At 60.2% G+C, this 57,019-nt stretch carries 50 protein-coding genes and 3 pseudogenes (2 of these 53 only partly in view); 20 read left to right on the top strand and 33 right to left on the bottom strand.

From position 1 onward, the window contains the following. The 4 genes from FQ182_RS12745 to FQ182_RS12730 form a co-directional block, all read right to left on the bottom strand. Positions 1–756, bottom strand: the 5' portion of a protein-coding gene (locus FQ182_RS12745) for an efflux RND transporter periplasmic adaptor subunit (RefSeq protein WP_149411925.1). The gene continues 408 nt to the left of window position 1, outside the view; the window shows 756 of its 1,164 coding nt (coding positions 1–756); its start codon is at positions 754–756; its stop codon lies beyond the left edge, outside the window. A 158-nt stretch (positions 757–914) separates the two neighbouring features. Next, the gene (locus FQ182_RS12740) at positions 915–2,012 is read right to left on the bottom strand and encodes a DUF1513 domain-containing protein (RefSeq protein ID WP_149412015.1); all 1,098 of its coding nucleotides are present in this window, start codon (positions 2,010–2,012) and stop codon (positions 915–917) included. A 2-nt stretch (positions 2,013–2,014) separates the two neighbouring features. Further along, positions 2,015–3,079, bottom strand: coding sequence for an imelysin family protein (locus FQ182_RS12735; RefSeq protein ID WP_149411926.1), 1,065 nt, complete (start codon positions 3,077–3,079; stop codon positions 2,015–2,017). A 31-nt stretch (positions 3,080–3,110) separates the two neighbouring features. Then, positions 3,111–4,550, bottom strand: coding sequence for a di-heme oxidoredictase family protein (locus FQ182_RS12730; RefSeq protein WP_149411927.1), 1,440 nt, complete (start codon positions 4,548–4,550; stop codon positions 3,111–3,113). Positions 4,551–4,689: 139 nt separating this feature from the next. Between FQ182_RS12730 and FQ182_RS12725 the strand changes: the two genes are divergently transcribed. Next, a complete protein-coding gene (locus tag FQ182_RS12725; RefSeq protein ID WP_149411928.1) occupies positions 4,690–5,253 on the top strand; it encodes a nitroreductase family protein in 564 nt (187 codons plus the stop codon). Here FQ182_RS12725 and FQ182_RS30925 read toward each other — a convergent pair. The 8 genes and pseudogenes from FQ182_RS30925 to gap all read right to left on the bottom strand — a co-directional run bounded on the left by FQ182_RS30925 (position 5,250) and on the right by gap (position 14,175). Then, positions 5,250–6,005, bottom strand: a complete 756-nt coding sequence (locus FQ182_RS30925) for a methyl-accepting chemotaxis protein (RefSeq protein WP_371923882.1) — start codon at positions 6,003–6,005, stop codon at positions 5,250–5,252. The genes FQ182_RS12725 and FQ182_RS30925 overlap by 4 nt on opposite strands. A 102-nt stretch (positions 6,006–6,107) precedes the next feature. Next, positions 6,108–7,115, bottom strand: a pseudogene (locus tag FQ182_RS30920) (HAMP domain-containing protein); the annotation flags it as partial. Positions 7,116–7,531: 416 nt separating this feature from the next. Further along, entirely contained in the window at positions 7,532–7,933 is a 402-nt protein-coding gene (locus tag FQ182_RS12715; RefSeq protein WP_149411930.1) for a YbaN family protein, read from the bottom strand. Positions 7,934–8,014: 81 nt separating this feature from the next. After that, positions 8,015–8,623 (bottom strand): biliverdin-producing heme oxygenase, encoded by a 609-nt coding sequence (locus FQ182_RS12710; protein WP_149411931.1) that lies wholly within the window; start codon positions 8,621–8,623, stop codon positions 8,015–8,017. Positions 8,624–8,765: 142 nt separating this feature from the next. Further along, positions 8,766–11,351, bottom strand: coding sequence for a TonB-dependent receptor (locus tag FQ182_RS12705; protein ID WP_149411932.1), 2,586 nt, complete (start codon positions 11,349–11,351; stop codon positions 8,766–8,768). A 116-nt stretch (positions 11,352–11,467) separates the two neighbouring features. Beyond that, the gene (locus FQ182_RS12700; protein ID WP_149411933.1) at positions 11,468–12,436 is read right to left on the bottom strand and encodes a FecR domain-containing protein; all 969 of its coding nucleotides are present in this window, start codon (positions 12,434–12,436) and stop codon (positions 11,468–11,470) included. Positions 12,437–12,518: 82 nt separating this feature from the next. Next, on the bottom strand, positions 12,519–13,037 hold the full coding sequence (locus FQ182_RS12695; RefSeq protein ID WP_149411934.1) for an RNA polymerase sigma factor: 519 nt from the start codon (positions 13,035–13,037) through the stop codon (positions 12,519–12,521). 136 nt (positions 13,038–13,173) lie between these two features. Continuing rightward, positions 13,174–14,175: a type I glyceraldehyde-3-phosphate dehydrogenase gene (gene gap / locus FQ182_RS12690; RefSeq protein WP_149411935.1), complete on the bottom strand. Its 1,002-nt coding sequence runs from the start codon at positions 14,173–14,175 to the stop codon at positions 13,174–13,176. Positions 14,176–14,397: 222 nt separating this feature from the next. Here gap and edd point away from each other — a divergent pair, with 222 nt between their 5' ends. The 4 genes from edd to FQ182_RS12670 all read left to right on the top strand — a co-directional run bounded on the left by edd (position 14,398) and on the right by FQ182_RS12670 (position 19,434). Next, complete coding sequence (gene edd, locus FQ182_RS12685; RefSeq protein WP_149411936.1) at positions 14,398–16,224, top strand: phosphogluconate dehydratase; 1,827 nt, start codon at positions 14,398–14,400, stop codon at positions 16,222–16,224. Next, positions 16,221–17,177 (top strand): glucokinase, encoded by a 957-nt coding sequence (locus FQ182_RS12680; protein ID WP_149411937.1) that lies wholly within the window; start codon positions 16,221–16,223, stop codon positions 17,175–17,177. The genes edd and FQ182_RS12680 overlap by 4 nt, the downstream gene beginning before the upstream one ends. A 69-nt stretch (positions 17,178–17,246) precedes the next feature. After that, positions 17,247–17,975, top strand: coding sequence for a response regulator (locus FQ182_RS12675; RefSeq protein WP_149411938.1), 729 nt, complete (start codon positions 17,247–17,249; stop codon positions 17,973–17,975). Beyond that, on the top strand, positions 17,965–19,434 hold the full coding sequence (locus FQ182_RS12670; RefSeq protein ID WP_149411939.1) for an ATP-binding protein: 1,470 nt from the start codon (positions 17,965–17,967) through the stop codon (positions 19,432–19,434). Before FQ182_RS12675 ends, FQ182_RS12670 begins: the two co-directional genes overlap by 11 nt. A 20-nt stretch (positions 19,435–19,454) precedes the next feature. Here the strand turns inward: FQ182_RS12670 and FQ182_RS12665 are convergent, their stop codons facing one another. Next, positions 19,455–20,384, bottom strand: coding sequence for an AraC family transcriptional regulator (locus FQ182_RS12665; protein WP_149411940.1), 930 nt, complete (start codon positions 20,382–20,384; stop codon positions 19,455–19,457). Positions 20,385–20,722: 338 nt separating this feature from the next. On the opposite strand from FQ182_RS12665, the gene FQ182_RS12660 reads away from it, so the two are divergent. Continuing rightward, positions 20,723–21,064, top strand: coding sequence for an antibiotic biosynthesis monooxygenase family protein (locus FQ182_RS12660; protein WP_149411941.1), 342 nt, complete (start codon positions 20,723–20,725; stop codon positions 21,062–21,064). A 9-nt stretch (positions 21,065–21,073) separates the two neighbouring features. Further along, complete coding sequence (locus tag FQ182_RS12655) at positions 21,074–21,349, top strand: hypothetical protein (RefSeq protein ID WP_149411942.1); 276 nt, start codon at positions 21,074–21,076, stop codon at positions 21,347–21,349. On the opposite strand, the gene FQ182_RS12650 is transcribed toward FQ182_RS12655, so the two are convergent. Beyond that, a complete protein-coding gene (locus FQ182_RS12650) occupies positions 21,346–21,969 on the bottom strand; it encodes a flavin reductase family protein (protein WP_149411943.1) in 624 nt (207 codons plus the stop codon). The genes FQ182_RS12655 and FQ182_RS12650 overlap by 4 nt on opposite strands. A gap of 205 nt (positions 21,970–22,174) precedes the next feature. On the opposite strand from FQ182_RS12650, the gene FQ182_RS12645 reads away from it, so the two are divergent. Beyond that, positions 22,175–22,930, top strand: coding sequence for a hypothetical protein (locus FQ182_RS12645; protein ID WP_149411944.1), 756 nt, complete (start codon positions 22,175–22,177; stop codon positions 22,928–22,930). Between the two features lie 63 nt (positions 22,931–22,993). Here FQ182_RS12645 and FQ182_RS12640 read toward each other — a convergent pair whose 3' ends face one another. From FQ182_RS12640 to FQ182_RS12625, 4 genes are all read right to left on the bottom strand, one after another. After that, positions 22,994–24,313, bottom strand: coding sequence for an MFS transporter (locus FQ182_RS12640; RefSeq protein ID WP_149411945.1), 1,320 nt, complete (start codon positions 24,311–24,313; stop codon positions 22,994–22,996). Positions 24,314–24,480: 167 nt separating this feature from the next. Continuing rightward, on the bottom strand, positions 24,481–25,815 hold the full coding sequence (locus FQ182_RS12635; protein ID WP_149411946.1) for a sigma-54 dependent transcriptional regulator: 1,335 nt from the start codon (positions 25,813–25,815) through the stop codon (positions 24,481–24,483). Further along, on the bottom strand, positions 25,809–27,575 hold the full coding sequence (locus FQ182_RS12630; RefSeq protein WP_149411947.1) for an ATP-binding protein: 1,767 nt from the start codon (positions 27,573–27,575) through the stop codon (positions 25,809–25,811). The genes FQ182_RS12635 and FQ182_RS12630 overlap by 7 nt, the downstream gene beginning before the upstream one ends. 177 nt (positions 27,576–27,752) lie before the next feature. Further along, positions 27,753–29,276, bottom strand: coding sequence for a fumarate hydratase (locus FQ182_RS12625; RefSeq protein ID WP_149411948.1), 1,524 nt, complete (start codon positions 29,274–29,276; stop codon positions 27,753–27,755). A 317-nt stretch (positions 29,277–29,593) separates the two neighbouring features. Between FQ182_RS12625 and FQ182_RS12620 the strand changes: the two genes are divergently transcribed. After that, positions 29,594–30,526 carry an iron-sulfur-binding ferredoxin reductase gene (locus FQ182_RS12620; RefSeq protein ID WP_149411949.1) on the top strand — a complete coding sequence of 311 codons (933 nt, stop codon included), beginning with the start codon at positions 29,594–29,596 and terminating at the stop codon, positions 30,524–30,526. A 28-nt stretch (positions 30,527–30,554) separates the two neighbouring features. Then, complete coding sequence (locus FQ182_RS12615) at positions 30,555–31,304, top strand: enoyl-CoA hydratase-related protein (protein WP_149411950.1); 750 nt, start codon at positions 30,555–30,557, stop codon at positions 31,302–31,304. A gap of 133 nt (positions 31,305–31,437) precedes the next feature. Here the strand turns inward: FQ182_RS12615 and pyk are convergent, their stop codons facing one another. Next, entirely contained in the window at positions 31,438–32,889 is a 1,452-nt protein-coding gene (pyk, locus tag FQ182_RS12610) for a pyruvate kinase (protein WP_149411951.1), read from the bottom strand. A 174-nt stretch (positions 32,890–33,063) separates the two neighbouring features. Between pyk and FQ182_RS12605 the strand changes: the two genes are divergently transcribed. Together FQ182_RS12605 and FQ182_RS12600 are read left to right on the top strand one after the other, a co-directional pair. Beyond that, positions 33,064–33,438: a tol-pal system YbgF family protein gene (locus tag FQ182_RS12605; protein WP_149411952.1), complete on the top strand. Its 375-nt coding sequence runs from the start codon at positions 33,064–33,066 to the stop codon at positions 33,436–33,438. A 234-nt stretch (positions 33,439–33,672) separates the two neighbouring features. Next, positions 33,673–34,032 (top strand): PilZ domain-containing protein, encoded by a 360-nt coding sequence (locus FQ182_RS12600; RefSeq protein WP_149411953.1) that lies wholly within the window; start codon positions 33,673–33,675, stop codon positions 34,030–34,032. Between the two features lie 64 nt (positions 34,033–34,096). Here the strand turns inward: FQ182_RS12600 and FQ182_RS12595 are convergent, their stop codons facing one another. Genes FQ182_RS12595 through FQ182_RS12570 form a run of 6 tightly spaced genes read right to left on the bottom strand, consistent with a single transcriptional unit; the run spans position 34,097 to position 40,776 of the window. Further along, the gene (locus tag FQ182_RS12595; protein WP_149411954.1) at positions 34,097–35,428 is read right to left on the bottom strand and encodes a DUF58 domain-containing protein; all 1,332 of its coding nucleotides are present in this window, start codon (positions 35,426–35,428) and stop codon (positions 34,097–34,099) included. 7 nt (positions 35,429–35,435) lie between these two features. Beyond that, positions 35,436–36,440, bottom strand: coding sequence for a MoxR family ATPase (locus FQ182_RS12590; protein ID WP_149411955.1), 1,005 nt, complete (start codon positions 36,438–36,440; stop codon positions 35,436–35,438). Continuing rightward, positions 36,437–37,594, bottom strand: a complete 1,158-nt coding sequence (locus tag FQ182_RS12585; RefSeq protein WP_149411956.1) for a DUF4350 domain-containing protein — start codon at positions 37,592–37,594, stop codon at positions 36,437–36,439. Before FQ182_RS12585 ends, FQ182_RS12590 begins: the two co-directional genes overlap by 4 nt. Beyond that, positions 37,591–39,120, bottom strand: a complete 1,530-nt coding sequence (locus tag FQ182_RS12580; protein WP_149411957.1) for a DUF4129 domain-containing protein — start codon at positions 39,118–39,120, stop codon at positions 37,591–37,593. Before FQ182_RS12580 ends, FQ182_RS12585 begins: the two co-directional genes overlap by 4 nt. After that, positions 39,107–40,087 carry a stage II sporulation protein M gene (locus FQ182_RS12575; RefSeq protein ID WP_149411958.1) on the bottom strand — a complete coding sequence of 327 codons (981 nt, stop codon included), beginning with the start codon at positions 40,085–40,087 and terminating at the stop codon, positions 39,107–39,109. The genes FQ182_RS12580 and FQ182_RS12575 overlap by 14 nt, the downstream gene beginning before the upstream one ends. After that, positions 40,084–40,776 carry an RDD family protein gene (locus tag FQ182_RS12570; protein WP_149412016.1) on the bottom strand — a complete coding sequence of 231 codons (693 nt, stop codon included), beginning with the start codon at positions 40,774–40,776 and terminating at the stop codon, positions 40,084–40,086. The genes FQ182_RS12575 and FQ182_RS12570 overlap by 4 nt, the downstream gene beginning before the upstream one ends. Before the next feature lie 210 nt (positions 40,777–40,986). On the opposite strand from FQ182_RS12570, the gene sbcB reads away from it, so the two are divergent. Then, positions 40,987–42,414: an exodeoxyribonuclease I gene (gene sbcB, locus FQ182_RS12565; RefSeq protein WP_149411959.1), complete on the top strand. Its 1,428-nt coding sequence runs from the start codon at positions 40,987–40,989 to the stop codon at positions 42,412–42,414. Positions 42,415–42,502: 88 nt separating this feature from the next. Here sbcB and mvaT read toward each other — a convergent pair whose 3' ends face one another. Beyond that, entirely contained in the window at positions 42,503–42,877 is a 375-nt protein-coding gene (mvaT, locus tag FQ182_RS12560) for a histone-like nucleoid-structuring protein MvaT (RefSeq protein ID WP_008432352.1), read from the bottom strand. 351 nt (positions 42,878–43,228) lie between these two features. On the opposite strand from mvaT, the gene purU reads away from it, so the two are divergent. Then, positions 43,229–44,077, top strand: a complete 849-nt coding sequence (gene purU, locus FQ182_RS12555; protein WP_149411960.1) for a formyltetrahydrofolate deformylase — start codon at positions 43,229–43,231, stop codon at positions 44,075–44,077. A gap of 81 nt (positions 44,078–44,158) precedes the next feature. After that, positions 44,159–44,350, top strand: coding sequence for a hypothetical protein (locus tag FQ182_RS30225; RefSeq protein ID WP_149411961.1), 192 nt, complete (start codon positions 44,159–44,161; stop codon positions 44,348–44,350). A 6-nt stretch (positions 44,351–44,356) separates the two neighbouring features. Here the strand turns inward: FQ182_RS30225 and FQ182_RS12545 are convergent, their stop codons facing one another. The 4 genes and pseudogenes from FQ182_RS12545 to FQ182_RS30910 form a co-directional block, all read right to left on the bottom strand. Further along, positions 44,357–44,818, bottom strand: a complete 462-nt coding sequence (locus tag FQ182_RS12545) for a hypothetical protein (RefSeq protein ID WP_149411962.1) — start codon at positions 44,816–44,818, stop codon at positions 44,357–44,359. A gap of 49 nt (positions 44,819–44,867) precedes the next feature. Next, a pseudogene (locus FQ182_RS12540) lies at positions 44,868–45,374 on the bottom strand (glycosyltransferase); the annotation flags it as partial. A gap of 106 nt (positions 45,375–45,480) precedes the next feature. Further along, positions 45,481–46,245, bottom strand: a complete 765-nt coding sequence (locus tag FQ182_RS30915) for a methyl-accepting chemotaxis protein (protein ID WP_371923881.1) — start codon at positions 46,243–46,245, stop codon at positions 45,481–45,483. A 93-nt stretch (positions 46,246–46,338) separates the two neighbouring features. Then, positions 46,339–47,370, bottom strand: a pseudogene (locus FQ182_RS30910) (cache domain-containing protein); the annotation flags it as partial. A gap of 196 nt (positions 47,371–47,566) precedes the next feature. On the opposite strand from FQ182_RS30910, the gene FQ182_RS12530 reads away from it, so the two are divergent. Then, positions 47,567–49,045, top strand: coding sequence for a helicase HerA-like domain-containing protein (locus FQ182_RS12530; RefSeq protein WP_149411964.1), 1,479 nt, complete (start codon positions 47,567–47,569; stop codon positions 49,043–49,045). A 63-nt stretch (positions 49,046–49,108) separates the two neighbouring features. On the opposite strand, the gene FQ182_RS12525 is transcribed toward FQ182_RS12530, so the two are convergent. After that, a complete protein-coding gene (locus tag FQ182_RS12525) occupies positions 49,109–49,564 on the bottom strand; it encodes a DUF721 domain-containing protein (protein ID WP_133099592.1) in 456 nt (151 codons plus the stop codon). A gap of 305 nt (positions 49,565–49,869) precedes the next feature. On the opposite strand from FQ182_RS12525, the gene secA reads away from it, so the two are divergent. The 4 genes from secA to FQ182_RS12505 all read left to right on the top strand — a co-directional run bounded on the left by secA (position 49,870) and on the right by FQ182_RS12505 (position 55,669). Next, positions 49,870–52,605: a preprotein translocase subunit SecA gene (gene secA, locus FQ182_RS12520; RefSeq protein WP_149411965.1), complete on the top strand. Its 2,736-nt coding sequence runs from the start codon at positions 49,870–49,872 to the stop codon at positions 52,603–52,605. Between the two features lie 120 nt (positions 52,606–52,725). Further along, positions 52,726–53,943, top strand: coding sequence for a bifunctional glutamate N-acetyltransferase/amino-acid acetyltransferase ArgJ (argJ, locus tag FQ182_RS12515; RefSeq protein WP_149411966.1), 1,218 nt, complete (start codon positions 52,726–52,728; stop codon positions 53,941–53,943). A gap of 158 nt (positions 53,944–54,101) precedes the next feature. After that, positions 54,102–54,728, top strand: a complete 627-nt coding sequence (locus tag FQ182_RS12510; RefSeq protein ID WP_149411967.1) for a glutathione S-transferase family protein — start codon at positions 54,102–54,104, stop codon at positions 54,726–54,728. Next, entirely contained in the window at positions 54,725–55,669 is a 945-nt protein-coding gene (locus FQ182_RS12505; protein ID WP_133099588.1) for a Nudix family hydrolase, read from the top strand. The genes FQ182_RS12510 and FQ182_RS12505 overlap by 4 nt, the downstream gene beginning before the upstream one ends. A 79-nt stretch (positions 55,670–55,748) precedes the next feature. Here the strand turns inward: FQ182_RS12505 and FQ182_RS12500 are convergent, their stop codons facing one another. Together FQ182_RS12500 and FQ182_RS12495 are read right to left on the bottom strand one after the other, a co-directional pair. After that, a complete protein-coding gene (locus FQ182_RS12500) occupies positions 55,749–56,327 on the bottom strand; it encodes a cob(I)yrinic acid a,c-diamide adenosyltransferase (protein WP_149411968.1) in 579 nt (192 codons plus the stop codon). Between the two features lie 2 nt (positions 56,328–56,329). Beyond that, positions 56,330–57,019: the final stretch of a HAMP domain-containing sensor histidine kinase gene (locus tag FQ182_RS12495; RefSeq protein ID WP_149411969.1), read on the bottom strand. It continues 1,347 nt past the right edge of the window; the window shows 690 of its 2,037 coding nt (coding positions 1,348–2,037); its start codon lies beyond the right edge, outside the window; it ends in the stop codon at positions 56,330–56,332.

The raw sequence follows: 57,019 nt of genomic DNA, 5'->3' as shown, positions 1-57,019 counted from the left end.
CACCAGCACGTTGCGGGTGCTGTTCTCGACTTTCGGGTTGATGGCGCTGATGGTGCCGGGAAAGTCCTGTTTCGGCCAGGCCGAAACTTCCACCTGGACGCTTTGACCGACTGCGACCTTGGGTACCGATTGTTCGGGGATGTAGAAGTCGACGTACAGGCTGCTGATGTCCTGCAATGTGGCGATCACCGTACCGCTGGCCAGGTAGTCGCCAACGTCCACCTGACGAATGCCGATGGTGGCGCTGAACGGCGCGACGATGTGCTTCTTGGCCAGTGACGCCTTGAGCTGGTTGACCGTGGCCTTGTTTTTTTGCAGTTGCGCCGAGAGCCGGTCGAATTCGCCCTTGGAGATCGCCTGGCTGCCCACCAGTTGGCTGCCACGGCCGAAGTCCAGTTGCGCCAGGCCCAGGTCAGCCTGGGCGGTTTCCAGGAGGGCGCTTTCCACCGCACTGTCCAGTTGCACCAGAGGCTGGCCGGCCTTGACCTTCTGCCCAGACTCGAACTGCACGGCCTTGACGGTGCCAGCAATTTCCAGGCTCAGATTGACCCCTTGCAAGGCCTTGAGCGTGCCCACTGCCGGCAGGCGTTGTTGCCATGGTTGTTCGACAGCCGTCGCCACCGCCACGTTGACGGGCGGTTTTGGCGCGGAAAAGACCTGGACCTGCTGATAAATGGAGAAGGCTTTATAGCCCGCCAGCAGCAGGACGATTAACAGGACGACACCCAACATGATCAGCATGCGACGGCGCAGCATATTCCGATTCCTTGGAAAAACTGGGACAGACGAAGACAGACAAGTCGGCACATTACACCGACTTTTTGGGGGATTCCAACTGGTAATTTTGACAGAGATAGGTGGCAGGAACGTTCCCATCACGGGGTGGAGAACGTCCTACAGACCCTGTATTGATGTCAGATCAAATGCAGATGGTTGTCCCAGAGCCCTGCCGGCAATTCCAGCGGCTTTGCCAGCAACTGTTCTTGCCGGCAATTGTAGAAACGGCAGCGGCCCTGGCCGGATGTCACAACAAACCCGTCCGCCACCGCACCGACGCCGGCACAGTCCGGCAACGGCCCGTCCAGGCGCAATTGTGCGGTGTCCATGTCCCAGATAAAAAAGCGGTTGCCCCGTGGAGCCGTCAGCGCTACCAGGCGTAGCTCGCTGTGCACGGCGACGCTGGCGGTGTAATGCCCCATGGCCTGCAACTGCTCGTCGGCCACCGGGAACGCCACAAAAGGCTGCCCCGGCCGCTTGATTGCCAACAGCTCGGAACGCTCATGGGACGGCCCCATGAACTGCTGCCCGGCGAGGATGGTGCCATCGCTGGCGATCCCCATATGCCGCACGCTGTTCATCTGCTGGGGCAGGGTTTCCTTGCTCAGCAGGGTGCCGTCGCGCTGCATCAGTACCAGGCTCGGCTCCATGGCATTGAGGTTCATTTCGACCCGGCTTTCGGCCTCGGTGCGAATACCACCGTTGGCCACCACCAGGGTTTCGCCGTCGGGCATCCACGACACCTGGTGCGGGCCGATGCCATGGGTGGAAATCTCGCCGCTGTGTACCAACCGCTCGCCTTCGAACTTGTACACGCCGAGCAGGCCGCGACCGGGATCTGAGGTGTCGTTTTCCGTGGCGTACAGCCAGTCGCCGCTCTTGTGAATGACCGCGTGGCCATAGAAGTGGCGATTGGCGTTGGAGGTGATGGTTTGCAGGAGCGCGCCGTCACGCAAGTCGATCAGGTAGCTTTCGGTACCCGGGCGACGGGCGACAAACAGCGCAATGGGCAGCGTCGGGTGATTGATGATGTCGTGGCAGCGCTGGCCCACTTGGGTGGCAAACACCTGTTTACCGTCCAGGCGATAGCCGACGGCGTAGTGCTTGCCATCATTGTCATCGCGCGCCGACAGCAGCAGCGGGCCTTTACCCTTTTGCTTGAACAGCGTCCAGCCACCCAGGGTAATTGCACTGAGCAGCACGCTGCCGATGGCCAAAGCCTGTCGCCTGAGCATCATCAGTCACCGTCGTTGGCGTTAAAGCCCAGTTGGATGCCCAGCGCCTTGGCCAGTTCGCCTTCGTGCAGGCGGTGGACGACGTTGAGGCTGTCATAGATGTTGTTGAGTTGCTGGCGCCCGGCGTCATCGGCCAGCAATTCATTCAGCGAGCGCTGGTTGCTGGCGAACAGTTTCAAGGACGCGGCATAGGCGGCGTCGATCTTGTCGGCCAAAGGCTTCTGATCGGCCGGCAACAGGCCGCGCAGGCCTTTGTTGTCGACGCCAACCCACACAGTCTGGGCCGCTGCGAGGCTGGCCTCCAGGCTCTGCAGGGACGACTGGCTGCGCCAGGCATCGGCCTGGAACGGCTGTGGGATACCCTTGGTCTGGCGGCCCATGGGCGTGCCGAGTTTTTTCTTCAGGGTGTCCAGGGCGGTCACTTGCACCTGCAACAGGGCAGCGATGGCTTCGTGGGAATCGGCGTAGCGCTGGTTAGGAAACTTGGTCATCTGCGCCAGCATCCCATCGGTGCTGTTCCAGCTCGACAGGATCTCTTCGGCGAGGAGTTTCTGCCGTTCGCCGATGGCGGTCAGCAAGGGGCAATAACGGGCTTTCTGCGCGTCATCGGCCAGATCGATCTTGGCGTCGTAGAGGATGTATTCGTAGGCCGACAGGCCTTGCACCACCACGCTGGACTTGGCCAGGGCGCCAGCATCAATTTGCGGCTGGGCGGTGACCAGTTGTTCCACCTGACGGCCTACCAGGTTTTTCTTGTCTGGCCAGAACTGCACCTGCCACGCGCGATTGCCTTCGGCCAATGGACCGATCAGCAGCGGTTGCAACTGGGCCCAGGCTTTTTGCGCGTGGAGGAAGTCGGCACGAGCGGTCTCCAGGGACTCTTTACCCTGACAGTAAGCCAGGGCGCTGACGGCCAGTTGCCGGTCAGCATCGACCCAGCGGCTGTAAGTCGGCAGGATCACTTGCTTGGCGATGGCCGCCGAGGTCACCGCTTGCGGGTCCTGGGGCGAACAGGCGCCGAGGGCAAGGGCGGCAAGGCTGGTGAACAACAACTTGGGACGGAACATGTCGAGCTCCCTTCTGTAAGTGGGGCAAAGCTTATAGAGAATTCAGGAACGTGAGCAACGCGGCGCGCTGTTCGGCGTTAAAAGACAGCACATGCTGCTGCGCCGCCTGTGCTTCACCGCCGTGCCACAGCACGGCTTCAAGCAGGTTGCGGGCGCGGCCGTCATGCAAGAACTGGGTATGACCACTGACGGTTTGCGTCAGGCCGATGCCCCACAACGGCGGCGTGCGCCAGTCGCGGCCACTGGCCCGAAATTCGGTACGGTTGTCGGCGAGGCCGTCGCCCATGTCGTGCAGCAGCAAATCGCTGTAGGGGCGAATCACTTGATTGGCCAGTTCAGGTTCAGCGGCATTGCTCGTCGTGGTGAACTTGGGCGTGTGGCACGACTGGCAACCGGCCTGATAAAACAGGTTTTTCCCGGCCAGCACCTGCGCCGACTCAACGTCACGGCGGGCCGGCACAGCCAGGTTGCGGGTGTAGAACAAGACCAGGCGCAGGATGTTATCACTGACTTCCGGCTCGTCCTGCGTGCCGTTGCCGTTGGGCGCCTGTTTGCAGGCGGTCTGCGCCTCGGTGCAGTCATCGAACGGTCTCAGGCGGGTGGTCAGGCCCATATCACCAGAGAACGCGTGAACATTTTGTTGATTGAGGTTGGGTTGTCCGGCTTTCCAGCCAAATCGGCCGAGGACGGTTTTTTGCAGGGCGTCGTCCCAGACCCAGTTTGGCCGGCCTATCACGCCGTTTTTATCCGCCTGTTCCCCAGCGTTTTGCAGGATGTCGGCGTCGGAGATGGCTTCCAGCAACCCCAGGCCAATCATTGGCGGTGCAACCCTCGCGGAAAACCGCGTGTCCGGGTGCATCGGTCCGTAGCCCAGTTGGGTGATCTGCAGAATGGGCTTGCGCAGTTCGACCACGGTGCCGTCCTTGAAACTGACATTTATCGGTGTGTAGTCGACCCGCACCTTGCCCTCTGGTGTGACACCGGGCACGGCCATGTCTTGCAGCTGCCCGCCGTAGATAGGTTCGGGAACAATCCCCAGTTGCTCGATGACCTTGGCGTACGGTGGCGAGTTGGGGATCGACAGGCGCACCAGCATCGACACGGCATTGACCGCATCGGTCGGCGGCGGGTGGCCACGGCCATCCTTGATATGGCAGTTCTGGCAGGCATTGGTATTGAACAGCGGCCCCAGGCCATCCCGTGCTGTGGTGGTGGACGGTGCAATCACCCAGGGGCTGCGAAAGAAACTGTTACCGACACTGAAGTCCAGGCGCCGGGTAGGCGACAGGTTGGCCGACGGCAGGGAGAACGCGTTCTGATCGGACTTCCTCACCGTGGTGCTGCCACCGGCCCGCGCGTCCCCCGGCTCGGCCTGAGTGAACTCTATAAAAGCTGGGGGCGGGGCGTCATCGCAGGCACTCAGGCCCAGGGCCATCAATAGTGCAGACAGGCGAAGAAGCGAACGGGGCATCAGGTTTCCTGGATGTTCAGTCAAAACAAGGGCGCAAAGTCTAACAGGGCAGGGCGGATTGAATAAGAGCAATTATCGTTTGGTGGTATCCGATTCATTCCCGCTAGAATGACCGCACATTTTTCTCTGGAGGTGGCCAATGCAGGCTCTCGACGCTTTGCTCAACCGTGTTTCCGTGCCGCGACTGCTGGAACCGGCCCCCACCGCCGAGCAGCGCGAAGTACTGTTCGCGGCGGCCATGCGTGCGCCGGATCACGGCCAACTGCGGCCTTGGCGATTTCTGACCGTGGAAGGCCCGGCCCGTGAGCAAATGGGCACGCTGCTGGCTCAAGCCGCGCGCCTGCAAGACCCCGAAGCGCCCCAGGCCTTTGTCGACAAGGCCCAGGCCGGCCCGCTGCGTGCGCCGCTGGTAGTGGTGGTGATTGCTCGCTTGCAGGAGCACTTCAATGTGCCCAAGTCCGAGCAACGTTTGGCTGCGGCCTGTGCTGCCCATGGGATTCTGCTGGCGGCCTATGCCCAGGGGATTGGCGCGGTGTGGCGCACCGGTGAGCTGTCCTACTCGGCCCACGTGGCTAAAGGTTTGGGATTGGGCGAAGGCGAGGAAGTCATCGGCTTCCTCTACCTGGGCACCTCGCAAAACCCGCCGCGCACGGCGCCAAAAGAAGACCTTGCGCAGTTTGTCAGCGCCTGGACCGGGGCTTAAACCCGAAACTGGTCCATCAGCTTCATTTGCTGATTGGCCAGGGCATTGAGTTGGCTGCTGATGGCCGCCGACTCCGTGGCCTGGCCGGTGAGGGTTTCGGTTACGGTGCGGATCGCCGAGACGTTGCGATTGACCTCTTCGGCCACGGCGCTCTGCTGCTCGGCGGCGCTGGCGATTTGCAGGTTCATGTCGCTGATCACCGTCACGGCATCGCTGATCTTGCCCAGGGCCTGCACCGCTTGATGGATCTGCCCGGCGTTGTTCTGCGCCTGGCTCTGGCTCGAATGCATGGTTGCTACCACGCCACGGGTGCCACTCTGGATACGCTCGATCACCAGGCGAATTTCCTCCACTGAGTCCTGGGTGCGCTTGGCCAGGTTGCGTACTTCATCGGCCACCACCGCAAAGCCACGACCGCTTTCCCCGGCTCGCGCCGCTTCAATCGCTGCGTTCAAGGCCAGCAGGTTGGTTTGTTCGGCGATGCTGCGGATCACTTCCAGCACTGAACCGATCTGCTCACTGTTGACCGCCAGGGCTTCGACTTCGGTCACGGCCTTGCTGACTTCCTCGGCCAGGGTGGTGATGTCGCGGGTGCTGCGTTCGATGATCTGCATGCCTTCGCGCGCCGACTGGTCGGCACCGCGTGCGGCATTGGCGGCACTGGACGCGCTGTTAGCAACGTCGTGGGCGGTGGCGCTCATCTCGTTGGAAGCGGTGGCCACCTGGTCGATTTCGCGGAACTGCACCTGCATGCCTTCGCTGGTCTGGCGGGCAATTTCCGAAGACTGGTCGGCGGTGCCGCGGGCTTCGGTGATGCTCTGCTTGATCTGGGCGATGGTCGGTTGCAGCTTGTCGAGGAAACGGTTGAACCAGCTGACCAATTCCCCCAGTTCATCTTTCTTGGCATAAGCCAGGCGCTGGGTGAGGTCGCCGTCGCCGCTGGCAATTTCCTTAAGCATGACCGCGACGCTGTTGATCGGCCGCGTTACGCCGGTAGCGGTCAGCCAGATCAGCAACAAGCCGAGCAGGCCAGCAGCGGCGCCTACCAACAAGGCTTTGAGGGTGCCGCTGGCCTGGGCCTCGTCGAGTACCGCTTGCAGTTTTACCGAGTCGGCCAGCAGCACCTGCTTGGGCAGATCGATGATCACGCCCCAGGATTTGGCGTTGGCAATCGGTTTGACCGGGTAAACCGAGCGGATCAATTCGCCTTGTTCAAGGATCTTGCGGTTGTCATTGGCCAGCAATTGCACGATGTCCTTGCCCTCGGTACCGAGGAGATCGCCGATATTCTTGCCGACCTTGTCCGCCTGGCCGCTGTAGCCGGCCAACAGGCCGTTGCCGGAAACAATCTGCATGTGCCCGGCACCGTCGAACAACTCGCGTTGCGATGCGTCGGCTGCGGATTGCAGGGCATTGAGGGCGATGTCGATACCGATCACGCCGATTACCTTGCCGTCCACCAACAGGGGCAGGGAGATGGTGGTCATCAGCATTGACTTGCCGGCCACGGTGTCTTCATACGGGTCCAACAGGCAAGTGCGCTTGTTATCCCGTGGGCAGGTGTACCAGATGTTGTAGGGCGTACCGCTGAGGTTGAGGGTGGTCTTGGTCAGGTCTTCCTCGACCATTACCGTGTTTTCGCTTTCACCGCCGGCGCGGCTCCAGTAGCTGGAGAAACGCCCGGCTTCGTTGGAGGCACGGACGGCGTCATTGATGAATTCACTGTCCTTGCCATCCAGAGCATTGGGTTCGAAGGACAGCCAGATACCCAGCACTTTGGTGTTGCGTTCGAAGGCAGTCTTCAGGCTCTGGTTGAGTTCTTCACGCAGGATCGAAGGCTCCAGGGCGCGCTTGACTGCCATGTTGCGCAAGTCCTTGACCTGATCGGCGAGGGCGGTGACCACCAGCAGGTTTTCGCCAAAGGTTTTTTGCACTTGCGCCGCTTGTTCGGCGGCCTTGGCCTGCAGCAGGTTTTCCACGCTGGCGGTGAGCATTCGCGAACTGGACGCACTGGTCAACTCATCGTTCTGGTTGGTTTGGTAAATGTTCATACCGACGATCAGTGCGATCACTCCCAGCAGACAGAGACCAGACAACAGCACGATTTTCAAGCGGATGGAGAGCGTGTCGAACATAGGATTACTCGCGTATGGACTTATTGGAATGCAAGCAGAGTCTGTGGCTGACTCAAGGTGCCAAGTCCATTCGGCGCTATGCCCGGAACATCGGCGCAGGTGGATAATTCATGAGGGGGAGGCGATGAGTGGTAGATGATTTGTTAGGAGGTTTGCAGCAGGCGTTCCGGCCGCGACCAGATCCACAGATTGCCCAGGCTCATCCCGGCAATCGCCAGGTAGATCGGCCAGCCGTGGTCGAGCATCACCAGCATCAAGCCTGCGCACAGCAACATGCTTACGGTGGCGCTGACCTTGGCCCGGCGGGCGATGATCTTGCCGTTGCGCCAGTTGAACAGAATCGGCCCGAACAATCGGTGGTTTTCCAGCCAGGCGCTCAGGCGCGGCGAGCTTTTGGTGGCGGCCCAGGCGGCCAGCAGGATGAATTCGGTGGTGGGCAGCCCTGGCACGACGATGGCGATCAGGCCTATCCCCAGGCTGACGTAGGCCAGCAGGCCGAACAGCACACGGGCGATTTTTGAGGAGGATTGGGTTTTGCCGGTCATTTGGGTGGGGTTTGTATGGAGGAAAGGTTCGTTATGTAGGAGCGAGCAATCGAGCGTCGACCGGCTGCCCCTACAAGGGAATCAGACTAATTCTGCGGTGGTAGCGTATGCCTGCTCCAGCAGCACGGTGAAGCGCACAAACGCGTCAATCGCGCCTTTTTCCACGTCGGCTTCCTCTTCGGGGGTGAACTCCAGTGCGTCGAGGGTGCGGGTGAAGCTCTTCCAGCCTTCGGCACGACCACCGGCCGGTTCGCCCAAGTGACGGGCACCAAAGGTTTCGCTCAGGCCCAGGCCGACGGCACGCTTGATCAGGAACGCCGCGCCCAGCTTGGAGCCTTCGGAGACGAACAGCCAACCCAGGGCTTGTGCCTTGCTCGGGTTTTTTACAGCGCCAGCCACCGGGGCCGGGACTTCGGTTTCCAGGTCGGCCAGGTCCAGCTTGGCGGCGTCGGCGCGGCAGCGTTCGGCCAGGTCCGGGACGATTTTGATCAACTCTGCGTCGTTATACAGCGCCACCAGTTCCGACTGGAACAGATACTGCGCGACCACGAAACGGGCGAAGTTGGCCTGGGTTTCAAATGGCGCATGGGCCTTGACCAGGGCGTCGAGCTTGGTATGCGGCGAGTGGGTGATCTGGTTCAGGCGTTGGGAGCGCAGGCTTGGGCGTTCGGTGGTAGGGGAAGCGGTCATGGGGTGTCCTTGAGGGGAGGAAGCGCCTTGCTGCGCAATAGAAAATGCCAGGCTGTTATGAACTAGACGAACAAGAAGACGCGTTACAGTAAAAAATCCTCACCCTGGCAGTGATAAAACTGCAGGGGTGAGGCGCCACGTATCAGATATCCCAGATCAAGTTGATCGCAAAGTGGCGGCCTGGTTGAGTCAGGCGGTCCAGGCTGGCAGGGGAGGTCACGCCGGCTTCGCCGACGCTGTCGTAGCTGCGCACGTCATCCCAGTTCCAGTATTTCTTGTCGGTCAGGTTGTACAGGCCGCCGTTGATGGTCACCTCATCGGTGACTTTGTAGAAACCAGTCAGGTCCACGATGCCGAAGCCTGGAGTCTTGAACGGGCCGTTGGCCTTGTTGCCGTCGGGGGAGAAGAAGGTTTTGCTGTCGACGCGATCCTGCTTTTTCACCAGGGTCCAACTGACCAGCGCACCGTAGGTGTCCTGGTCGTAACCCAGGCCAAACACGCCCTTGAGCGGGTTGACGCTGTTGAGCGGCTCGCCGGTGTCGTTGTTGCGGCCGTGGGCGTAGGCAATCGAGCCCTTGGTGTACAAGCCTTGCGGCGCGCCAAACGCATCGAGGCTCAGGCGACCTTTGACTTCCACGCCCTTGATGGTGGCGTGCTTGATGTTGTTGGCCTGGAACGCTTCGATCGTGCTGCCTGCAACAGAGGCGTCTTCGTTGATGAAGTCGCGGTACTTGTTGTAGAACACTGCCACGTCGAAATTCCCGGACTCAAAGTTGCCGCGAATCCCGGTTTCATAGCTTTTGCTGGTTTCCGGCTTGAGGCCCGAATTGGGTTCGACGATGTAATTTTCAGCGAGGTTTTCAAAACGTCCGTACAAGGCCTTGGCCGACGGAGTGCGAAAACCTTCGGCGTACTGGCCGAACCAGGTGTATTGCTCGGTCAGGGCATAGGTCAGGCCGAACTTGGGCGAGACGCGATGCCAGGTTTTTGCCTTGTCGCTGTGCTCGTCGATCCTTTGTGGGTCGACGGTGTTGAGAAACTCCTCGGTCAGCTTGGGCTTGAGTTGTACATAGTCGTAGCGCACGCCAGGCAGGAAGGTCCAGTCGTTCCAACTGACCTGGTCCTGGGCGAACACGCTGTAGCTGTTGATGGTTGGGTCGGGGAAATCGCTGGCCTTGACCACGCTGTCGGCGGGTATCGGGCTCGGTGCACCGATGGCCGTGCAGCCACCGCCGACCGCCAGGCAGCTAGCTTCGCCGGCCCGCGAGCCGGTAACTTTTTGCTGCTTGAGTGTAGTGCCGTAGGTCAGCAGGTGGTTGGTTTCGCCGATGTTGAACGCCTTGTCCAACTGAGCGTCGAACACCCACTGTTTTTCTTCGTAGAGCGTCTCGCGAGTGCGCAACACGCGACGGGACGTCTGGTAGATTTCTGCGGTGGTCTGATCCGTCTTGGCGATCTGGTAATTGAGGCTTGTCTTCACATGATCGGCAATCGGCGAGTCGAGGGCAAAGCTGTTTTCCAGGCCGAAACGCTCACGGGTGATGGTGTCGTTGCCTGAGCGGGCGCGGTAGTAGTTGGTTGGGCGCCCCGTGTTGAATGGTCCGCCCACCACACTTTTCTGATTGATGTCTCGATCGTCCTTGTACTTCTCGTAGGTCAGCCCCAGGCGGGAATCTTCGGCATAGTTCCAGCCCAGTTTGGCCAGCACGTTGGTGGTGCGGGCATCTTCCGGGTTGGCACCGGTGCGCTCCAGGCCAGTGGCGTTGTTGCCATCGTAGGATTCGGTTTCGTGGCCGTTGCGCTGGCTCAAATGCAGCAAACCGTCGAAGTCCTGGACGCGGCCGGCAATGGTGCCGGAAGTCAGCCAGCTTTCGTCGGCGGAGCTGTAGCCGGTCTTCAGGCGAGCGCCGAAATCCTGGCCGGGCTTGATGATGTCGTCGGGGTCGAGGGTGAAATAGCTCACCGCGCCGCCGATGGCGCTGCTGCCGTACAGCACCGATGCCGGGCCGCGAAGGATTTCCACGCGTTTGACGATTTCCGGGTCGACGTAGTTGCGGCGGGTCTTGGCGTACGGGCCGTTGAAGAAGTTGTCCGGGACTTCAACACCGTCGACCTGGGTCAGGATGCGGTCGCCGTCAATGCCGCGAATGTTGTAGCCAGCGTTGCCGGAGCGGGTACCGGCGCCGCCGACCGAAACGCCTGGCTCGTAACGCACCAGGTCGCGGATGTTATTGACGTTCTGGCGGTCCAGTTCCTGGCGATTGTGCACGCTGACGGTGCTGGGAACGGTGCTCACTTCCTGTTCCTGGCGGGTGGCGCTGATGGTCATTTGTTGCAGGGTGATTGCGCTACCCGCCGCGCGCTTTTCCAGGACGATGTTGTTATTGCCCAGTTTTCGGTAGCTCAGGTTGGTCCCCACCAACAGCCGGTCCAGGGCTTTTTCCGGCGTCAACGCCCCGCGTGCGCCTGGGGAGGAAACCCCCGCGCCCAATTCGGCGGGCAGGCCGATTTGCCAGCCGGTCACGGAGGTAAAGGCGTTTAGCGCCGACACCAGGGATTGCTGCTCGATGCTGAAGCTGTAGTTGGCGTTGCTGTGCCTGGCAGGCTCGTCGCTGGTGGCGGCCATGACCGGGGCAACCTGGCTGCCTGCCAGCAGGATGGCAGCGGTCAGCAAGGACAGGCCGTGGCGACGGGCGGGAGAAGAGGACCGGTTGAAACGAGAAGACATCGAAAGCGCTCCGCAAGAGACGAATCTTATAGTTGCGAACTGACACAAATGCGAATCAGTTGCATTGACTATGACGAGACGTACCACGGATGACTATCGAGTAAAAATAATTGGCCTCAGTTGAGAATGACCAACGCCGGGAATTCCGAGAGCTTGGCCGAAGTGATATGGGCCAGGGAGCGTACTACGTCCAGTGGCTGGTCCAGGCGGTAGTTGCCGGTGACAGCGACGCTGGCGAGTTTGTCATTGTTGTTGATGATCAAGCCGGGGTAATAGCGTCGCAGCTCCGCTAGAACCTCGCTCATCGGGCAGTTTTCGAAGATCAGCCGGCCCTGGACCCAGGCCAGTTCCTTATCGGCATCGAGCCTGGCCGGTTGACCGAAGCCCTTGGGGCCGATGCGGATGCTTTCACCGGCGCTCAGGCGGACCCGGGCGTTGCCAGACGTGCTACTCAGGTCGACATCCCCACGCTGGACCTGGATCTGGGCCTCGCCGTTCAGGTAACGCACGGCGAACGCGGTGTCGTTCACGCTGGCGCGCACCGGGCCGGCGTCTATTTCCAGGGGCGCGCCACGGCTGGCAACTACTTCGAAAAACGCTTCGCCTTGATACAGGCGGGCAATGCGCTGATGGTCATTGATGGTGCTGGAGAAGGCCGAGTTGGTATTGAGCAACACCTTGGAACCGTCATGGAGTTGCAGGCGCTGGCGCTCGCCGACCACGGTCAGGTGGTCCGCTTGCAGGCGCACCGGCAGATTGCTGAAGTTGAACAGCCCCAACAGCAATACGGCGGCGGTGGCCAAGGGTTTCCAGTGAGGTTTTATGCGGCGCCAGGCGCTGGGCTTACGTGGCGAATTAAGGGCCACGGCGGCGCTGTGCACCGGCGCACCACCCCAGGCCGCCTGTGCTTTGGCGAAGGCCGCAATGTGGGCCGGGTCGGCGGCCAGCCACGTCTGGAACTCGGCCTGCTGGCCAGGCTGTGGGCACTGCAACGCAATCAGCCAGTCGAGGGCTTGGTCCATGGCCGTATCTTGCAACACCTCATGAGCCAGCTCATGGGGACGCAGTTTTTTCGGGTCCGTCACGGTGTTCCTCGGGTCTTCGCCACGTTTTATTCAATGTCTTACATAGTAGAGCGACAAGTCTGTCGGCTTGTCCTGACAAAGCTTAAGGGCGATCGAGCCGTTCAGCCACACCCACACAGATCGCCATGATCAATTTCAGTTCCTTTTGCACGGTGCTCAAGGACACTTCGAGCTGGTCGGCGATCTCCTGATAGCTGCAACCGTGCAGGCGACTGAGGATGAAAATCTGCTGCTGGCGGGCGCTCAACTGGCCGAGGCTGACGCTCAGGTGCTCCAGCAATTGTTCGGCGTGGGTTGCATCTTCAGGTGTGCTGAGAGGGGAGGCGACGCTTTGCAGGATCTTCATCGAGACACCTTCCTGCAGCGTTCGGGCCTGGACCCGACGTGAGCGCAGGTGATCCAGCGCCAGGTTGCGCGCAGTCTGGAAGACGAACGGTTCGAGGTGATCGATCGGTCTCTCGCTAAGAGCCCGAGTGACGCGCAGGTAGGTTTCCTGCAGCAGGTCCTCGGCGGTGCTGTGGTTATTCACCATCCGCTGCAAGGTGCGCAGCAGAATCACCCGCTGGCTGAGGAAGACTTGATTGAAGCGAGATTGACTCACAGTGATACCAGACCGATTTTCGGCGAATGATAATGCTTATCATCAACGAAAATGGCAAGTAGCAGAGTGTGTCGCAGATCATTGTGGCGAGGGAGCAAACCCCCTCGCCACAACAGCCCCTCTAACAGATTGCGGGTTATTCGGCGTTGCAGAGCGCCAGGCAGTTATCCAACATGCGATTGGAGAAGCCCCATTCGTTGTCGTACCAGGCCAGCACTTTAAGCAACTTTCCGCTGGATTTGGTGTGGTTGGCGTCGAAGATCGACGATAACGGGTTATGGTTGAAGTCACTGGAAACCAGCGGCAGGGTGTTGTAACCGAGGACTTTCGAATGCTGGCTGGCTTCCTTGAGCAGGGCGTTGACCTCATCTGCCGACGCTTCGCGCTTGAGCTGCACGGTCAGGTCCACCAGCGACACGTTGATTACCGGCACTCGCACGGCCATGCCAGTCAGCTTGCCCGCCAGTTCCGGCAGCACCAGGCCCACGGCTTCGGCCGCACCGGTCTTGCTCGGGATCATGTTCTGCGTGGCCGAACGGGCGCGGTACGGGTCGGTGTGGTAGACGTCGGTCAGGTTCTGGTCGTTGGTGTAGGCGTGGATGGTGGTCATCAAGCCGCTTTCGATGCCCAGCTCACGGTGCAGCACCTGGGCCACCGGTGCCAGGCAGTTGGTGGTGCAGGACGCGTTGGAGATGATCTGGTGGGATTGACGCAGGATATCGTGGTTCACACCGTAGACTACGGTGGCATCAGCGCCCTTGGCCGGGGACGAGATGATCACCTTGCGCGCGCCAGCGGTAATATGGGCGGCGGCCTTGGCGCGGTCGGTGAACATACCGGTGCATTCGAATACTACGTCGACTTTCTCGGCGGCCCACGGCAGGTCGGCCGGGTTGCGAATGGCACTGACGGCAATCCGGTCGCCATTGACGGTCAGGCTTTCCTGATCGTGAGAGACCTCTGCATCGAAAGTGCCGTGGACGGTGTCGTACTTAAGCAGGTGAGCATTGATTGAGCTGTCACCCAGATCGTTGATGGCGACGATCTGCAAATCCTGACGATAGCCTTGGGTATAAAGTGCGCGCAGGACGTTACGGCCGATACGGCCAAAACCATTGATTGCGATTCTAAGAGTCATTTGAAAAGCGCCTGTCGTCGATTTGTTGTAAGAATTACAAGATTATTCGCATAAAAATAGAAAACAAGCCTTTTTAGTGGCAATATTTTGTTCATTCAACAACGAGTGACCTGAATCAACTGGTCCGATTGGTCAAGTAACACCCTGCCAAGCTCTTCGCGGCGGGCTTTTGACCAGCATAGGCACTCAGGTCGCCACATCCGTTAGCCTGGAGTTCTACACATGCATCCCCGCGTACTTGAGGTCACCGAACGGCTTATCGCCCGTAGCCGTGCAACCCGTGAGGCTTACCTTGCGCTCATTCGCGGCGCTGCCAGCGACGGTCCGATGCGTGGCAAGCTGCAATGCGCCAACTTTGCCCACGGCGTGGCCGGTTGCGGTACCGAAGACAAGAACAACCTGCGGATGATGAACGCCGCCAACGTGGCAATAGTTTCGTCATATAACGACATGCTCTCGGCCCACCAGCCGTACGAACACTTCCCCGAGCAAATCAAGAAGGCCCTTCGCGAGATCGGTTCCGTCGGTCAGTTCGCTGGCGGCACGCCCGCCATGTGCGACGGCGTGACCCAGGGCGAGCCCGGCATGGAGCTGAGCCTGCTGAGCCGCGAAGTGATTGCCATGTCCACGGCGGTAGCGCTGTCCCACAATATGTTCGACGCTGCGCTGATGCTGGGGATCTGCGACAAGATCGTTCCCGGCCTGATGATGGGCGCCCTGCGCTACGGCCACCTGCCGATGATCTTCGTCCCGGGCGGGCCGATGCCATCGGGGATTTCCAACAAACAGAAGGCCGACGTGCGCCAGCGCTACGCCGAAGGCAAGGCCTCCCGCGAAGAGCTGCTGGAATCGGAGATGAAGTCCTACCACAGCCCCGGCACCTGCACTTTCTACGGCACCGCCAACACCAACCAATTGCTGATGGAAGTCATGGGCCTGCACTTGCCGGGCGCGTCCTTCGTCAACCCGTACACGCCGCTGCGTGACGCCCTGACCCGCGAAGCCGCGCACCAGGTCACACGCCTGACCAAGCAAAACGGCGCGTTCATGCCGATTGGCGAAATCGTCGACGAAAAATCCCTGGTCAACTCCATCGTCGCCCTCAACGCCACTGGCGGCTCCACCAACCACACTCTGCACATGCCGGCTATCGCCATGTCGGCGGGCATTCTGTTGACTTGGCAGGACATGGCCGACCTCTCCGAAGTGGTGCCGACCCTGTCCCACGTTTATCCGAACGGCAAAGCTGACATCAACCACTTCCAGGCGGCGGGTGGCATGTCGTTCCTGATCCGCGAGCTGCTGGAAGCTGGTCTGCTCCACGAAGACGTCAACACCGTCGCAGGTTTTGGCCTGAGCCGTTACACCCAGGAACCGTTCCTGGTGGACGGCGAACTGGTCTGGCGCGAGGGGCCCATCGAAAGCCTCGACGAAACCATCCTGCGCCCCGTGGCCCGTGCATTCTCTCCGGAAGGCGGCTTGCGGGTGATGGAAGGCAACCTCGGCCGTGGCGTGATGAAAGTCTCCGCCGTGGCCCTCGAACATCAAATCGTCGAAGCGCCGGCCGTGGTGTTCCAGGATCAACAGGACTTGGCCGATGCGTTCAAGGCCGGTCAGTTGGAGAAGGACTTTGTTGCGGTGATGCGCTTCCAGGGCCCGCGCTCCAATGGCATGCCGGAGTTGCACAAGATGACGCCGTTCCTCGGCGTGCTGCAGGATCGCGGCTTCAAGGTGGCGTTGGTCACCGATGGGCGGATGTCCGGCGCCTCGGGTAAGATCCCTGCCGCGATTCATGTCAGCCCTGAGGCTCAGCGTGGTGGTGCGCTGGCGCGGGTAAAAGATGGCGATATTATTCGCGTCGATGGCGTCAAAGGCACCCTGGAACTTAAGGTGGACGCCGAAGAATTTGCAGCGCGCGCGCCTGCCACGGGCCTCTTGGGTAACAACGTGGGCGCAGGCCGCGAGCTGTTTGCATTTATGCGCCTGGCCGCAAGCTCCGCAGAGCAGGGCGCCAGCGCCTTTACTTCTGCCCTGGAGACACTCAAGTGAAACTGGCCCTGGTCGGTGATATCGGTGGTACCAACGCCCGTTTTGCGTTGTGGCGAGATCAGGAACTGCGTTCGATCCGTGTGCATGCCACGGCGGATCACGCCAGTCCCGAGGAAGCCATCAAGGTTTACCTCAAGGAGGAAGGCCTGGAGCTTGGCTCCATCGGCGCGGTCTGCCTGTCGGTGGCGGGGCCGGTGAGCGGTGATGAATTTAAATTTACCAACAATCATTGGCGCCTGAGCAAAACAGCCTTCTGCAAAACCTTGCAGGTGGACGAACTGCTGCTGGTCAATGATTTCTCGGCCATGGCTTTGGGCATGACCCGTTTGCAGCCCAATGAATTTCGTGTGGTCTGCGAAGGCACGCCCGAGCCATTGCGCCCGGCGGTGGTGATCGGGCCGGGTACTGGGCTGGGTGTTGGCACTTTGCTGGACTTGGGTGCCGGCCGTTGGGCGGCGTTGCCGGGGGAGGGCGGTCATGTTGACCTGCCTTTGAGCAGCCCACGGGAAACCCAGCTGTGGCAACACATCTACAGCGAGATCGGCCATGTCAGCGCTGAAACCGTATTGAGCGGTGGCGGGTTGCCGCGTTTGTACCGGGCGATCTGTGCGGTGGATGGTCACGAGGCTGTCCTGGAAACTCCCGAGGCCATTACTGCCGCTGGCCTTGCGGGTGATCCGATTGCCCTGGAAGTGCTGGACCAGTTCAGTATCTGGCTGGGGCGTGTGGCCGGTAATAACGTGCTGACCACCGGTGGACGTGGCGGGGTGTACATCGTCGGTGGAGTGATCCCGCGGTTTGCCGACTTCTTTATCAACAGTGGTTTCGCCAAGAGTTTTGGCGACAAAGGCTGTATGAGCGACTACTTCAAAGGCATTCCGGTATGGCTGGTGACCGCGCCGTATTCCGGGTTGACCGGTGCTGGAGTTGCGTTGGAGCAGGCATTTACATAGCCCGCGATGAGGCCCGCAAGAACAACGAATTATCAAACCCGTCCCATCCAAAACAATAAGGACGACCCCATGAGCGTAATCAGTAAATCCATTCTCCTCGTCGACGACGACGAGGAAATTCGCGAGTTGCTGCAAACCTACCTCAGTCGCGCCGGTTTCCAGGTGCGAGGCGTGCCCGATGGCGCAGGGTTTCGTCAGGCGATGAACGAGGCCCCGTGCGATCTAGTGATTCTCGACGTGATGCTGCCGGACGAAGATGGCTTCAGCCTCTGCCGCTGGATTCGCCAGCACCCGCGCCAGGCGCAGGTGCCCATCATCATGCTCACTGCCAGCTCTGACGAAGCTGACCGGGTGATCGGCCTGGAGCTGGGCGCCGACGATTACATCGGCAAGCCTTTCAGCCCTCGTGAGTTGCAGGCGCGTATCAAAGCCCTGTTGCGCCGTTGTCAGTTTGGCCAAGAACGCGGCGGCGACGTGCGGGTGTTCGATGAATGGCGGCTGGACATGATTAGCCACCGGCTATTTCACCTGGATGGCGAAGAGGTGATCCTCTCCGGCGCCGATTTTGCCCTGCTCAAACTATTTCTCGATCATCCCCAGCAAATCCTTGATCGCGACACCATCGGCAACGCAACCCGTGGGCGCGACCTGATGCCTTTGGACCGGATTGTCGACATGGCCGTCAGCCGCCTGCGCCAACGGCTACGAGACACTGAAAAACCTCCACGGCTGATCCGCACCGTACGCGGTAGCGGTTACCAACTGGCGGCGTGTGTGGTTGCCGGCAATGCCCATTGAGCGACTGACCGACCTGCGTCGGCGCATTCCGGTACCGCGTTCGCTTTTGGGTCGCATGCTGCTGCTGACCTTGCTGGCGGTGCTGTTTGCCCAGGCGCTGTCGAGCGTGATCTGGGTCTCGCAACTGCGCGCCACCCAGCTCGAAGGCCTGGTTACTAGCGCCCGCAGCCTGGCCCATTCGATGACCGCCAGCGTCAGCTATTTCCGTTCCCTGCCGGTGGCTTACCGTCCGTTGGTGCTGGACCAGTTGCGCAGCATGGGCGGCACCCGTTTTGTGGTGACCCTCAATGACAAGCCCCTGGACATGGCGCTGCTGCCGCAAACCCCGCGCAAACTGGCGGTGTTGGGTGCCGTGCAAGAAGTGCTGCGCCAGACCCTGGGCAGCGACGTGCATATCTCGGTGGAATTTGTCAGCGCCGAGGACCTGCGCATCTTCAACGCCGGTTTGAAACTGGATGAATTGCCACGCTCCTGGGCCCATTACGCGCTGACGCTGGAACCGGTCAACCCGCCGGTGCTGGTGACCCAGATCCAACTGGCCCAAGGTGAATGGTTGTACATCGCCTCGCTGTTACCCGAGCCCTACACCAGCCTCGAAGAGCAAGGCCTGCCGTCCCAGCAAGTGTGGTTTATCGTACTGACCAGTAGTTTCCTGTTGCTGTTCATCGGTTTACTGGTGCATTGGCAAAGCCGGCCGCTCAAGCGCCTGGCGCGGGCGGCGCGGGACATGTCCCTGGGCGCCGATGTGGAACCTGTGGCCGAAGGTGGCGGCAGCGAAGTGGTGGAAGTGGGGCGCGCCTTCAACGCCATGCGTGAACGCATCAGCCGCTACCTCACCGAGCGCAGCCAGTTGTTCAGCGCCATTTCCCACGACTTGCGCACGCCCATCACCCGCCTGCGCTTGCGGGTGGAGCTGCTGGAAGACGAAAAGCTGCAAGCCAAGTTCGGTCGCGACCTGGATGAACTGGAGTTACTGGTCAAGGGCGCGCTGCAATGCGTCAAGGACACCGACATCCACGAAAACATCGAGCCGGTGGACCTCAATCATGTGCTCGACTGCCTGGTGGAACCTTACCTGGCGCCCAACGGCAACGGTCGGGTGACCCAGCATGGCCGGGCGCTGGCGGCCTATCCGGGCAAGCCGCTGGCGCTCAAGCGCTGCATCGGTAACCTGATCGACAACGCCTTGAAGTACGGGCAGAACGCCCACCTGTACATCGAGGACGATGGCGCGGAGTTCATTCTGCATGTCGATGACGAAGGCCCCGGCGTGCCCGAACAGCGCCTGGAGCAAGTCTTCGAACCGCACTTTCGCCTCGCCGGGCAGCAGCAGGGCTATGGTTTGGGGCTGGGCATAGCCCGCAATATCGCTCACAGCCATGGCGGCGAAGTAAGTTTGCAGAACCTGCGCGAAGGTGGCTTGCGCGTGACCTTGCAGTTGCCCCGTAGCCTGGACTGATATCTTGTTGCAGGGCAGGGTCAGACGCTCAAGCGCAACCGCGCCAGATCCCGCAACGGCGGCGCGCCAAACAGGCGGCTGTACTCGCGGCTGAATTGCGACGGGCTTTCATAGCCCACTCGATAGCCCGCTGCCGAGGCTTCCAGGCCCTCGGCAATCATCAAACGCCGGGCTTCCTGCAAACGCAGTTGCTTCTGATATTGCAGCGGGCTCATGGCCGTCATCGCCTTGAAGCGGTGGTGCAAGGTCGAGACGCTGAGGTTCACTTCCCTGGCCAGGTCATCGATACGCAGCGGTTGTTCGTAGTTGCCGTTCAGCCATTGGATAGCTTGGCTGACCCGATGGCTCTGACTGTTGGCCACGGCAATTTCATACAGCCGATAGCCGTGCGGGCTACGCAGCAGGCGATAGAGAATCTCGCGGTTGATCAGCGGCGCCAGCATGGCGATGTCTTTCGGTGAGTCGAGCAAACGGGTCAAGCGCAGTACAGCATCCAGCAGTTGGCTGTCGAGACGGTCGACATACATGCCGCGGGCAGCGGGGCGAGAGGGTACGCCCATCGGGCCGGCTTCGGCGATCAAGGCGGTGATTTGCGCCGGGTCGATGTCCAGTCGAAGGGACAGGTTGGGGTTTTCCGGCGAGGCGTCAATGATGCGCCCGGACACCGGCATCGACACCGAAAACACCAGGTAATTGAGCGGGTCATAAGTGAAGGTCTCATCCGCCAGGCGCACTTCCTTGCTGCCGTGGGCCAGGATACACAGCGCTGGTTGGGCCAGCACCGGCATGAAGTCGCGGGGCGAGTTGTGCCGATTGAGCACGAATGAGTGGATAGCGGTGGCGTAGGAGCCGTCTTCGCAGGTGTGGCGCAGAACGATATCGGCCAGTTCCGCGCGCTGCTTTTCCATGTCGGGATCGAGGGGGGCAGGACGGTGTTCTGACGACGACATGGGGCAACCTCTTGGCGCTTTGACGATGGGCACAGCTTAAAGGCGCTTTCAAAGCAGTGTTACGCCGATTCTGCACAATCCTTGCCTGATCCTGCGATAAATTGTGAATCAGGCAAGTTGGGCGGCCTTAACCATTGCGTAGTTCACGTGAAACAAGGTGCTCATGCCGGGCATAAAATCCGTGGCCTGATCGTTACCTCTACGCATCTCGCAGGATTGTGCAATAAGCCAGCAGGAATCGACTAACCGCCTGTAGGACAGCGCCGTTATCTTTGATCCTGTGGCAACACGCCCTCACAGTGCTTGCCGAGCATCACTTCTCAACGGGAGAGTTGAACATGTCCACCCCCATTCCCGCGAGCCATATGGCCTTTATCCGCGCCCGCACCGGGTGCAGCACCGAACTGGGTGCACGCTTGAACAGTTTGATCGAACCAGGCCGCCAGGCTCAGGGTTGCCTGCAATTCTCGTTGCAGCATTCCCTGTCGGAGCCAGATGTGTGGTTGATCTCTGGCTTCTGGAGCAGCGAGCAGGCGATGAGCGCCTACTTCAACTCACCAGCGCTGATGATCTTCACCGAGTTATTGAATGACGGGGTGGTTCGCAGCATGGACTTCCAGACCTTCATCGACACCTGCACCGCCAGCGCCTACGGCGAATATCTGCAACTGGCTGGCTGAACGTCTAGAATGGCCGACTTTCCATTGGCCAGGACCTGCAACATGGCACGTAAAGAGTTTGCCCACCACGAAGCCGTTTCCGCCGTAGTACCGGGAGAGGGTGGCTACAGCGCTGCCGTCGCCGTCAAGGCCCTGGATGGCATGGGCGCGCCGCGCTTTCACACTATCCTCGAAGGGCAGAAGTTCAAGACCGCCGATGACGCCGACGACGCTGCCGCCCAGCAACTGGAGCGGTTGATCGACGTCGACGAAGAAGGTCAGTTGACCTGGGCAACAGCTTCCTAAACCTTGGGTCGGTACATTTTGAACAAGGCCTCAGGCCCCAACTGAAAGTAATCCGCCGGCCCGCCGCCGCGCAGAATAGGCTCGGCGGCGGCGGTGTCGTACACCCCATCCTTGAGCAGCCACTTGGCGATATGCACCGCGACCACTTCGCCGAGCACTAGCCAGCTTGGCACCAGGCCCTTATCCGCTCGTTGCAGCTGAATGATCTGCGTCACCTTGCATTCAAAGGACACCGGGCTCTCACCCACGCGGGGCACGGCGATCACTTTCGAGGCTACCGGCGTCAGCCCGGCCAATTCAAACTCGTTGACCTCGGGTGAAACAGCCGCGCAACTCTGGTTCATCTGCTCGGCCAGCGGCCGCGTGGCCAGGTTCCACACGAATTCGCCGGTCTGCTCGATGTTGTTCAGGCTGTCTTTGCGCCCGACACTGGAAAAACCAATGATCGGCGGAATGTAGTTGAAGGCGTTGAAGAAACTATAGGGCGCCAGGTTCAGGCGACCTTCGCTGTCTTGGGACGAAATCCAGCCAATCGGTCGTGGGCCGACGATGGCATTGAACGGGTCATGAGGCAGGCCGTGGCCGTTGGCGGGTTCGTAGAAATGGATGTCGTCAGGCATGGCCGGGGTTCCTGCTGGGTGGTTCTGGGAAGGGCATCATAGTGCAACCCGACGCGACGGATTTCCACAGTCGAGGTTGTCGGTGTATGGAATTTTCATTCGTAGCCCACCTATTTTTCACAGCTCCCCGTTCAGTCTGCGCTCCAGGTCGACACCCCTTATAAGTTGGCCACTTGAAAGACTGAGCCTCGGAGCCTTCCATACAATGAACAAACTTCCTCAGATCACCCTGGCGTTCTGGGTCATGAAAATCTGCGCCACGACCCTGGGCGAAACCGCCGGGGACTTGCTGTCGATGACCTTGAATGTCGGCTACGCCATCAGTTCGATGATCCTGATTAGCGTGTTCCTGGTCACCCTGGTGACGCAACTTTGGTCGAAAACCTATAACCCGGTGCTGTACTGGATCGTGATTCTGTCTACCAGCACGGCCGGCACCACCATGTCCGATTTTATGGACCGCACGCTGGGGCTGGGCTATGCATCCGGCTCAATGATCCTGATTGTCTTGTTGATGATTATCTTCGCCCTGTGGCATTTGAGCGGTGATTCGCTGAACGTGAACAAGGTCCAGACCTCTCGCGGCGAACTGTTCTACTGGATGGCGATTCTGTTTTCCAACACCTTGGGTACGGCGTTGGGTGATTTCCTGGCGGACGACTCGGGGCTTGGGTTTGCCGGTGGTGCCTTGCTGATTGGTTCGACGATCGCGGTAGTGGTGCTGCTCAAGTACTTCACAAAAATATCGTCGGTGCTGTTGTTCTGGGTGGCGTTTGTGCTGACCCGACCATTCGGCGCGACCCTGGGCGACTTCCTGACCAAACCCCTTGAAAAGGGCGGCCTGGACTTTGGCACCATCGGCTCGTCGGCGGTGTTGGCGGCGGTGCTGGTGGTGATGATTGTCGGGGCTTCGTATGCGCAGCGTCGATATGGGCGGCAAGAGGTTGCAGGGTTGTCCTGAGGGTATGAAAAAGGGGCCGTGTCATCCACTGACACGACCCCTTTTTTTACAGCGAACGAACCCTTAGTCGGTGGTAATTCGCGAATGCTTGCGAGTGTCCTTCATGGTCACATAGACGATCAGCGACACCGCAATACACGCGGTCACGTACCAGTAGTAACCGGTTTCCATGCCGATGCTCTTGAACCACAGCGCGATGTACTCAGCGGTACCGCCGAAGATCGACACGGTCAGCGCGTACGGCAGGCCAACGCCCAGGGCGCGGATTTCGGTAGGGAACAGCTCGGCTTTGACCACCGCGTTGATCGAGGTGTAGCCGCTGACGATGATCAGCGCCGCCATGATCAGGAAGAACGCACCCCACCAGCTCTGGACGGTGTGCAGGGTGGTGAGGATCGGCACGGTGAACAATGTACCGAGGATACCAAAGGCAATCAGGATCGGCCGCCGCCCGACCTTGTCCGACAGCCCGCCGACGATGGGTTGCAGGCACATGAACAGAAACAGCGTCGCCGCCGAGATGGTGGTGGAGTCGGAGATGCTCATGCCGACGGTGTTCACCAGGTATTTCTGCATGTAGGTGGTGTAGGTGTAGAACGCCAGAGTGCCGCCCATGGTCAGACCGACCACGGTCATCAGTTCCTTGGGGTGGCGCATCAAGGTGCGCATGGCGCTTTCCTTGGACTTCTCTTTCTTGGTGAACGACTCGGTTTCTTCCATGCCGCGACGCAGGTACAGCGCGACCACTGCGCACAGGGCGCCGATGACGAACGGGATACGCCAGCCCCAGTCGTACAGTTGTTCGGTGGTCAGGGTCTGTTGCAGCACGATCAGCACGCCGAGGGCGATGAGCTGGCCGGAGATCAGGGTCACGTACTGGAAGCTGGAGAAGAAGCCGCGACGTTCCTTGGTTGCCATCTCACTCAGGTAAGTGGCCGAGGTGCCGTATTCGCCACCGACCGACAAGCCTTGAAGCAGGCGGGCGAAGACCAGCAGGATCGGTGCGCCGACACCAATGGTTTCATAACCGGGAGTCAGGGCGATGATCAGCGAGCCGAAGCACATCAGCAGTACCGAGGCCATCAGCGCAGCTTTGCGGCCCTTGCGGTCGGCGTACAGGCCCATCAGCCAACCACCGATCGGGCGCATCAGGAAGCCCACGGCGAAGATCGCGGCGGTGTTGAGCAGTTGGGCGGTGGTGTCGCCTTTGGGGAAGAAGGCTTTGGCGAAGTACAGAGAGAAGGCGGCGTAGACGTACCAGTCGTACCACTCGACCATGTTGCCGACCGAGCCGCTGAAGATCGATTTGATCCGGCTGGAAGTGGTGCGTTCTTTTGCCGGCGCAGCCGCCGACCCCAGAGGCAGGGAGTTGGAGTTATCCATTGAAGGATCCTTCATCTAATTGTTTTTGTGGAGCGCGCACAAGCGCCGCCTGGTCGGGGCTATAGCAGGAGTTGTGCCAAACAGCTGAAGGCCCGACCTAGAAGGGTTGCAGGATTTTATTGAGCGGAAAGTCGCTTATGAATAACTGGCTATGAGCGAAAATCCGCTCACTCATCTTTCAAGAACCTCTCCCGCGCCAACCCATGCCGCTGCATCTTTTCATTCAGCGTGCGCCGTGGCAGTTGGAGTTCTGCCAGCACGGCTTTGATATCGCCTTTGTGCCGAGTCAGCGCGGCTTTCAGGCAATGGGCTTCAAACGCCTCTTGCTGCGCCGCCAACGATTGCCCGGCCTCGATGCCTTCCGGCTCCGGTTCACCCAGCCCTAGCACCCGGCGCTCGGCGACGTTGGCCAGCTCCCGCACATTGCCCGGCCAGTCATGGCTGAGCAGATGGCCCAGTTGCGGCCCGCTCAGTGGTGCAAAGCTGCGGCCCAGGCGTTCGGCGGCGTTCTGGGCGAAGTGTTCGAACAGCAGCGGGATATCTTCCCGGCGCTCACGCAACGGCGGCAGGCGCAACTGCGCGACGTTCAGCCGATAAGCCAAATCCTCGCGAAAGCGCCCGGCGCGGGCTTCGTCCAGCAGGTCCGGCTTGGTGGCGGCAATGATGCGCAGGTCCACCTTGATACTCTGGTTGGAGCCCAGGCGTTCCAGCTTCTGCTCCTGTAACACCCGCAGCAGTTTTACTTGCTGGGCCAGGGGCATGCTTTCGATCTCATCGAGAAACAGGGTGCCGCCGTTGGCGAATTCTAGCTTGCCGATGCGCTTGCCCTGGGCGCCGGTAAAGGCGCCACTCTCGTGGCCAAACAACTCGGCCTCGAACAGTTGCTCGGGAATCGCCGCACAGTTCAGTGCCACAAATGGCTTCTTCGCCCGTGGCCCGAAATCATGCAGGCAACGGGCGACCAGTTCCTTGCCACTGCCGGTCTCGCCACGGATCAGCACATTGACCGGCAAGGTTGCCAGGTCCAGCACTTGTCGACGTAGATTCTGTAAGCCTCGGGACACGCCCAACAGGCTCGATTCCAACTTGGCGCGGTGATCGGCCTGTTGATGCAGGCGCCGGTTTTCCAGGACCAATCCGCGCTTGTCCAGGGCTCGGCGCAGGCTGCTGAGCAGCGCCTCGGGGCTGAAGGGTTTCTCCAGGAAATCGTAGGCGCCGTCGCGCATGGCTTCCACGGCCATCGGCACATCACCGTGGCCGGTGAGCAGGATCACCGGCAGGTCGGCATCACGGCGTTGCACCTCGGCCAGCAACTCCAGGCCGCTGAGCCCAGGCATGCGCACATCGCTGAGGATCACCCCAGGGAAATCCCTGGGCAATTGTGCCAGGCAGTCATCGGCACGGCTGAACAATTGCACCTCGAACCCCGACAGGCTCAGCCACTGTTCCACGGCCGTGCGGATACTGGCCTCGTCATCCACCACAATCACTGCGTTCAGCATAGGTCCGGGGTCTCCAGGGCGATGGGCAGGGTCAGGGTAAATACCGCGCCGTCGCCCTGGTTGGCGGCGCTCAGGCGGCCACCGAGTTCGTGGACGATAGCGTACGACACCGCCAGCCCGAGGCCGAGCCCGTCACCCACGGGTTTGGTGGTGAAAAAGGGGTCGAATACGCTGTTGAGGTTTTCTTCGGCAATCCCGCCGCCGCTGTCGGTGACAGTCAGGTGCCACAATTGTTGATCGGCGTGCAGGCGGATTTCCAGACGCTTGCGCGGTTTGTCGGCCATGGCATCGAGGGCGTTGCGCAGCAGGTTGATCAGCACCTGTTCCAGGCGAATTGCATCGCCGCGCACCCACGCCGGGCGGGTCAGGTCCAGCACTGTGCCGATGGCTTCGTCCCGCAGACGGGTGTCCAGCAAGTGCAGGGACTGATCCACCACAGTCGCCAAGTCCAGGCGTTCGCGCAAACCGCTAGGGCTTTTACGGGCGAAGGTCTTGAGATGGCCGGTCAGCGCGGCCATGCGGGTGAGCATGTCGTCCAGCGGGGTCAGTGCCTTGTAAGCGTCATCGACGCGACCGTGATCCAGCAAGAGGCGCAAGGTAGCCAGTTGCATGCGCTGCGCCGTCAAGGGCTGGTTGATCTCATGGGCCAGGGCCGCGGACATCTGCCCCAGAGCTGCCAGCTTGGCCGACTGCACCAGCCCATCCTGGGCAGTGCGCAAGTCGCGGGTGCGTTCTTGCACCAACTGTTCAAGCTCTTCGCGGCTGCGTTGGCGCAGGCGAGCCAGGCGCCAGCGTTGAGTCAGGAACAGCAGCAGGAACACCAGCGCCAGCCACAGACCTGCGGCGGCAAGGCCGGCGTTGCGTTGGTCCTCGGCGGCAACCTGGGGTTTGCGCAGCAGATGCAAGGTCCAGCCTTCGGCCTTCAACGGCAGGGATTCCCACAGGTAGTTGGCACTGCCCTCGGGGCCGTCGATGCGCATCAGGTGGCTGTTGTCGTCGAAGCGCTGCAACGCCTGATACTCCAGGGGCAGCAGCTGTTTTTTGTCGTATTGCCGAGTGGCCTTGAGTTCCGCGTGGTCGCTGTCCGATAGCGGGCGCAAGGCGCGATACCGCCAGCCTGGTTGATTGGCGATAAACACAATGCCCCGTGCATCGCTGACCAGCAGCAGATCGTTACCTTGGGCCCACTCGCGTTCCAGTTCCGGAAATTCCAGCTTCACCACCATGGCGCCGAGAAACTGCTCTTTCTCATCCAGCACCGCACTGGAGAGGAAGTACCCCGGAATACCGGTGGTGACCCCTACCGCATAAAAACGTCCGGTGCCCTGGCTCAAGGTCTGGCTGAAATATGGCCGAAACGCGTAGTTGTGCCCGACATAACTGCTGGGCAGGTTCCAGTTGCTGGCGGCCACGGCCAGGCCGTTGCGGTCCATCAATTCCAGGGTGGATGATTGTGCGGCGCCGTTGATGCGTTCCAGCTTGCGGTTGAGCAAGTCTTGGGTAGCGGCGTCGAGCGGGCCTTTCAAGGCGCTGATCATTTCCGAGTCCAGGGCCAGCACGGCGGGCAGGGCGCGGTAACGTTCGATCAGGGTGTGCAGGGAGTTGGCATACAACGCCAGCTGTTGATTGGCACGGGCAGCGTCATCCACCAGGGCCTGGCGTTCGGCGTGGCGTATGGCCAGGGCGGCAGCCAGCACGGCGCCAGCGATGATCAGCAGGGAGTAGAAGGTCAAGCGCAATGGGCGGGTGATCGTGGTCATACGAAGATGAGCATGCGCAATAAGGGCGAGCACCATAGCATGCGCAGCAAAGCTGTTGTGGCGAGCCCTAATGTCTGTACTTGTGGCGAGCCCCCTCACCACGGAGGCGTGTGTGAGACATAAAAAAGGCGACCGGGCCATGCTGCCCCGGTCGCCTTTATCCTTGCCGTGAAATGCTTACTGCACTTCTACCGCCAGGCTTTCACTGATCCTTTTTTGCCAGATGGCAGGACCGGTGATGTGTACCGATTCACCCTTGCTGTCCACTGCAACGGTGACCGGCATGTCCTTGACGTCGAACTCGTAGATCGCTTCCATGCCCAGTTCGGCGAAAGCCACGACGCGGGATTTCTTGATGGCTTGCGCCACCAGATAAGCTGCGCCGCCCACAGCCATCAGGTACACGGCCTTGTGGTCCTTGATCGCTTCGATAGCGGTCGGGCCGCGCTCGGATTTGCCGATCATGCCCAGCAAGCCGGTTTGTTCGAGGATCTGGCGAGTGAACTTGTCCATCCGCGTTGCCGTGGTCGGACCGGCAGGCCCAACCACTTCATCGCGTACCGGATCAACCGGGCCGACGTAGTAGATAAAGCGACCCTTGAGGTCCACCGGCAGGGTTTCACCCTTGTTCAGCATCTCGACCATGCGCTTGTGCGCGGCGTCGCGACCGGTGAGCATCTTGCCGTTGAGCAGCACGGTTTCGCCCGGTTTCCAGCTCTGTACGTCTTGCGGGGTCAGGGTGTCGAGGTTGACGCGACGGGCCGACGGGCCGGCTTCCCAGACGATTTGCGGGTAGGCATCCAGCGGTGGCGCTTCCAGCGAAGCCGGGCCGGAACCGTCAAGCACGAAGTGGGCGTGACGGGTGGCGGCGCAGTTGGGGATCATGCACACCGGCAGCGAGGCCGCATGGGTCGGGTAGTCCATGATCTTCACGTCGAGCACGGTGGTCAGGCCACCCAGGCCCTGGGCGCCGATGCCCAGTTGGTTGACCTTCTCGAACAGCTCCAGGCGCATCTCTTCGATACGGCTGGATGGGCCGCGCTTTTTCAGCTCGTGAATGTCGATGGATTGCATCAACACTTCCTTGGCCATCACCGCGGCTTTCTCGGCGGTGCCGCCGATGCCGATACCCAGCATGCCCGGTGGGCACCAGCCGGCGCCCATGGTCGGAACGGTCTTCAGAACCCAGTCGACGATGGAGTCGGACGGGTTGAGCATGGCCATCTTCGACTTGTTTTCGGAACCGCCGCCCTTGGCCGCCACGTCCACTTCCACGGTGTTACCCGGGACGATGGAGTAGTGAATCACCGCAGGGGTGTTGTCCTTGGTATTTTTGCGCGCGCCTGCCGGGTCGGCGAGGATTGAGGCCCGCAGGACGTTTTCTGGCAGGTTGTAGGCGCGACGTACGCCTTCGTTGATCATGTCGTCCAGGCCCATGGTGGCGCCATCCCAGCGCACATCCATGCCCACGCGTACAAACACGGTGACGATGCCGGTGTCCTGGCAGATCGGGCGGTGGCCAGTGGCACACATACGCGAGTTGATCAGGATCTGTGCCATGGAGTCACGGGCTGCTGGCGATTCTTCGCGCAGGTAGGCTTCGTGCATGGCCTGAATGAAATCAACGGGGTGGTAGTAGGAAATGAATTGCAGGGCGTCGGCAACGCTCTGAATCAGGTCGTCTTGCTTGATCACGGTCATGAGTCGCGCTCCTCTATAAGACGGGAACATTCAATAAAGGTGGCTTCAGTGGGGTGCATCGGTCGTCTGAAGACACCTTTCCAAGGCACGTCGGCAGGTAGTGCTGGGGTAGTGCTGACGCGACGCTAAAAAGGCGCGGCAGTATAACCCGGCGCGGTGGCTGATACACCCGACTATGGTCATGGATGCCGGGCCCGATTAATGGTAGGAGCGAGCTCGCTCGCGAAAAGCGTGAATCTGGTGGGTTTCGTCAGGCACCCCGCGTTATCGTTAGCAACCATCGCGAGCAAGCTTGCTCCTACATTTGAGAACGTTTCATGTCTGAACTGCACGCCGGCGAACGCCACTGGTCGGTCCCCGCCGGCAGCAACCTGCTGGATGCCCTGAACCAGGCCGGTGTCGCCGTCCCCTACAGTTGCCGCGCCGGAAGTTGCCATGCCTGCCTGGTGCGTTGCCTGGGCGAGGTTCAGGACAATCAGCCTGGTGCGCTGAGCCCTGCGCAACGCCAGGACGGTTGGCGCTTGGCCTGCCAGTGTCAGGTCATGGGCGACGTGCAGATCGAAACCTTTGATCCGCTGCGTGACGGTCTGCCGGCTGAGGTACTGAGCGTTGATTGGCTGAGCCCGGCGGTACTGCGCTTGCGCCTGCAACCTGGGCGCAGCCTGCGTTACCGGGCCGGGCAGCACCTGGTGTTGTGGGCCGGTGCGATCGCCCGGCCCTATTCCCTGGCCAGCCTGCCCCTGGAAGACCCGTTCCTGGAGTTTCACCTCGATTGTCGCCTGCCCGGCGAGTTCAGCGATGCCGCCCGGCAACTCAAAGTCGGCGACAGTTTGCGCCTGGGCGAACTGCGTGGTGGTGCGTTGCAATACGATCCAGACTGGCAAGCGCGACCACTCTGGCTGCTGGCCTCAGGTACCGGTTTGGGACCGTTATGGGGTGTGCTTCGCGAGGCGTTGCGCCAGGATCATCAGGGCGTCATCCGGGTGATTCACCTGGCCCATGATGCCGAGGGCCATTATTTGGCCGAGCCCCTGGCGTCGCTGGCCGCCGCCCACCCCAACCTGACGATCGAGCTATGGACGGCGGCTGAGTTGACGCAGGCTTTGGCGCAACTGCGGCTTGTTTCCCGGCAAACCCTGGCTTTACTCTGCGGGCACCCTTCCAGCGTCGAGGCTTTTTCCAAACGCTTGTTCCTGGCGGGGTTGCCGCGCAATCAACTGCTGGCCGACGTGTTCCTGCCCCGTGGTTGAACGCTGATTTTTATCTGCGAGACTTGCCATGACCGACGCCATCCTGCTGCAGCGCGAACGCGGGCTGCTGATTCTGCAGTTCAACCGCCCGGACAAGAAAAACGCCCTGACCCGCGCCATGTACAGCCAACTGGCTGACGCGTTGGAACAGGCCGATGCCGATGTCACCATCAATGCGGTGCTTATCCAGGGCAGCAGCGAGTGCTTCACCGCCGGCAACGACATCGCCGACTTCCTCGAACAACCGCCCACCGACCTCGACAGCCCGCCGTTTCACTTTATGAAGAGCTTGCTCAACTGCCGTAAGCCGGTGATTGCTGCGGTGGCTGGCGCGGCGGTAGGCATTGGGACGACCATGCTGCTGCATTGTGATCTGGTGTACGTCAGCCGCGACGCCCGCTTGCGCATGCCGTTCGTCAACCTGGGGCTGTGTCCGGAGTTTGGTTCCAGCCTGATCCTGCCGCGGCTGTTGGGGCATGCGAAAGCTGCTGAGTTGTTGCTGTTGGGTGAAGGGTTCACCGGTGAGCAGGCTGCCGCCTGGGGCATCGCCACTGAAGCGTTGGGCAGTGGTGAAGCTGCCTTGACCAAGGCGAGGGAGGTGGCCGAACGTTTCGAAGCCTTGGCTCCCGGTGCCGTGCAGGTCAGCAAACAACTGATGAAAAGCGTGGATCGCGAACAGTTGCGCAAGGTGATTGAAGAGGAGGGTGCGTTGTTTACCCAGCGGCTGAAATCGCCTGAGGCGATTGCGGCGTTGTCGGGGTTTATCAGCAAGCGCTGACGGTGAGCACATCTTGTGACAAGTGGTGTTTCTATGGCGAGGGGCAAGCCCCCTCGCCACAGGTTGTCCGGAGGCAGAAAAGCAAAAAGCCCCGCCATTCACATGGCGGGGCTTTTGTTTTTCAGCGTGTCACTCAGACCATTGGGTCGCCAACGTGCAGGATCTTCATGCCGTTGGTGCCGCCGATGGTGTGGTAGCTGTCGCCCTTGGTCAGGATGACCCAGTCGCCTTTCTCCACGACACCGAGCTTGAGCAACTCGTCGATCGCTGCCTGGCTGACTTGCTCAGGCGGCAACGAAGCCGGGTCGAACGGTACGGTGTAGACACCACGGAACATGGCCGCGCGGGCCTGGGTTTCGCGGTGCGGGGAAAACGCGTAGATCGGCACCGAGGAACGGATGCGCGACATGATCAACGGCGTGTAGCCACTTTCGGTCAAGGCGATGATCGCCTTCACACCGGGGAAGTGGTTGGCGGTGTACATGGCTGCCAGGGCGATGCTCTGGTCGCAGCTTTCGAACACCTTGCCGATGCGGTGGCTGGAGGTTTTGCTGGTTGGGTGCTTTTCAGCGCCGACGCAGATGCGCGCCATCGCCTGGACTGCTTCGAGCGGATAGGCACCGGCGGCACTTTCAGCCGAGAGCATCACGGCGTCGGTGTAGTCGAGCACGGCGTTGGCCACGTCGGACACTTCGGCACGGGTCGGCATCGGGTTCTGGATCATCGACTCCATCATCTGGGTCGCGACGATCACCGCTTTGTTGTGACGGCGTGCGTGCAGGATGATCTTCTTCTGGATGCCCACCAGCTCGGCATCACCGATCTCTACGCCCAGGTCGCCACGGGCAACCATTACGGCGTCGGAAGCCTTGATCAGGCCGTCGAGGGTTTCGTCGTCGGCCACGGCTTCGGCGCGTTCGATCTTCGCCACCAGCCAGGCAGTACTGCCGGCTTCGTCGCGCAGTTGACGGGCATATTCCATGTCGGCAGCGTCGCGCGGGAAGGATACCGCAAGGTAGTCCACTTCCATTTCGGCGGCGAGCTTGATGTCGGCCTTGTCTTTCTCGGTCAGCGCTGGCGCGGTCAGGCCACCACCGCGACGGTTGATACCTTTGTGATCCGACAGCGGGCCGCCAATCAGCACGGTGCAGTTCAGTTCGGTAGCGGTCGCAGTATCGACGCGCATGACCACACGGCCGTCATCGAGCAGCAGTTCGTCAGCGACACCGCAATCCTTGACCAGATCCGGGTAGTCGATGCCGACGATGTCCTGGGTGCCTTCGGTCAGCGGGTGGCTGGTGGAGAAGGTGAACTTGTCACCGACTTTCAGCTCGATTCGCTTGTTGGCGAATTTGGCGATACGAATTTTCGGGCCTTGCAGGTCACCCAGCAGTGCGACGAAGCGGCCATGCTTGGCGGCCAGGTCACGTACCAGCTTGGCGCGAGCCTTGTGCTCGTCCGGGGTGCCGTGGGAGAAGTTCAGACGGGCAACGTCCAGGCCAGCCAGAATCAGCTGTTCGAGGACTTCCGGCGAGTTACTGGCCGGGCCAAGGGTGGCGACGATTTTGGTACGACGGACGGACATGCACGGACTCCTGAGTTCAAGGACTGAGGAAGGCTACTATGCTCTTTGGTTGTAGTCATTGTTCGTTTGCACTACTTATCGGCGATTCACTTGTTTCCAGCTATTTGTATAAACGATCAATCTTGAAGATTTTTGCGCACGGGTCGATACATTGCACAAGACAGGAGAACCCCCATGCGAATTGTGATCATTGCTGCCCTTGCCGTCAGTGTTGTCGGCTGCACCCGCTGGTCGATGGACCACCATTTGAACAACGCCTATCGTGCCTATGGCGTCGGCGACTGTGCGCGGGTCACCCTTGAGTTGTCCCAGGTCGACCGTGAGAGTCGTTCCCGTCGCTACGTGCAACCGGAGGTCTCGATGCTGCGCGGCCAGTGCCTGGAACGGCAAAAACTGTTTGTTGATGCGGTGCAAACTTACCAATTCATCATCAGCCAGTACCCGACCAGCGAATACGCGTTCCGCGCTCGTGCGCGACTGGATACCCTGCAGCAACTGGGGCATTACCCCGGTGCAAGTGCCGCGCAGCCTAGGCCAGCAGCATTGTGATGATATTTGCCATTTTATAGCTGGTCCCTTACCAGACTTGAACTAATCTTTGAAAGTCTGTTTGTACAACTTTCTATTCAAATGGATGCAGGATCCGGATTCGGCAGCTGTAAAGTGACAAAGTACCTTGCTGTTGTCGCACCGAGATCCAGGGAGAGCGGGTTGTTGGCATCACCGACCCGTTCCGAATCACTGGAGCGGCCAGAGTCATGGTCATTGGATGGCAAACTCACCATGTTTACTAACCGACGGATCAAACGGCATCAATTAACCTGCTTTCTGCGAGTGTTCAACCGCCTCACGGACAAGCCTATTGGCTACTTGGGCGACGTCTCCGAGGAGGGGCTGATGTTAATCAGCCAATTGCCCATGATGGTCGACGTGGATTTCGAGCTGCGCTTGAAGATCCCCGGGCCCGAGGGCGATATGCATGCCATTGACCTCACGGCGACCTGCCTGTGGAGCCATGAAGATATCAACCCCCAGCAATACGACTCGGGGTTCAGTGTGTTGCAGGCGCCTGTTGAGTATGGGCAACTGATCAACGCGCTGTTGCAGTACTTCAGCTTTGATCCCTTGCAGGCTTCAGCCTAGGAACCGTGCGCGTTGTCAGCCGAGTTTCGGTGTTTGTACCGAAAGCCTGGGCCGTGCGCCGGGTTCATAGCGCGCCGGCTTTTTTCCAGCCCAGGTAGCGCGTCACCAGGGCAGCTCCCAGTTCTGAAGGGCGAGTATCCAACACGGCCAGGCCCTGGGCTTTCAAGCGGTCATGGAGTTCTTCCCGCGCATTGAGGTAATCGACGGTGCCGCAATAGGCCAGGGCTTCGGGCAGGGTCTGTACCGGTGCCTGGCGCAGTTGGTCGAGGACTTCTTCCCACAGGCTGGCCACCAACACCCGGTGTTGGCGGCTGATGCGTTTGACTGCCGTCAGCAACTCCTCATCGTCCTCATCCCGCAAATTGGTCACCACGATCACCAGCGCCCGACGTTTTTGCCGGGCCAGCAGTTGGCTGGCGGCCGCCTGGTAATCGGCGGTACGCCGGGTGGTGTCCAGGTCATACACGGCGTTGAGCAGCAGGTTGAGCTGGCCACTACCCTTGACCGGCGCCAGGTAACGCGGTTGGTCGCAGGCGAACGTGCAAAGGCCCACGGCATCGCCTTGGCGCAAGGCGACGTAGCTGAGCAGCAGGCAGGCGTTGAGGGCATGATCGAAATGGGACAGTTCGACGTCCTGGCTGCGCATGCGCCGGCCGCAATCGAGCATGAATACGATCTGTTGATCACGCTCATCCTGATACTCCCGGGCAATCGGCGTGCGTTGCCGGGCAGTGGCTTTCCAGTCGATCTGGCGCAGGCTGTCGCCCTCGCGAAATTCCCGTAACTGGTGAAACTCCAGGCCTAGCCCACGACGTTGATGCTGGCGCACGCCGAGTTGGCTGAGCCAGTTGTCTACGGCCAGTAACTGCGCGCCGTACAGACGGGCGAAATCCGGGTAGACCCGTGTCATATCCTTGACCTGTACATGGCGTCGTGCCGACCACAGGCCTAGGGGGCTGGGGAGATGGACTTCGCAGCGCTCAAAGCTGAAGTGCCCGCGCCTCAATGGGCGCAGGCGGTAGCTCAATTCACTGTGTTCACCGGGCCGCAGGGCAATGGACTGGGGCAGATTCTCCACACTCAAGCCTTCGGGCACGTGATCGAACACCGTCAGGGTCAGTGGCTCTGGGTAGTCGTGTTCCAGGGTGATCCGCACATCGCCCCAACGACCCAGGGCCAGGCTACCCGGCATTTGCCGTTGTACTCGCGGGGAGGGGCGGCGCTTCAGGCGGCTGGCGTCCAGCAGGGCCAGCAGCAACAGGGCCAGGAGCAGGCCCCAGACCATTGAGTGCAGCGTGTCCGGCACGTCGACTTGCAGGGCCGCGAAGGTGCCGAGCACGATGCTCAACCCCAGCAGCACACCGAGCCAGATCAGCAGCAGGCGAGTGGGCTTCATGGGCGGATCATTGCCGTGGCGCCGGCACTTGGTCCAGCAGTTGCTTGAGCACTTGGTCCACCTCCAGCCCGTCTATGTCCAGCTCCGGGGCAATGCGCACCCGATGGCGCAACACCGCCAGGGCGCAGCCCTTGACGTCATCCGGGGTCACGAACTCGCCGCCACGCAGCAAGGCTCTGGCCCTTGCGCCGCGCACCAGGGCGATGGATGCCCGTGGGCCGGCGCCGATGGTCAGGCCGGGCCAACTGCGGGTGGTGCGGGCCAGGCGCACGGCGTAGTCGAGTACCTGCTCATCCAGTGCCAGCTCACTGGCGACCTGTTGCAACAGCAGCACGTCTTCGGCGTGCAGCACGGTACGAAGTGGCTGTACGTCGAGCATGTCGGCCCGGGGTGAGCGAGTTACCTCGCGAACCATATCCAGTTCCTGCTGCGCTTGGGGGTAGTCCATGCGGACCTTGAGCATGAAGCGATCCAGTTCGGCCTCAGGCAAAGGGTAGGTACCTTCCTGCTCAATCGGGTTCTGGGTGGCCAGCACCATGAACGGTTGCCCGATGGGCAGGGCTTCGCCCTCAAGGGTCACCTGGCGCTCCTGCATCGCTTCAAGCAACGCCGCCTGGGTTTTCGCCGGGGCGCGGTTGATTTCGTCGGCCAGCAGCAAATTGGTGAACAACGGCCCCTTGCGCAACTTGAACTGTTCGGTGTGCAGGTCGTACACGGCATGCCCGGTGACATCGCTGGGCATCAGGTCCGGGGTGAACTGGATACGTGCGAATTCGCCGCCAAAGCAGCGGGCCAGGGCGCGCACCAGCAAAGTCTTGCCCAGGCCCGGAACCCCTTCGAGCAACACGTGGCCGCCGGCGATCAGCGCGGTGAGGACATCATCAATTACTGCGTCCTGGCCGATGACCGCTTTGCGCAACTCGATGCGCAGTGCCTGGGCCAGTTGGCTGGCGCGCTGGCGGGATGGCTCGGCATCGGCCGTCAGGGATGGGTCCGCTGGAAAATCGCTCATAGGGCATTCCTGAGAGTTTGCAGGCAGGCCACATGGCGGCTGAAGTCGGCGCTGGAGAGCCGCTTTGCCGGGAGTGGACCCATGGCCTGGCTGATGATGAGAGTGGGTTGACGGGTCAGGCGTTCAAGGGCCTGCCACTGTTCGGCGGTGTCGAGGTGTTCGAATCCAGGGTGGCGGCGCCGGGCGGTGCGCAAGATGTCGCGTTGCAGGGCGTGCAACAGGCTGTTCTGCCCGCTGCGGCGCAGCAGGAAATCGGCGCTGGCGTTCAAGTGTTCCTGCAACTGCCGGCGAGCCTTGGGCGCGGGTGCCTGGATCGGCCCCTGGCGCATGCCCGATTGCCACACTCCCAGTGCAATCAACGCGCCGAGCGCCACCAGCGCCTGGGGGAAGTAGCGCAACAACAGGCTGAACAGGTCATCGACATCGCTGTTGAACAGCAGTGTGACGTCACGGCCCTGGTTCAGGTACCACAGCAGCCAGGCGTTGTCGTGAAGGCCAATGTCCGGGGGTTTCCACAGTTCGCTGTCGGTGATTACGGTGACGCTGCCGTGGCCGAGGTCCAGTTGCATTAGGTGGCTGGACTTGGCGCTGTTGGCCGAGAACTGTGCCAGGTGCTTGGGGTCGGTGAGGTTGAAGTCGGTGTCGAAACTGAAAAAAGCCGGGGCGGTTTCGTTGTCGACATAGAGCCGTGTCAGGTCGGGGGCCTTGTGCTTGCTGGCGAGCGCCGGCTCGTCGAAGCCATCGCTGAAGGTCTGTCGCAACTGCAAGCGATCCAGCAGCAGATCGCCGCTGGTCTCGGTTTCTTCATCCCACATGGCTTCGGCCACCAGCAACAAATGGCCGCCGGCCTTGGTCCACTGTAGCAACTGATCGACTTGGCGCGGCGTCATACTGCTGCGCTCACCCAGCAATAACAGGCTGTTGCCTTTGGGCGGCAGGCTGGCCAGGCGCTCAAGGCTGTTGGCGTGTTCGACCGTCAGGCCCTGCTGGCGCAGAAAGTGTTCCGCCGCCAGGTAGGAATTGGCCTGGGCTTCAGGCGATGGGCCGCGATCCACCACTTCCTCGTAGGGAATCGCCTTGTGCCAGGCGTAGAAACCACCGGCCGCCAACAGGCAACCAAGCAGCAAGCCTACCCAGAGCAGTAGCCGGTTCATTGCACAGCTCCGGAACCGAACAAGGCGCGCCAGTGGCTGCACAGCTGCTGTTGCACCAGCGCGGGGGGCAGGCGATGGCCATAGGCGAGGTTTTGCCAATGCTGGGTCAGGTCATCGCTGAAGGCCAGCAACTGCGGTTGTTGCAACTGGCGGATGCGCTCCAGGACTTGGCCTTCGGTGTCGGCGCTTTTCAGCGGCAGGTTGAAGTCATGCAGCAGCCGGCTGAGCAAGCCGCGATAGAGCAAACCGAGTGCTTCCCGGGGCTGCGTGGGCCAGAGCTGTTCGGCAGTGCTGGCGATGTCGTCGGGTAGGGTTTCGGTGCCCAGTTCCAGGCCGAACAGTTGAGCGGGAGCGGGTTTGATGGCCTTGGGCTTGTGCGCGCTACGCTGGCTGACAAAGGTGCGCAACCAGTCGCGATAGCGCCAGATCACCAGGGCTATGGCCCCCAACAGCAAGCCCCAAAGCAGTACTTCCAGGCCCAGGGCAAGATGCTTGAAGGAGTTGCTGTTGAGGTTATCCAGCAGCGCTTGCAACCAGGCCGGCAGCTTGGCGTCGCCCTCGGGTTTGTTTTTATCGGTGGTTTTGTCGTCGCCGAAGCGATAGCGGGTGAGCGTTTCCGGATTTTTGAAAGGGGGCTGTTCCAGCAACGCCTTGATCGACTGGCTGGCGGCTTGAGTGCTCACGGTTTTTGAGTCCACGGGCTGTTCAGCCATCGCACGGGGAGTTGGCGGAACCAATAGCAGTCCTGTCGCCAACAACAAAGCCGTGGCTACCGAACCCAGGCGTTGGCGCAGGCGGCGGAATATCAGCTCCAGGTCCCAGGCTTCCAGTACCGTGCGCCGGTTCAGGTAGAGGCTGAAACCGCAGGCAACGTAGATCGGTTCCCAGAACACCAGGATCAGTGCGTAGAAGGCATTGGTCAGGTGCTCCAGCCAGAGCCAGTCACCCCCGGTAGTGAGCGCGAGCTGCTGCCAGTCCCAGTCCAGTTCGATCTGTTGCGGCAGGAATAGATAGAACAGCACCATCAAGCCGATCCATAGCGCCATTTCCAGGTGCACGCCGATCAGCGTCAGCCAGCGGGCGGCGCCGGCATTGCGTTGTTGCAGGATGCCCAGGCGCCGTTGTCGGGCCTGGCCCTCCAGGCCTTCAAGTTGCACTACGGGCATTACGAAGCTGCGACTGAGGCTCAAGCGCCGCCAGCTCAAACTGGCAAACAGTTGGCCCTTGAGCAGACGTGGCCATTGGCGCAAGGCCTGCTTGAGTGTGGGTGTTTCGCCGAACAAGGCTTTGGACAGGATATACAGCGGCAGGCGGTCGAAAGCAGGTTTCAGCCACCAGAACAGCAACAGTGCGATGGTTGGGTAGTCCCACAGCAGGAGGCTGAGCAGGGCGAAAACAGGCAGGCTTACCAGTGCCCAGCTACTCATTAACAGCATGCGGTGCTCGCGGGCCAATAACACGCCCAGGTCCATGGCTTCCCAAGAGCTTCGGGGGCGGATCACCACGCTGGCATCACTCAGGCGCATGGCGACTCCGACCGGCGAGCAGCAGGTAGGCGGCCACCAGTATCCATAGCGCGGCACCCGCCAGGTACTTGATCCATGGCGCAACGCTGGTGGCGGAGGACCAATAGGCCTCGATAAATGCTGCTATCAGCAGAAACAGCATGACGCCGCAGATCATCTGTACGCTTTTGTGCGCAGCTAAACGCAGGGCTTCGCCACGGGTCAGGGAGCCAGGGGCGATCAACGCCCAGCCCAGTTGCAGGCCCGCCGCCCCGGCCAGGGCGATGGCGCTTAATTCGAAAGCACCATGACCAATGACAAACGACCAGAAGGTTTGCTCGTAGCCGATTTCCGTCAGGTGACCGGCGATAGCGCCGATCATCAGCCCATTGAAGAACAGGAAAAACACACTGCCCAGGCCAAACAGCAAGCCTGCCGCAAAGGTCTGGAAGGCGATACCGATGTTATGCATGACGTAATAGCCGAACATCATCCAGTCCTCGCTTGATGCCCGCTCGGCGGCGCGCCCCAGGCGGCTGGCGTCGGGGTCGTACATGGTCTGCATCTCGGCCACTTGTTGCGGGCTGACGATGCTGTAGATCAGGTCGGGAAACAGGTACACCAGCAAGGTAATGCCGATTAGGCTGCCAAAGAACAGCAGGCTGGCCACCAGCACAAAGCGCCACTGTTCGCGGACCAGCCGGGGAAAGCCGGCCAGCACAAAACTCAATACGCTGGCGCCCAGCTGGCTGCGATGGCGGTACAGCTGCTGATGGCCACGCAGGGCGAGTTGTTGCAGCGGGTCCACCAGGTAGCTGCTGTAGCCGCGCTCCTGTGCCAGCGCCAGGTGTTGGCATAAACGTCGGTAATCATGGGGGAAGCCCGTCAGGTCCTGATGCTTGGCCTTGCCTTGTTCAAGCGCCGTCAGTTGGGCGGCAAACGCCTGCCAATGGGGCTGGTGACGGGTTTCGAAAAGACTTTGCTTCATGCCGGCCCCAACAAACCACGCGCCACGCCATTGAGCTGCGCCACTGCCCGAGCGGGGGAGACGTTCAGGGGTGTGGCGAGAATAGCGGCCAGTTCATTGACCCTTTCTGCGGACAACTCGCCCTGGCGCTCGGCGAAAGCGAGAATCGCCCGCTGCTCGTTCAGGTCAAGGGCAAACGGCAGGCGCAACGCCGGTGCTTCTGGTAGTTGCGGTCGTGACAGGGGCTGCTCGCGGTAGATCACCAGGGTCCCTGCCGCCAGATCTCCCAGGCGCTTGAAGTTGGGGTGTTGCAGGCAACTGATTGCGCCGAGGAAGTAGGCGAATGGCAGCATGTCGACGAAACGCAGCAGGTTGCGGATCAGCGAGGAGGCCCAGCCAATGGGCGTTCCGTCGTCCTGCACCACCCGCAGGCCCATGATTTGCTTGCCCGGCGAGCAGCCCTGGTTGAGGACTTCGAACAGCACCATGTACCACCAACTGACGAGGAACAGCAGGATCGAACCCAGGCCCATGCCCAGGTTGCCGAGAAAGGCCAAGGCGGTGAACAGGATGCCAAGGATCACGCCGCGCAAGCCCAGGTCAAAACCGAACGCCAGCGCACGGGGCAGCAGGCCGGCCGGGCGCAGCGGCAGGTCGATACCTTCCGGGGTTTCGATCTGGTAGCGGGTGTCCAGTGGTGCTGGTGGCATCGCATTCCCTGGCAGTGCGGAGCGGTTGAGCATGGGCGACCTTGGCGGGCAGCCGGCGAATAGAGAGACGGATGCTAGCAGTGTCGTCGGCACAAGCAACACCTCAAACTGCGCCAACATTTCACTGAATGTTTATCCAGTGCATATGGCGCTGGCCCCCGGCGCCTTTCAACGCCTAGACTTTGTCGGTCTTCAGCACAGGAATAGCCCGTGACCACTATCTTCTGGTACGACTATGAAACCACTGGCATCAACCCGCGTAACGACCGCCCGCTGCAGGTAGCCGGCATTCGTACTGACCTTGAGCTCAATGAGGTTGGGCCGCCGGTCAACCTCTATTGCCAACCCAGCGATGATATTTTGCCGCACCCGGCAGCGTGCATGATCACTGGCATCACTCCCGGCCAACTGGCGGAAAAAGGCTTGGCCGAGGCCGATTTCATGACTCGGGTGCATGCCGAACTCGCTGCGCCCGGTACGTGTGGGGCCGGCTACAACACCTTGCGTTTCGATGATGAAATGACGCGCTACAGTTTGTACCGCAACTTTTTCGACCCCTACGCCCGGGAGTGGCAGGGCGGCAATAGCCGCTGGGACCTGATCGATGTAGTGCGCACCGCTTATGCGCTGCGCCCGGAAGGAATCGTCTGGCCACAGCAGGACGGCCGCGTCACCCTCAAGCTTGAGCGGCTGACGGCGGCCAATGGTATCGACCATGGGCAGGCTCACGATGCCTTGTCCGATGTGCGTGCCACCATTGCACTGGCCCGATTGATTCGTGACAAACAACCCAAGCTCTACGACTGGCTGTTTCAGCAACGCAGCAAACAGCGGGTCATGGACCAGGTCAGGTTGTTACAGCCAATGGTGCACATCTGCGGGCGCTTTTCTGCCGAGCGGCATTATCTCGGCGTAGTCCTGCCGCTGGCCTGGCATCCGCGCAATCGCAACGCCTTGATCGTTTGTGATCTGGGGCTCGATCCCCAGGGGTTGCTGGACCTGGACGCAGATACCTTGCGTCAACGCCTGTATACCCGCCGTGATGACCTCGCCGACGGTGAGTTGCCGGTGCCACTCAAGTTGGTGCACATCAATCGTTGCCCGGTGGTTGCGCCCTTGAATGTGCTGCGGGCAGAGGATCGCCAACGCTTGAACCTGGATATGGATGAATATCAGGCTCGGGCGCTGCGGCTAACTGACGCACAGGAACTTTGGCGCGATAAATTGGCAGCGATTTACGCCGAAGAAGATTTTGCGTCGAGTGCCGACCCTGAACAGCAGCTTTATGATGGTTTTATCGGTGATCGTGATCGGCGTTTATGTGAACAAGTGAGAGCTTGTGAACCTGTACAACTAGCACGCCAGCAGTGGCCTTTCGATGATCATCGGTTACCGGAATTATTATTTCGTTACCGCGCTCGCAACTTTGCTGAGACCTTGAATAGCGAAGAGCAACAACGCTGGACGCTTTTCTGTCAGCAACGTTTGTCAGACGCGGACTACGGGGCGCCCAATACCCTTGAGAGTTTCAAACAGGCCAGGCTTGAGTTGGCTGTTAGTGCTACATCGGCTCAGCGTCAGGTGCTTGATGAATGGCAGGAATATGCCGATTCTTTGCGTGTGCGCTTGAGTCTGTAATCCGTTTTAAGAAAATCCGGACAATAAAAAACGCCAGCAAGCTGGCGTTTTTTATTGTCTCGCGAATCAGGTCGCGACCTTGCGAGGCTTAGCCCAGCAGGGTAGCCCAGCCTTCAACGACGTCGCCGCCCCACTTGGCTTTCCACTCTTTCAGAGTCTTGTGGTTGCCACCTTTGGTTTCAATCACTTCGCCGTTGTGCGGGTTTTTGTATTGTTTAACCTTGCGCGCGCGCTTGGTGCCGGTAGTTTTTACGGCGCCACGGGGTGCTTTAACTTTCGAATCCGGATCCAGCAGCGCGATGATGTCACGCAGGGATTTGGAGTATTCGCCCATCAGGGTGCGCAATTTGCCTTCGAATTCCAGCTCGGTTTGCAGTTTGTCGTCTTGGGACAGATTCTTCAAACGGGCTTGCAGCTCTTTGATAGCTTCTTCGGTGGCACGATATTCGTTGATCAAGGACATGTGGACTACCTTATGTAGGGCGCTGGGTGACAGGGACAATGGTCTAATAATAGTCAGACAGTTTCCCCAAGTAAACATTTAAGGTCGGTTTTATGTAATTTACTTTGAATGTTTGCGAGAAAAGCATGGGGTTGAGTTAATTAGTACGTCCAAGCCGCTAAAGATATTCTCATTAAATCCCGCTTAACTGTGGTAATAGCTGCTTGTGTTCACATATAGCGAGGTAAAAAGCCTTACGTTACTAAGGGGCGGGCCAGGCTATCAGCGCAGAATAAGCGTTGAGGAATACTGCAGTTTTTCTGCGCAATCGCTAGAATGGCGGCCTTTGCGAAGTTCTGGAGTTTCCCCCTAATGCGCACTTTTCGGCTGGTGATCGCTTGCCCGGACCGGGTTGGCATCGTTGCTAAAGTCAGTAACTTTCTGGCCTCCCACAACGGCTGGATCACTGAAGCGAGCCATCACTCGGACAATCTCAGCGGTTGGTTTTTCATGCGTCACGAAATACGTGCCGATACGCTGCCCTTTGGCCTTGAGGCTTTTCGCGAGGCATTTGCACCCATCGCCGAAGAGTTTTCGATGACCTGGCGCATCACCGACACGGAGCAGAAAAAGCGCGTGGTGTTGATGGCCAGCCGCGAATCCCACTGCTTGGCGGACTTGCTGCACCGCTGGCACAGCGATGAACTGGACTGTGAAATCTCCTGCGTGATTTCCAACCATGACGACCTGCGCAGCATGGTCGAGTGGCACGGCATTCCGTATTACCACGTCCCAGTCGACCCGCAGAACAAGGAGCCGGCTTTCGCCGAGGTCTCGCGCCTGGTCAAGCAGCACGAGGCCGACGTGGTGGTACTGGCGCGCTACATGCAGATCCTGCCGCCGCAACTGTGCCGCGAATACGCTGGCAAGGTGATCAACATTCACCACAGTTTCCTGCCTTCGTTTGTTGGTGCCAAGCCGTATCACCAGGCTTCCCTGCGGGGCGTGAAGCTGATCGGTGCAACCTGCCACTATGTCACCGAAGAGCTGGACGCCGGTCCCATCATCGAGCAGGACGTAGTGCGTGTCAGCCACAGCGACAGCATCGAAGACATGGTGCGTTTCGGCCGTGATGTCGAGAAGATGGTCCTGGCCCGTGGCTTGCGTTATCACCTGGAAGATCGGGTGTTGGTGAGTGGCAACAAGACAGTAGTGTTCTGATTAGACGTGTTTTGGTTGAAGAGTAAAGGGCCTGGGCGTTAAATCGCTGCAGGCCCTTTTTTTTGATTTGAGGATTGGACGATGAGTGACCCCCTCGATAAAGCCACTTCCAGAGCGCCCGCTACGTTGGGCGAGGGTTGTTTGAGTCGCTATGACCCGGATGCTCTCGATGGGGAAGATGGAACCGACTTTCCTGGCGCAGCCCAATTGTGGGAGCAATTGCAGGAAGCAATCGAGGTTCCCGCGTCTGATAGTGCGCCACTCGCCAGGTAAGCCGTATCAAGGCTGTGTCGCCAACCAGGCGGCTTTGGTCAATGGTCGTCGGCCTTCGTTCAACATCCGCCGCAGGGTATCGAGCCAGTAACGGCGGGAGAAGTCATGACGCATGTCCATCGGGTGCAAGCCCAGGCGAATAACCGGCTCGTATTGCCAGCGCTGTTCGCGACGGTCACTGAGCATTTTCGACAGCCCTCGGCGCCACGCGCTTCGTGCGCTCCATACCAGGCCGGGAGCGGCTACCGGAGTGAAGTCGGGGAGGCGATACAAATACTGTGCATCACTGGTGTAGCTCAGCGGTAACTGGCGCAAGGCCTGGCGAGTGCCTTCGCTCATCAGCCAGGTGATTGGCACGTTGCCCAGGGCATCCACGACCTCGACGAATGGCCGGTAATCGGCCCAGGTCTGCGGAGCGACATCGTGCAGCACCAGCAATACCGCTGGCGCGTTGTCGGGTTCAGCCATGGGCCAGCATCGGATGGTGTGTGCCCAGCACCGCCTGGTAATGCCCCAGCAGACTGTCGACCCCCAGCCCGGTCAGCTTGTCGGCCATCACCTGGCTCGGCGCCAGGACCCGGTCAAAATTGCCATAAAGTTTGCTGACATACGCTTCGACGTTAGGCGTGAACCAGTTGCTCATGCGATTGCTCACCAGCAGCGGCAGGTTCGAGTGGTAGAAACCGATCACCGGTACATCCAGCTGGCGCCGCACATCCAGCGCAGCCCACGCGGTCAGGTAAGGGTTGCCAACTTCAATCAGATCGGGCTGTAGGTCGTGTAGGACATTACGCCAAGGGGCTAGGCGTAGAGGGAAGTGGTAGCCTTTGCCGAAGGGCAGGGCGGGGGCAGGGACTTTGAACACACCGTCCTGTTCGCTCAAGTGGGCGCCGGGGATCAACAGGCTGTGGCGAATACGGGGCTTGAGCGCAAAGCGTCGGTGCTTGGCATCCAGATAGGTGCGCACGCCGCCGCTGGCTGGGGCGTAGAACATGGTTATGTCAGCGATATGCACGATAAACATCCCTCCGATCCATTGCTCTCCTTACCGTGGACCTTAGTCAAGGATAGATGTTCGGTTGGGATTTGGCTGGACGGCCGAAGCGGCAGATTGCCGCTTCGGCAACGGGTCAGATGCGGAAACTGCCCACCAATTGTTTCAACCGAGCCGCTTGCTGTTCCAGATCGGAACAGGCGCGCAAGGTCGACTGCAGGTTTTCCACACCTTCCTGGTTGAGTGTGTTGATTTCGGTGATATCCATGTTGATCGACTCCACCACGGATGTCTGTTCCTCGGTGGCGGTGGCCACCGATTGGTTCATACCGTCGATCTCGCCGATGCGCTGGGTCACGCTGTTGAGGCGTTCTCCCGCCAGGTTGGCGATTTCCACGCTGTCGTGGCTGTGGCGCTGGCTTTCGCTCATGGTGCTGACCGACTCCCGGGCGCCGACTTGCAGCTCCTCGATCATCTTCTGCACTTGCTGCGCCGACTCCTGGGTCCGGTGCGCCAGGTTGCGCACCTCGTCGGCCACCACCGCAAACCCGCGCCCGGCTTCACCGGCCCGTGCAGCTTCAATGGCTGCGTTGAGCGCCAGCAGGTTGGTTTGCTGGGAGATGCTGGTGATCACTTCGAGAATCTGCCCGATGTTCACCGTCTTGCTGTTGAGCGCCTCGATATTGCTGCTGGAAGCGCTGATCATCTCGGACAGCTGGTTCATCGCCTTGATATTGCGTTCGACCACTTGTTGACCGTCTTCGGCCAAATGCCGGGCATCGCTGGCCTGATGAGAGGCTTGCGCTGCATTGCGGGCGATTTCCTGGGCGGCGGCGCCCAGTTCGTTGATGGCGGCGGCGACGCTGTTGGTGCGGTTGGCCTGCTCGTCGGAATTGACCATTGACGAATTTGAGGCGCTGACCACGCGCAGGGCTACTTCATTGACCTGCTCGGTGGCCGAGGATACTTCGCGGATAGAGGTGTGAATCCGTTCCACAAAGCGGTTGAACGCCGTGCCGAGGATGCCGAATTCATCGTGGTTCTGAATGGTCAGGCGCCGCGTCAGGTCGCCTTCGCCATCGGCGATGTCTTCCATGGCTCGGGTCATGACATGCAACGGCTGCATCAGCACACGGATCAACATGCCCAGCAAGGCGATGATGATAGCCACCGCAATGATGGTGGCAATAATCGCGGATGTGCGGAATCCGCTGAGCATGGCGAAGGATTTGTCTTTATCCACCGACAGACCGAGGTACCAGTTCACCGACGGCAAGCCCTTGATCGGGGTAAAGGTGACGATACTGGTTTTGCCGTCGACCTCGACTTCGCTGAAATCGCTGCTGATTTTTGGGGTATGGGTCGGGTAGACGTCGCTCAAGGATTTCATCACCAGGCTTTTATCCGGGTGCACCAGGACTTTGCCGTCGGCGCTGACCAGAAACGCATAGCCCATGCCGCCGAAGTTCAAGGCGCCGATGTTGTCCACCAGGGTTTGCAGGCTCAGGTCGCCGCCCACCACGCCGACACTTTGTCCGGCCTTGCTGCTGGGGGTGGCGATGGAAATGATCAATTGGCCGGTAGCGGCATCGATATAGGGTTCGGTCAGCGTTGAGCCGTTGCTGGCCTGTGCACCTTTGTACCAGGGACGAACACGGGGGTCGAAGCCGTCGGGCATCTTGCTGTTGGGGCGAATGGTAAAGACGCCTTTGCTGTCACCCAGGTAGGTGGCCATGAACGACGACGTCAGGGCCTTCTGTTCCAGCAAGCCGGCAATGGTGGCCGGCTCCGGGTTGATGGCGATGTTTTGTGCGACGCTTTCTACCAGGACAATGCGTCCGGCCAGCCAGGTTTGGATATTGCTGGCGGTGACGTCGCCCATTTCATGCAGGTAACTGTTCAGGTCGTCGCGTATCGCATTACGTTGCAGGTAGTCGTTGTACAGGGTAAACAACGCAAATGCTGCGATGACGATAAGGGCGGCTGCAAGCAGGATTTTGTGACTGAAGCGCAGATTTTTATTCATGGCTTGTAGGGTCCGCTAAGGTCTTAATGTCCGAGGCGCGTCCTTTTGGAAACGCGCGAAATAGCAGCGTCAAAAAAAGTGTGGTATTTCCATCTGCTCCTGCAGGATCTATCCAAGCTGTTTTTTTAGACTTGTTGGGTCTCTCGCTATATGTGTATCGACCGTGCGGTGCTAAAGATTAATCATGGGTGACAAAATGCCTGACTCATCGCAACTCCTTATTGGCGCAGACCTGGAAGGTCAACCGATTTCCCAGGCCATGCGCCTGGCCAACCGCCACGGCCTGATCGCCGGCGCCACGGGGACCGGCAAGACCGTGACCTTGCAGCGTCTGGCAGAAGCATTCAGTGATGCCGGCGTCGCGGTGTTTGCCGCCGATATCAAGGGTGATTTGTGTGGCCTGGGCGCTGCGGGAAATCCCCAGGGCAAGGTCGCTGAGCGCATCGCCGGTATGCCGTTCCTTAATTACACCCCCAAGGCGTATCCAGTGACGTTGTGGGATATCCACGGTCAGTCCGGTCATCCACTTCGTACAACCTTGAGCGAAATGGGCCCGCTGTTGCTCGGCAGCTTGCTGGAACTGACCGACAGTCAGCAGTCGACCCTGTATGCCGCCTTTAAAGTCGCTGACCGCGAAGGCCTATTGCTGCTGGATCTGAAGGACCTCAAGGCACTGCTCAATCACCTCAAGTACAACCCGCAACTGCTGGGCGAAGACGCGGCGCTGATGACCACCGGCTCCAGCCAGGCCCTGTTGCGGCGTCTGGCGGTGCTTGAGCAGCAGGGTGCCGAGGCTTTGTTTGGTGAGCCGGCCCTGCAACTGGAAGATATCTTGCAACCGACCAGCGATGGTCGCGGGCGCATTCATCTGCTGGACGCCAGCCGACTGGTGCATGAGTCTCCCAAGGTCTATGCCACGTTCTTGTTGTGGCTGTTGGCGGAGTTGTTCGAGCAGTTGCCGGAGCGCGGTGATACCGACAAGCCTCTATTGGCGTTGTTCTTCGACGAGGCGCATTTGTTATTTGCCGATACGCCCAAGGCTCTGCAGGATCGCCTGGAACAAGTGGTGCGGCTGATTCGCTCCAAAGGCGTGGGCGTTTATTTCGTCACCCAGTCGCCGGGAGATCTGCCGGACACTGTGCTGGCGCAACTGGGCTTGCGAGTCCAGCATGGCCTGCGGGCGTTCACCACCAAGGAACAGAAATCCTTGCGGGCAGTGGCTGACGGCTTTCGGCCGAACCCGGCCTTCGATGCCCTGGCGGTGCTGACCGAGTTGGGTACTGGTGAGGCTCTGGTGGGTACGCTGCAGGAAAAAGGCACACCGGAGGTTGTCCAGCGGGTGTTGGTAGCGCCACCGCAATCGCGGATCGGGCCGTTGACCGAAGCTGAGCGCGCCGCACTGATAGCCGCTTCACCGCTGTTGGGGCGCTATGACAAGCCGATTGATCGGGAATCGGCCTATGAAATATTAATGGCCCGCAAAGAACTGGGGCCGACCGATGAGGCCAAGCCTACGACTGAAGAACCCAGCTTCACCGACAAGGCCGGAGCCTTTCTTGGCTCCACGGCAGGCAAGGCGTTGAAGTCGGCAATGCAGCAGGCGGCCAATCAGATGGGTCGACAGTTGGTGCGGGGTTTGTTGGGGTCTTTGCTCGGCGGTAGCAAGCGTAAATAAATAGTCGGACCGACTCGGGCAATTGTGGGAGGCAAGCAGCTCCCACATTGTCTTGTGTGAGCCTCAGGCCTTGGGCTTGGCGTGACTGGCCAACCGCTCCAGCGCCGCGCGCAGGTTTGGATCAGTAATCCCGTCCGCCGTAGCCTGAATGGTTTCAGCGGCATTCACCGACAAATCCATCGTATGCCCCACCGCGCCTTGCTGCACGGTAGGCGGCTGTACCTTGAACTGGATGCGCGTGAGGCTGGCGAACTCTGCAAAAGCCTGTAACTGGCGCTGCAAGCGTTTTTGCTGATAGCGCAAGCGGGTCGCCCAATGTCCGTCGGTGACGATCAGCAGCAAGTTGCCTTCGCGCCACGACGCCACATGACAGTGTTCGCGGGCGGCGGGTTGCAGTTGGCTGTCCACGAGGCGTTGCAGATGGCCCAGGCGTTGCGCATGGCCGAAGATGGCTTTTAAAGGCTTGGCTTCGCGAAGCAACACGGCGGGAGCACGGGCCGTAAGAGGGCGAAATGCCATGATCAGACACCTTGAGTAACAGAGCTGCCATGGTAGCAGAAAGCGTCTGCGCCGCTGCGGCCATTGCTTTACAGGCAGTTTATCCATTAAATCAATGAGTAACTTCTTACCCCAATGGGTTGAAGTTCAGCAAAAAGCCCTTATTTTAAACAAGCCCTCTTAGAGCGCCGTGCCAGCATCGTGGAATAACGCCACTTTCCTCACCCACGTTTCCGGGTAGAATGCTCGTTCGCGTGCGGCCATGAGGGCTGCTCGGGCGACTCACGGGGCGCCCTCCATCCCTATGTGTGGAAGAACCTGCCGATATGTTTGCGCCTTTGTTAAAGAAACTTTTTGGAAGCAAGAATGAGCGCGAAGTCAAACGCATGCTCAAGACGGTGCAGCTGGTCAATGCCTTCGAAGAGCAGATGGTTGCCCTTTCGGACGAGCAATTGCGCGCCAAGACCGAAGAGTTCAAGGCCCGCATAGCCAAAGGTGAAACCCTCGACAAGCTACTTCCCGAAGCCTTTGCGGTCGCCCGTGAAGCCGGTAAGCGTGTCATGGGCATGCGCCACTTCGACGTCCAGTTGATCGGCGGCATGACCTTGCATGAAGGCATGATTGCCGAAATGCGTACCGGTGAAGGCAAGACCCTGGTGGCAACCCTGGGCGTTTACCTCAACGCATTGTCCGGCAAGGGCGTGCACGTTGTGACGGTGAACGACTACCTGGCTCGCCGGGACGCCAACTGGATGCGCCCGCTGTATGAATTCCTCGGCCTGACCGTCGGCGTCGTAACGCCGTTCCAGCCGCCGGAAGAGAAACGCCTGGCCTACGCTGCCGACATCACCTACGGCACCAACAACGAATTCGGTTTCGACTACCTGCGCGACAACATGGCGTTCAGCATGGAAGAAAAATTCCAGCGTGAACTCAACTTTGCCGTGATCGACGAAGTCGACTCCATCCTCATCGACGAAGCCCGTACCCCACTGATCATTTCAGGGCAGGCCGAGGACAGCTCCAAGCTCTACACCGAGATCAATAAGTTGATCCCGCAGCTGGAACTGCACGTTGAAGAAGTCGAAGGCGAAGTGACCAAGGCTGGCCACTACACCGTCGACGAGAAGACCCGCCAGGTCGAACTCAACGAAGCCGGTCACCAGTTCATCGAAGAGATGCTGACCCGCGTCGGCCTGCTGGCTGAAGGCGAAAGCCTGTACTCGTCGCATAACCTGGGCCTGTTGACCCACGTGTATGCCGGCCTGCGCGCCCACAAGCTGTTCCATCGCAACATCGAATACATCGTCCAGGACGGCCAGGTCGTACTGGTCGACGAACACACCGGCCGTACCATGCACGGTCGTCGTTTGTCGGAAGGCCTGCACCAGGCCATCGAGGCGAAGGAAGTGCTCAACATCCAGGCCGAAAGCCAGACGTTGGCCTCGACCACCTTCCAGAACTACTTCCGTCTGTACAACAAACTGTCCGGCATGACCGGTACAGCCGACACCGAAGCGTTCGAATTCCACCAGATCTACGGTCTGTCGGTGATGGTCATCCCGCCGAACAAACCGCTGGCGCGTAAAGACTTCAACGACCTGGTGTTCCTGACGGCTGACGAGAAGTACGCCGCCATCGTTGCCGATATCAAGGAATGCATGACCCAGGGCCGTCCGGTGCTGGTGGGTACTGCAACCATCGAAACATCCGAGCACATGTCCAGCCTGCTCGAAAAGGAAGGCATTGAGCACAAGGTTCTCAACGCCAAGTTCCACGAAAAGGAAGCCGAGATCATTGCCCAGGCCGGTCGCCCAGGCGCACTGACCATCGCCACCAACATGGCCGGTCGTGGTACCGACATCCTGTTGGGCGGCAACTGGGAAGTGGAAGTGGCTTCCCTGGACAACCCGACCCCTGAGCAGATCGCCCAGATCAAGGCTGACTGGCAGAAGCGTCACCAGCAAGTGCTGGAGTCCGGTGGCTTGCAGGTGATTGCGTCCGAGCGTCACGAATCGCGCCGTATCGACAACCAGTTGCGTGGTCGTGCCGGTCGCCAGGGTGATGCCGGTTCCAGCCGCTTCTACCTGTCTCTGGAAGACAGCCTGATGCGTATCTTCGCCTCGGATAGGGTGAAGAACTTCATGAAAGCCCTGGGCATGCAGTCCGGGGAAGCGATTGAGCACCGCATGGTGACCAACGCGATCGAGAAGGCCCAACGCAAGGTGGAAGGTCGCAACTTCGACATTCGTAAGCAACTGCTCGAATTCGATGACGTCAACAACGAACAACGTAAAGTGATCTATCACATGCGTAACAGTTTGTTGGCCGCCACTAACATTGGCGAAACCATCGCCGACTTCCGCCAGGACGTACTGAGCGCCACCGTCAGCGCCCACATTCCTCCACAGTCCCTGCCTGAACAGTGGGATGTTGCTGGCCTGGAAGCGGCGTTGAAGAGCGATTTCGGTGTGGACTTGCCGGTCCAGCAATGGCTTGACGAAGACGATCACCTGTACGAAGAAACCCTGCGCGAAAAACTGATGGCCGAATTGCTGGCCGCGTACAACGAGAAAGAAGAGCAGGCGAGTGCAGAAGCACTGCGCACGTTCGAGAAGCAAATCGTTCTGCGCGTACTAGACGACCTGTGGAAAGACCACCTGGCGACCATGGATCACTTGCGTCACGGTATTCACTTGCGCGGCTACGCCCAGAAGAACCCGAAGCAGGAGTACAAGCGCGAGTCGTTCACGCTGTTCTCCGAGCTGCTGGATTCGATCAAACGCGATTCGATTCGTGTCTTGTCCCACGTTCAGGTGCGTCGCGAAGACCCGATCGAAGAAGAAGCTCGCCTGCGTCAGGAAGCCGAAGCACTGGCCTCCCGTATGCAGTTCCAGCACGACGAAGCGCCTGGTCTGGAGCACTCGGAAGCCTTGGGCGAGGAGGTCGATGTGGCCTTGGCTCAAGCTCCGGTGCGCAACGAGCAGAAGCTGGGCCGCAACGAACTGTGCTTCTGCGGTTCGGGCAAAAAGTACAAACATTGCCACGGTAAAATCGACTAAGATTTTCCGCTGACAAGAAACACCCCGCGCCGCGACCGGCATCAGCCGTCGCGGCGTTTTGCCATTTAATCACCGTCGATGACGACGGCGCAGACATCAAACATTTTAAGGAGCGCATTCATGGCTGTTGGTCTTGGTCCTTTGCCCACGTTGCACCCGGTTGCCGGTTTTGAACTCGGTATCGCTTCGGCCGGCATCAAGCGCCCGGGGCGCAAGGATGTAGTGGTGATGCGCTGTGCCGAAGGCTCGACCGTCGCCGGCGTATTCACCCTGAACGCGTTTTGCGCAGCTCCGGTGATCCTGGCCAAACAACGGGTCGAAGGCCCGGTGCGCTACCTGTTGACCAACACCGGCAATGCCAACGCCGGTACCGGCGAGCCAGGCCTGGCCGCTGCCGCGCGTACCTGCGCTAAGCTGGCTGAACTGACTGGCGTCGATGCCAATCTAGTGCTGCCGTACTCCACCGGCGTGATTGGTGAGCCGCTGCCTGTAGAGAAAATCGAAGGTGCCTTGCAAGCTGCACTCGATGACCTGTCCGTGGACAACTGGGCGGCTGCTGCCACCGGGATCATGACCACCGATACCCTGCCCAAAGGCGCGAGCCGCCAGTTTGAGCACGAAGGCGTGACCATCACTGTCACCGGTATCAGCAAAGGCGCCGGCATGATCCGCCCGAACATGGCGACCATGCTCGGCTATATCGCCACCGACGCCAAAGTCTCCCGTGACGTGTTGCAAAACCTGCTGCTGGACGGCGCCAACAAGTCGTTCAACCGCATCACCATCGACGGCGACACCTCGACCAACGATTGCTGCATGTTGATCGCCACTGGCAAGGCCAACCTTCCGGAAATCACCTCTTCCGCCGGCCCGTTGTTCGCGGCGTTGAAGCAGGCGGTGTTCGAAGTGTGCATGGACGTGGCCCAGGCCATCGTGCGCGACGGCGAAGGTGCAACCAAGTTCGTCACCGTTGAAGTCAACGGCGGCGGCAATCACCAGGAATGCCTGGATGTGGGCTACACCGTGGCCCATTCGCCGCTGATCAAAACCGCGCTGTTTGCCTCGGACCCGAACTGGGGCCGCATCCTGGCTGCTGTCGGCCGTGCCGGCGTACCCAATCTGGACGTGAGCAAGATTGACGTGTTCCTCGGCGAAGTGTGCATCGCCAGCCGTGGCGCCCGTGCTGCGACCTACACCGAAGCCCAGGGTTCGGCTGTGATGCAGCGTGAAGAAATCACCATCCGCATCGAGCTGGGTCGTGGTGAGTGCAGCGAAACCATCTGGACCACTGACCTGTCCCACGAGTATGTGAAGATCAACGCGGAATACCGCACCTGATACTCACGAAGCTACATTTTCTCCTGTAGGAGCGAGCTTGCTCGCGAAGGTCGTTAACGATATCGCTGGCTGCCTGGCAGAAAGTGGCGTCTTCGAGTTTTTCGCGAGCAATCTTGCTCCACAGAGTAACGTTCGTACCTCATGAAAAAGGACGTCCCATGCACCTGATCATCGGCGACAAACTCTATTCTTCCTGGTCCTTGCGTGCAGCCTTGGCCCTTGAGCTGACTGGCGTTGACTACAGCGAAGAACTGATCAAGCTCAATCAACCGGACACCCGCGAACGCGTTCTCAAATACTCGCCCACCGGCAAAGTACCGCTGTTGAAAACCGAGCACGGCGTGATTGGCGACTCCCTGGCAATTGCCGAATACCTGAATGAACAGTTTCCGGGCGCCCAATTGTGGCCCAAAGACATTGCCGCCCGTGCTCAGGCCCGCTCGGCCTGCGCGCAGATGCACAGTGGTTTCTTCGCGATTCGCGGCAATATGTCGTTTGACCTGAGCCGCAACGCGCCGCTGTCACCGGTGCTGGCTGATGTGCAGGTGGAAGTCCAGCGCATGACCGCCTTGTGGGCCGAGTGCCGCGCCGTTGCCACTGAGACTGGCCCATTCCTGTTTGGCGGTGCCTGCCTGGTGGATGCGTATTTCGCACCAATTGCCGTACGCCTGCGTACCTATCAGGTAGAGCTGTCGGCAGTGGACGCGGCCTACGTCGAGACGATTTACCAATGGCCAGCCTTCAAGGCCTGGCATAAGGCCGGTTTAGAGGAAGTAGTACGGTGAAACGAGTTCATGTAGCAGCAGCGGTCATCCGGGGCGTAGACGGCAGGATTCTGCTGGCACGTCGTGCCGACATCCAGCATCAGGGCGGTCTCTGGGAGTTTCCCGGCGGTAAGGTGGAGGCCGGTGAATCGGTTGCCACGGCGCTGAGCCGAGAGCTGCAGGAAGAGCTGGGCATTCTGGTCACCGCGGCCCGGCCGTTGATCAAGGTGCAACATGATTACCCGGACAAGCAGGTGTTGCTGGATGTCTGGGAAGTCTCGGCCTTTACCGGCGAGCCCCATGGCGCCGAAGGGCAGCCACTTGAATGGGTTGCTCCCCGGGACCTAGTGAACTATGAGTTCCCGGCGGCCAATGCGCCGATCGTCGCAGCGGCGCGGTTGCCTGCCCAATACCTGATCACTCCCGGTGAACTGGAAACCCCGACCCTGCTGCGCGGTATCCAGAAAGCCATTGCCGGCGGCATCAAGCTGGTTCAGTTACGTGCGCCCAATGGTTATGACCCAAAATACCGCGACTTGGCGGTGGACGCTGTGGGCCTGTGTGCGGGTAAGGCGCAACTGATGCTCAAGGGGCCGTTTGAGTGGCTGGGAGACTTTCCCTCGGCTGGCTGGCACATGACCTCGGCGCAACTGCGCAAGTACGCCAGCAAGGGCCGGCCGCTGCCTAAGGACCGTTGGCTGGCGGCGTCCTGCCACGATGCCGAAGAGCTGGCGCTGGCCGAGTTGATGGATGTGGATTTTGTCACGCTGTCGCCCGTGCAACCGACCCAGACTCACCCCGATGCACAGCCGTTGGGTTGGGAGCAGGCGGCGCAGTTGATCAGCGGGTTCAGCAAACCGGTGTTTCTGTTAGGTGGCGTTGGGCCCGCCGAGCTGGAAAAAGCCTGGGAAACCGGCGCTCAAGGTGTGGCAGGCATTCGGGCGTTCTGGCCTGAAGTTTGAGGCGCCAGGTGTGGACGCAGTTGTCGAGCCCCAGCGAGGCTACGTCGGCCACACCGCCGTCCTCAGAATCAACTGATCATCAATGAGGCTTCGCCGCCGCCTGCCATAAAATCTCGGCCACTCCCTGGCGCTTGGCAATCACCCGCGCTGCCACAAACAGCAAGTCTGATAGCCGGTTGATATAAGCCAGGCCTACGCCTTCCAGCGGCTCTACTGCGTTTAGATGCTGGCAGCGGCGCTCGGCACTGCGTGCCAGGCTCCGGCACACATGGGCCTGGGCAATCAATGCCGAGCCGCCGGGCAGGATGAAGTTTTCCAGCGAGCCAACCTCTTCGTTCCAGCGGTCAATCGCGGCCTCTAGCCGGTCAACTTCGGCGGCATTGAGCGCCTTGTACACCGGCATCGCCAACTCACCGCCCAGGTCGAACAAGCGGTGTTGGCAAGGTGTCAGCACTTCGATCACATCCTTCAAGGCCGGATGCTGACCACTCTGTTCCTCAAGCCCGGCCAGCAGCAAACCCAACTGGCTGTTCAGCGCATCGACTTCGCCAATGGCCTCCACCCGTGGGTGATCCTTGGGCACACGGCGGCCGTCGCCCAGGCCCGTTTCGCCCTTGTCGCCGGTACGTGTGTAAATTTTCGACAGGCGAAAGCCCATGGTTAGCGCTCCAGTTGAGTGAGTTCGTGAGGGGCGAGCTGGCTGCCCGTCAAGGGCAGGCGCAAGGTGAAGCACGTGCCTTGGCCCTGAGTCGAATGGACTTCCATCTGGCCCTTGTGATTGTTGGTGATGATGAAATACGAGACCGATAGCCCAAGCCCGGTGCCTTGGCCAATTTCCTTGGTGGTGAAGAACGGTTCGAAGGTGCGTTTGCGCACGTTTTTGCTCATGCCGATGCCATTGTCTTCCACCTGGATCTCTGCCCACGGCGGGTTGAGCCGTGTGCGCAGGATGATACGCCCAGGCTCGCTGTCTTCGCCCCGCAAGTGGATGGCCTGTGCCGCGTTTTTCAACAGGTTGAGCAGCACTTGCTCCAGTTCGTTGGCGGTACCGGGTACTGGGCCAAGCAGCGGGTCGAACTGGCGAATGATCGCCTGCCCCTTGAAGTCGAAGCCTATGGTCAGGTCGAAGTCGTTGCCGGCAATATCCACCGCCTGATCGATCAACGCCGGTAAGTCGCAGGGGGCCATCTGGCGGTTGCTGAGACGGCTGAAACTGAGCATATGGGTGACGATTTTTGCCGCGCGGGCACCGGCCTGCTGGATACCGTCGAGCAGTTGCGGGACTTCACGGCTTTGCAGGTAGCGGTTGACCGTGTCCAGTTCGACGCCCACCTGTTTGGCGTGTTCAAG

Source organism: Pseudomonas sp. ANT_H4, assembly GCF_008369295.1.
Classification (GTDB): Bacteria; Pseudomonadota; Gammaproteobacteria; order Pseudomonadales; family Pseudomonadaceae; genus Aquipseudomonas.
Note: the sequence above shows the minus strand (reverse complement) of the source record. Positions and strands in the feature narration are given on the sequence as shown.

Coding starts and splice junctions, on each gene's coding strand:
- FQ182_RS12650 (WP_149411943.1), bottom strand. CDS start 21,969: ATGCCTGACGACATCCATTTCTACGAACCCGCCAACGGCCACGGCCTG.
- FQ182_RS30225 (WP_149411961.1), top strand. CDS start 44,159: ATGAGTGACCCCCTCGATAAAGCCACTTCCAGAGCGCCCGCTACGTTG.
- FQ182_RS12645 (WP_149411944.1), top strand. CDS start 22,175: ATGAACAAACTTCCTCAGATCACCCTGGCGTTCTGGGTCATGAAAATC.
- FQ182_RS12605 (WP_149411952.1), top strand. CDS start 33,064: ATGCGAATTGTGATCATTGCTGCCCTTGCCGTCAGTGTTGTCGGCTGC.
- FQ182_RS12595 (WP_149411954.1), bottom strand. CDS start 35,428: ATGAAGCCCACTCGCCTGCTGCTGATCTGGCTCGGTGTGCTGCTGGGG.
- FQ182_RS12575 (WP_149411958.1), bottom strand. CDS start 40,087: ATGAAGCAAAGTCTTTTCGAAACCCGTCACCAGCCCCATTGGCAGGCG.
- FQ182_RS12630 (WP_149411947.1), bottom strand. CDS start 27,575: ATGACCACGATCACCCGCCCATTGCGCTTGACCTTCTACTCCCTGCTG.
- FQ182_RS12615 (WP_149411950.1), top strand. CDS start 30,555: ATGACCGACGCCATCCTGCTGCAGCGCGAACGCGGGCTGCTGATTCTG.
- FQ182_RS12625 (WP_149411948.1), bottom strand. CDS start 29,276: ATGACCGTGATCAAGCAAGACGACCTGATTCAGAGCGTTGCCGACGCC.
- FQ182_RS30915 (WP_371923881.1), bottom strand. CDS start 46,245: ATGGTCAATTCCGACGAGCAGGCCAACCGCACCAACAGCGTCGCCGCC.
- FQ182_RS12545 (WP_149411962.1), bottom strand. CDS start 44,818: ATGGCTGAACCCGACAACGCGCCAGCGGTATTGCTGGTGCTGCACGAT.
- FQ182_RS12590 (WP_149411955.1), bottom strand. CDS start 36,440: ATGAGCGATTTTCCAGCGGACCCATCCCTGACGGCCGATGCCGAGCCA.
- gap (WP_149411935.1), bottom strand. CDS start 14,175: ATGACTCTTAGAATCGCAATCAATGGTTTTGGCCGTATCGGCCGTAAC.
- FQ182_RS12500 (WP_149411968.1), bottom strand. CDS start 56,327: ATGGGCTTTCGCCTGTCGAAAATTTACACACGTACCGGCGACAAGGGC.
- FQ182_RS12530 (WP_149411964.1), top strand. CDS start 47,567: ATGCCTGACTCATCGCAACTCCTTATTGGCGCAGACCTGGAAGGTCAA.
- FQ182_RS12640 (WP_149411945.1), bottom strand. CDS start 24,313: ATGGATAACTCCAACTCCCTGCCTCTGGGGTCGGCGGCTGCGCCGGCA.
- argJ (WP_149411966.1), top strand. CDS start 52,726: ATGGCTGTTGGTCTTGGTCCTTTGCCCACGTTGCACCCGGTTGCCGGT.
- FQ182_RS12710 (WP_149411931.1), bottom strand. CDS start 8,623: ATGACCGCTTCCCCTACCACCGAACGCCCAAGCCTGCGCTCCCAACGC.
- FQ182_RS12725 (WP_149411928.1), top strand. CDS start 4,690: ATGCAGGCTCTCGACGCTTTGCTCAACCGTGTTTCCGTGCCGCGACTG.
- FQ182_RS12740 (WP_149412015.1), bottom strand. CDS start 2,012: ATGCTCAGGCGACAGGCTTTGGCCATCGGCAGCGTGCTGCTCAGTGCA.
- FQ182_RS12735 (WP_149411926.1), bottom strand. CDS start 3,079: ATGTTCCGTCCCAAGTTGTTGTTCACCAGCCTTGCCGCCCTTGCCCTC.
- FQ182_RS12620 (WP_149411949.1), top strand. CDS start 29,594: ATGTCTGAACTGCACGCCGGCGAACGCCACTGGTCGGTCCCCGCCGGC.
- FQ182_RS12660 (WP_149411941.1), top strand. CDS start 20,723: ATGTCCACCCCCATTCCCGCGAGCCATATGGCCTTTATCCGCGCCCGC.
- FQ182_RS12655 (WP_149411942.1), top strand. CDS start 21,074: ATGGCCGACTTTCCATTGGCCAGGACCTGCAACATGGCACGTAAAGAG.
- FQ182_RS30925 (WP_371923882.1), bottom strand. CDS start 6,005: ATGCAGGTGCAGTTCCGCGAAATCGACCAGGTGGCCACCGCTTCCAAC.
- FQ182_RS12670 (WP_149411939.1), top strand. CDS start 17,965: ATGCCCATTGAGCGACTGACCGACCTGCGTCGGCGCATTCCGGTACCG.
- FQ182_RS12635 (WP_149411946.1), bottom strand. CDS start 25,815: ATGCTGAACGCAGTGATTGTGGTGGATGACGAGGCCAGTATCCGCACG.
- FQ182_RS12705 (WP_149411932.1), bottom strand. CDS start 11,351: ATGTCTTCTCGTTTCAACCGGTCCTCTTCTCCCGCCCGTCGCCACGGC.
- FQ182_RS12585 (WP_149411956.1), bottom strand. CDS start 37,594: ATGAACCGGCTACTGCTCTGGGTAGGCTTGCTGCTTGGTTGCCTGTTG.
- mvaT (WP_008432352.1), bottom strand. CDS start 42,877: ATGTCCTTGATCAACGAATATCGTGCCACCGAAGAAGCTATCAAAGAG.
- pyk (WP_149411951.1), bottom strand. CDS start 32,889: ATGTCCGTCCGTCGTACCAAAATCGTCGCCACCCTTGGCCCGGCCAGT.
- FQ182_RS12510 (WP_149411967.1), top strand. CDS start 54,102: ATGCACCTGATCATCGGCGACAAACTCTATTCTTCCTGGTCCTTGCGT.
- FQ182_RS12730 (WP_149411927.1), bottom strand. CDS start 4,550: ATGCCCCGTTCGCTTCTTCGCCTGTCTGCACTATTGATGGCCCTGGGC.
- purU (WP_149411960.1), top strand. CDS start 43,229: ATGCGCACTTTTCGGCTGGTGATCGCTTGCCCGGACCGGGTTGGCATC.
- FQ182_RS12715 (WP_149411930.1), bottom strand. CDS start 7,933: ATGACCGGCAAAACCCAATCCTCCTCAAAAATCGCCCGTGTGCTGTTC.
- edd (WP_149411936.1), top strand. CDS start 14,398: ATGCATCCCCGCGTACTTGAGGTCACCGAACGGCTTATCGCCCGTAGC.
- FQ182_RS12525 (WP_133099592.1), bottom strand. CDS start 49,564: ATGGCATTTCGCCCTCTTACGGCCCGTGCTCCCGCCGTGTTGCTTCGC.
- FQ182_RS12570 (WP_149412016.1), bottom strand. CDS start 40,776: ATGCCACCAGCACCACTGGACACCCGCTACCAGATCGAAACCCCGGAA.
- FQ182_RS12600 (WP_149411953.1), top strand. CDS start 33,673: ATGTTTACTAACCGACGGATCAAACGGCATCAATTAACCTGCTTTCTG.
- secA (WP_149411965.1), top strand. CDS start 49,870: ATGTTTGCGCCTTTGTTAAAGAAACTTTTTGGAAGCAAGAATGAGCGC.
- FQ182_RS12665 (WP_149411940.1), bottom strand. CDS start 20,384: ATGTCGTCGTCAGAACACCGTCCTGCCCCCCTCGATCCCGACATGGAA.
- FQ182_RS12580 (WP_149411957.1), bottom strand. CDS start 39,120: ATGCGCCTGAGTGATGCCAGCGTGGTGATCCGCCCCCGAAGCTCTTGG.
- FQ182_RS12675 (WP_149411938.1), top strand. CDS start 17,247: ATGAGCGTAATCAGTAAATCCATTCTCCTCGTCGACGACGACGAGGAA.